Source organism: Lyngbya sp. CCY1209 (genome assembly GCF_055795065.1).
In genome coordinates, this window is the sequence record NZ_JAYFER010000517.1 from 1 (window position 1) to 57,671 (window position 57,671).

The window sequence follows — 57,671 nt, forward strand, 5'->3', positions numbered from 1 at the left end:
CTAAAGACGCGGGGATTCTTAAGCCGTCCAAAACTGAACTCTTAAAGGCATAGTCAATGTGCCTCTACCAACTCCTTGAAGAGAAAATCCTCAAGTTGTTGCTACTTTTGTAAGCCGGTTTTCCGAAGCCAAAAGACACCTTTGCGATCGGTGAAAGCTTGAGAAAGTTGTGACATAAATCAGCATATTTGAAATGGTCTTAATCTGTCAAGGTCAGAAAAGTCAGAAATTTTTATCTTACCTTTCTTACCTTCGATCTGACCTTTTCGACTCAAAAATCTTACCTTTCTTACCTTCGATCTGACCTTTCGGGTGCAAAAATCTTACCTTTCTTACCTTTTTGGGCGATCGCCGGGAAAAGGTCAGATCGGGGTCGGATGCGATCGCGTCCGGTAGCCGGCTAATCGGGATGAGTCAAAATAACTATTGCGATCGGGGGGGCTCAAGCCCAACAACGAATGGGCGGTGGGGTGCGATCGCGTGCGGTGGCCGGCCAATCGGGATGGGTCAAAATAACTATTGCGATCGGGGGCTAAAGCCCAACAACGGGTGACGGGTGGGGTTCAAGCCCAACAACGGGTGACGGGTGGGGTGCGATCGCTCAATGATAAGGGGAAGTTTCGATTTGATATTGGGCAACTGAACCGAACATGATATGATAGTCCTGGATGTGAACTTCCGTCAATTCTTGTCACCGTTTCGATGCCTTTCCTTACAAATGAATAGCCACAAAAAAGCCCTGCAATGGATTCAAAATGTTTTGGCTCCCCAAGAACTCACCCAGTTGGAAGAAGTTGTATTGCAGATGACGTTTGCCGGTCAATCCTATCAACAAATGTCTCAAGAAACGGGATATCATCCCGGTTATCTGAAAGACATCGGTTCCCGGCTGTGGCTTTCCCTGTCTGAACGGTTGGGCTGCGAAGTCAAAAAGCGAAATATTGTGTCGATTGTCAGCCAATTTTCTCGGGGCAATCTCGAAAGGTCAAAGTTTGTCGAAACTCTGCCGAATTCCGGTTGGGAGAAACTGAATTTTCCGGGCTGTCCGCTGGTGTTTAACTCGCCTTTATATATCGATCGCCCTCCCATCGAAACCTGGGCTGTTACCACCCTCCGACAACCCGGAAGTCTGCTCCGAATCAAAGCACCGCATCAAATGGGTAAAACCTCTTTAATACACCGCCTGAACGGCATTGCAGAGCGGGAGGGAATGCGAACGGTTGTGGTCAATATGCAACAGGCTGACCCGACAACCATCGAAGATTTAGAACGATTTTTGCGCTGGATTTGTTTGACGATAACTCAACAGTTAAATTTGGCTCCAAATTTGGACGATTATTGGATTGAGGGGGCGGGGAGCAAGACCAACTTTACAGTTTACCTACAAGAGTATGTTTTGGAAGAATTGAAAGAGCCGCTGGTTCTCGCTTTCGACAAGGTTCATTCACTGTTTAACATTCCCGAGTTGGCCGGTCATTTTTTGGCGATGGTGCGGTGTTGGTACGAACAATCGCGCACGCAAGATGGATGGGATAATTTGCGGTTAGTTCTCGCCTATTCCGGAGAATTAACCTTGCCGATACAGACCAACCAATCTCCCTTTAATGTCGGAATTTATTTGAAACTGCCGCCCTTCACCGCTTCGCAAATTTGCGAGTTGGCAGAGCGCTACGATCTCGACCCGGGGGAGATGGAAATGCTGGACTATTTGAAGCCTTTGCTGGATTTGGTGGGGGGTCATCCTTATCTGTTACAATTGGCGTTTTACTGGCTGCGATCGCACTATTGGTCTTTGACTCAACTCGTCGCGGAGGCCCCGACGGATCGAGGGATTTATGGGGAATATTTGGGTCAACTGCGGCTGGCTTTGGAACGCGATCGACGGTTATATCAAGGATTTTATCAGGTGTTGTCGAGTCCCGAACCGGTGCCCCTCGATTCGGATGTCGCCTATGCTTTGGAAGGGTTGGGTTTGGTGAAACTCAAACAACTGATGGCGAGTCCCGCCTGCGAACTCTACCGACAATATTTTTGGAGGCACTATCACAGCGAGAATTATCTCAAATCGGTTTGATTTTCGCCCCTTGATAAAATTCAAAAGTTGCCTATCACCCATCACCCATCACCCATCACCCATCACCTATTACCTATTACCTATTACCTATTACCTATTGCCTATTGCCTATTGCCTATAACCCATCACCTATAACCTATTGCCTATTGCCTATAACCTATTGCCTATAACCTATTGCCTGCCATACTCACTCCTCATCGAGTTGACAGAGTGCGCGATCGCCGTCCGTGACGCGGGGATTGGTGTTCAGATAATCCGCCACCCAATCGCAGGCATAATCCAACGGTTGCAGGTTCAAAATATTGGCGATATTCCAAAACACCACTTTTTTATCATCTCCGGCGGAGGCCAAAACGTTTCCATCGGGCCGAAAAGCCAAGCTGCGAATTCCCGACGTATGACCTTCTAGGGTGGTCAACAATTCCCCTTCCATCGTCCAGAGTTTGACCCTTTCATCGATACTGCCAGTCGCGACCAAAGAGCCGTCGGGATTAAATGCCACCCCCCAAACTGCCGCCTGATGTCCTTTTAACGTCGTCACCAAAGTTCCGTCTTTGCGCCAGATTTTCGCCGTTTTATCGCCACTCCCGGAGATGAGATATTCCCCGTCGGCACTGAACGCCACCCGCCACACGGCCGAATCATGTTCGAGGGTGTGGAGTAACTCGCCTTCCCGACTCCAAAGTTTCGCCGTACCATCGTTGCCTGCGGTGGCAAACTGACTGCCGTCGGGACTGTAAGTGATGTCCCAAATCGGGGCGGCGTGCCCCGACCAACGGTCAAGTTGTTTTCCTCGGCTATTCCAGCGATAAATAGAAGCTGAGGCGGTTGCCGAGACGATTTCCTCGCCACTCGGATGCCAATCGGCTCCCATCACGGCTTCGTCATGGTCGCCAATCGTTTGCACAACCGTTCCGTCCAACCGACGGATGGCGATCGTCCGATTTGTCCCGGTAGATAATATCTGGTCTCGGGTCGGATGCAATGACAAATTCGTGACGACTAACTGTTGAGCATCTACAGATTGAATCGTCAAATCGGCGATCGATGCCAACAGAAGATTATCTCGATCTCCAGTTGTTATCAAACGTTGTCCGTCACGGCTGTAAATCGCACTTAATGCCCTTCCCCCCATTCCGTGTAAGTTGCGGTGGAAAGGATGGTGAGTTTTCCAAAGCAGGACTGTATTATCTGCTCCAGTTGAAGCCAGCATCTCGCCATCGGGACTGATAGCGAGGCCCCAAACGGCAGATTGATGCCCTTTGAAGGTGTCGATCAACGTGCCGTGACGAGTCCAAACCGAAAGGGTTTTGTCGTAGCTGGCGACAAAAAAGGTTTGCCCGTCGGGATGAAAATCGATATCCAAAATGCCCGCCGCATGATGGGTCAAGGTTTGGATTGAAGTTCCATCGCCGTGCCAGAGTTTGACGGTTTGATCTTGGCCACCCGTGACCAATCGTTCTCCATCGGGACTGAAGGCGATGGCATTAATGGCCGCCTCATGAGCTTTGATGGTCCGTTGCCGTCGTTCATCGAGGTCAAAAAAAGTGATTTGACCGTCATTTCCTCCGACGGCGATTTGATTTTTATCGGGATGGTACGCGACCGATAATGCCCCCGATGCTGCGATCTTGAAGCGGTCGATCGGGGAACCGTCAATTTGCCACAATTCTACCAGATGGGGACTTCCGACCGCCACCAAAGTTTGTCCGTCGGGACTGAACGCGAAATCCGACATCCCATTTAAACGAGTGGGAATGCTGCGTTTAAACCGACCCGAGGGAGTCCAAAATTTCATTTTTCCGTCATCTGCCCCCGTCACCAAAAATTGACCGTCTGGGCTAAATTTTAGAGCTCGAATCGTCGCCGAATGTCCCTCAAATTTCGAGAGCAATTTTCCCTCTCGATTCCATAATTTGACTGTGGTATCGACTCCCGCCGTGGCGATCGTTTGTCCGTCGGGACTGATATCAATTGTCAGGACTGCGGCTTCGTGACCATCTAAGCGGTTGCGCTGATTAATATTTAAAATTACCTGTTCTAGTATGGCATCGGCTTGAGTTTGTAATGCCGGGTTCACCCGTTGCCAGCGTTCGAGTTGTCGTTGACTCCGAATCGCTTCTAACAAAGCCTCAAAGGAGCGATCGGAGGCGAATAGGGCTTCGGCCGCTTGGGCGACGGCTTCGGCTTCCCGCAGGGAGGCGAGACGATATTGATACCGGGCGACCATTCCGAATCCCGCCGCGATCGCCAACGCGCAACTCACCCCCGCCAAAAAGATGCGCTGCCGCCTCAAACTGCGCCGCTGTTCTTCGCTGCGCTGACGTTCCGCCGCCAGCCGCGCTTCGACTTCTTTTAAACGGGCATTTTCGGCTTTGGCGAGGCTTTCCTGTCGGTCTAGGGCTTGGCTGGCGGCGAGGAAGCGGTAATCCATATCGCCGAGGCTTTGATTTTGTCCCCAAGCCAATATTTCTTTTAACGCCTGTCCCCTCAGCAGCCAGGAGTCATCGCTGCAGTCGGAGGCGACCCAGGCATTTAAGGCTTGAGAATAGGGGCGCAGTTGGTTCAATTGTTCTCGAATCCATTCCTCGTTGAAAATGGCTCGATAAATGGGGTTTTTGACCTGCAATTTTCCGCGCCGTTTGGCGACCAATCCCGACAGCAGCAGTTCCGTCTGTTCGGGACTGTCGTCGCTGACCACGCCGCCGGTTTCTAAAATGTTTTGATACAATCCCAACAGCCGCCCGGCCCGCCGTTCGTCGTAGAGGAGGCGATTGCGGATGGTGCGGAGATGTTCGGGTTCGTCTCGGGATTGCCAATTCTCGACGATCTGGGTTTTGACCATTTTTTCGATCCACTGGTCTTCCGTTCCCGGCGCCAGGTTGAGACGGGATTCCCTGGCGTCCGAAGTCAAAGAAGTGACGGTTTTGCAGAGTTTTTGGGTTAAAAAAGGTTGCCCCCCCGTCCAATGTAAGATGGCTTTCAGGACGGCGGCGCAATCGGGGAGGGTGGCGGGCAAGAATTGCAGCAGGGGTTGGGCCTGTTCAAATTGAAAGTCTTGCAGGTCGATCGCGCGGCCGATGTTGAAGGGGGTGCGGGTGCGATCGCGGATCAAGTCGGAGGGGGTGGCGACGCCGAAAAATGCCCAAGTCAACCGCCGATAATTGGGTTGGTGGGGGCGCAATTCGTAGCAGAGGCGGACGAAGGCGAAAAAGTCGTTGACGGGAAATGGCAGGCTGAGAATGCTATCGATTTCATCGATAAAAATAAACAGTTTGGTGTCCGGAATTTGTTCGAGGATCTCGTCAATCAACAGACTCAACTGCTGGACGAGGGGCAAGTTGTCCCAGTCTTTCCAGCGCTGTTTGAGGGGGATCTGTTTCGAGAGTTGAAATTTGCTCAACAGAATGAGCATGATCCCCCGATACCACTGCCGATAACTGACATTTTCGGTGCCCAACTGAGTCATGTCGAGATAAATGCAGCGATATCCCTGTTGCTCTAGCCGTCGTCGCATCTGGACCCGCAGGCTGGATTTGCCCATCTGTCGGGCGTTGAAGACGTAGCAGAACTCTCCGGCTAGGAGGGCTTCGTAGAGGAGGCGATCGGCCGGACGGGTGACGTAAGTTACATCGTCTACCGCCAGACTCCCACCCACTTGGTAGGGATTTTTAATCATGGATGCCAATTGAAGGCGGTGGGACGATTCAACTCAATTGGAGTCTATCACGTTTCTTTCAATTTGTCCGGTGTCGCGATCGCCCGTCGTTCGGGGGAATTGCTATCAGTTGGATGCCCACCCCCAGTGGCGGGGGGAGGGGAAGAAATGCGATCGCCCATTTGTTATTGCAACAGACAGAACGAACATCAACGGTTTTCCTCGTCAGCCTCGATCATTTTTAACCGAAAATGAAACGCCCCCCCGATAAAACGGGGGGGCATCACAGTCGGTTTCGCTGGCAATTAATCGTCAAAGTGACTGATAATTGCTTCGCCGAATTCGGAACATTTCAGCGGTTCGGCGGGGGGGTCCATCAGTCGGGCGAGGTCGTAGGTCACTTCCCGGTTGGAGATGGCGGCGCCGATGCCTTTTTTAATTAAATCGGCGGCTTCTTGCCATCCGAGATATTCCAACATCATCACCCCGGAGAGGATGAGGGAACCGGGGTTGACGCGATCGAGTCCGGCGTGTTTGGGCGCCGTGCCGTGGGTGGCCTCGAAGACGGCGCAGGTGTCGCCGATGTTCGCCCCCGGACCCATGCCCAGACCGCCCACCATCGCGGCGGCGGCGTCGGAGAGGTAGTCTCCGTTTAGGTTCATGGTGGCGAGGATGGAGTATTCGTTGGGACGGGTTTGGATTTGCTGGAAGATACTGTCGGCGATGCGATCGTTGACCATGATCTTATCTTTCCACTTGCCGTCCCCGTGGGTGTCCCAGATGGTATCGAGTACGCCTTTCACTTCGTCGCAGATTTCTTGGCGCTTTTCGGGGGTGAGGGAGTCGAAACCGGGTTCCACCTTGCGGGCGTTATCTTCTAAAGAGATATCGGGGTTGCCCTCCTTGTTGCTGAGAATCCAGGATTCCCGCTCGGTGATGCACTCGTCCCGAAACTCGGTGGTGGCGAGTTCGTAGCCCCAATCCCGGAAGGCGCCCTCGGTGTATTTCATGATGTTGCCCTTGTGGACTAGCGTCACCATCTGTTTTTCTTTGGGGAGGGTGAGGGCGTGTTTGATGGCGCGGCGGACGAGGCGCTGGGAACCCGTCTTGCTGATGGGTTTGATGCCGATGCCCGAGTCGGTGCGGATCTGCTTTTTGCCGTGTTCGGGGGTGGCGGGGATCAGGTCGTCGTTGAGCAGGTGGATCAGCTTTTGGGCGATTTCGGTCCCTTCTCGCCATTCGATGCCGAGGTAGATGTCTTCGGTGTTCTCCCGGTAGATGATCACGTCGAGTTGTTCTGGGTGTTTGTGGGGGGAGGGGGTGCCGGAGTAGAAACGGCAGGGGCGCACGCAGGCGTAGAGGTCGTTGATTTGACGCAGGGCGACGTTGAGGGAGCGGATGCCGCCGCCGATGGGGGTGGTCAGGGGGCCTTTGATGGCGACGCCGTACTCCCGGATGGCGGTGAGGGTGTCTTCGGGGAGGTATTGGTAGGTCCCGTACTGTTCGCAGGCTTCGTCCCCGGCGTAGATTTTGAACCAACTGATTTTGCGCTGGCCGCCGTAGGCTTTTTCGACGGCGGCGTCAATGACGCGCTCGGTGGCCGGCCACAGGTCAACGCCGGTTCCGTCCCCCCGGATGAAGGGAATGATGGGGTTGTCGGGGACGATGGGTTCTCCGTCTTTGAAGGTGATGGTTTCGCCCGTCGTGGGGGGGGTGATTTTTTCGTACATATCGCTTCACACTCTAATCCGTGGGTCTACCTATTCTGTCACGATTTTTTACGACATGAGGCGGCGATCGCGACAGAACCCCATGATTTCTTCAGAATTGCCGCCGGGCCCATCCGGTGTCAAGCACAATTCCTCGCGCAATTTCGGTGTATGATGATGCAAAACCCGCATCGTCGATCAAATCTTCAAACTTTTCAATAAAACTACAATTACAACTTAAAAAATTGTAACAGCACATCCCGAGCGATGGGTGTAGTATTTCTAAGTAAAGGTAACGTACATAGCAGATTTTCCCAAACAAAGTTACCGGCATTACAAAGCGATCGGGCATTGAGAAAAGACATCCGAACACGGCTCCGCGGCTCCCAACCCAACCGTTCACTCAATCTTTCACGCTTTCTGTTGGAATCTGCCGCTCACGAAACGAGCTCGGGATAGAAGCTTGACATTCAAACCAGACCCTTGGGGTTAAGATTTATTTAATAATTCGGACTCCCCAATTCCAGTTTTTCTCAATCCATCATCCCACCCCGATCAAAAAGTTGTCATTCAGAAGATAGCGGGTTCTCTTCAGCACATTGGAGGCTATATATCATGGATAACGTCAGCACGGTCAACCGCAATATCTATCAGGATGTCTCCGTTTCGACCCTGATCAACAGTCGCTTGGCCGACCAAGACCAAGTTTTCCCGGTCAGCGAGACGGCCAAATCGAGCGATCGCCCCCTGATGGGAGATCCCAGCTACGGTTTGGACACCCTCGGACTGAAAAACGTCGGTCACGTCTACCACAACCTCCCCGTCCCCATCCTGATCGAACACGCGATCGCCCGGGCGGAAGGAATTTTAGCCTCCAACGGCTCCCTGTGCGTCAAAACGGGCAAATACACCGGCCGATCCCCCCACGACAAATTCATCGTCGATGAACCGAGCAAACACAACGAAATCCACTGGAGCAAACTCAACGTTCCCATCCCCGAGAAAAACTTTGATCGCCTCTACCGCAGGGTCCGCTCCTACGTCCAAGGTAGGGATCTCTACATCTTCGACGGCTTCGTCGGCGCCGACCCCAACCACCGTTTCGGCGTCCGCATCATCAACGAGGGAGCCTCCCAAAACCTGTTCGCCCACCAACTGTTTATTCGGCCCACCGACGAGGAACTGCAAACCCACCGGGCCGATTTTACTGTGATCGCGGTTCCCGGACTCCACGGCGACCCCGAAGATGACGGCATCAACAGCGAAGCGTTCATCGTCCTGCACCTGTCCAAGCGGCTGGTGATCATCGGCGGGTCCAAATATGCCGGGGAAATCAAGAAGTCCGTCTTCTCCCTGATGAACTACTTCATGACCAAAGCCGACGTCCTCCCCATGCACTGTGCCGCCAACGTGGATGACGCTGGTAAAACGGCGTTATTTTTCGGTCTGTCGGGCACCGGAAAAACCACCCTTTCGGCCGATCCCGATCGCTATTTGATCGGCGACGACGAGCACGGCTGGTCCGAAGAGGGGATCTTCAACTTCGAGGGAGGATGCTACGCGAAAACCATCCGCCTGTCCCGGGAAAATGAACCGCAAATTTGGGATGCCATCCGGTTCGGTTCGCTGATGGAAAACGTGGTCCTCGACCGCCACAACCGCGTCCCCGACTACGATGACGGCACCCTGACGGAAAACACCCGGGTCGCCTACCCCATCGACTACATCCCCAACGCCGTCATCCCCGGCATCGCCGACCACCCCAAAACCGTGATCTTCCTGGCGGCGGATGCCTTCGGAGTCCTGCCCCCCATCGCCAAACTGACCCGCGAACAGGCGATGTACCACTTCATGTCCGGCTACACCAGCAAGGTGGCGGGGACGGAACGGGGCATCAAAGAGCCGGAAGCGACATTCTCCGCCGGGTTCGGAAAATGTTTCCTTCCCCTGGAGGCGGCGGTTTACGCCAATTTGCTGGGCAAACGCCTCACCGACCACCCCGAAACCAACGTCTATCTGGTCAATACCGGCTGGTCCGGCGGTCCCTACGGCGTGGGTTCCCGGGTGCCGATCAAGTACACCCGCGCCTTGGTGTCGGCGGCGGTGAACGGAGATTTGGATAACGTGAGTTTCCACCCCCACCCGATCTTCAAAGTGTTGGTTCCCGACGCGGTGCCGGGAGTCCCCACCGAACTCCTCGACCCGGTGAAAACCTGGGCGGACGCCGGGGAGTACGAAAAGCAGGCTAAATACTTGGCGAAATTGTTTGTGGACAATTTCCAGAAGTACGAGAATGTGCCGGAAGCGGTGATCGAAGCCGAACCCGCGATCGGTTAATTTTAGAGGGGGGAAACCCTTCATTTTCCCCCTCCGTCCGAGTTACCTTCCCTAGCTCTTACATTCACGGTTTTCAACCTTTGAAGCCGTGAATTTTTTTGGGGGAGTAGAAACCGGGTTTCTAGGTGAAAATTGGGTGGGGAAGTCGAAACTCTCGTAGAAACCCGGTTTCTCAGGGGCAACTTTTAACGGTGCCAGATGGTTTCTCCGCCGGGGCGGTCAATCAGGGTTATTCCCAATTCTTGAAGTTGGTCGCGGATGCGATCGCCCTCCGCATAATTTTTCGCTTTCCGGGCCTCCTGCCGCCGCTTCACCAACGCCTCTATTTCCCCATCGCCCATCCCCTCTGTTTGAGATTCCGTTTCCGCTTCCGGCGAGGCTTTCAAACCAAAAACCCCCGCCAATTCGACCAAGATTTTCCATGTGGAATAGATGCGATCGCTCGGCGTTTCCGTCTTCCCTTCGTGCGCCAACAAATTGCGTTCCCGCCGCAACTCTTTCGCCAATTCAAATAACACCGCCAATCCCCCCGGCGTATTGAAATCGTCATCCATCGCAGTCCGGAACCGTTCCACCGCCTCCTCTTTCCCCCCCTTACCAAGGGGGGTTAGGGGGGATTCTTTCTGAGGGGTTAGGGGGGATTCTTTCCCCCCCTTACCAAGGGGGGTTAGGGGGGATTCTTTCTGAGGGGTTAGGGGGGATTCTTTCCCCGGCCAACCCAGGCGATCGCCGTATTCTTCCCCAAACAATAACCCATCTTTCAACGTCGCCCAACCATTTTCGGCAGATGCGATCGCTTCATCGGTAAAATCCAGCGGTTTGCGATACTGAGCCTGCAAAATAAACAGCCGCACGACCATCGGTTCCAAAGGGCGATCCAACAATTCCCGAATCGTGGTAAAATTGCCCAAAGATTTGGACATTTTTTCGCCCCCCACCGTCACCATGCCGTTGTGCATCCAATATCGCGCCAGGGGTTGGCAAGTCGCCGCCTCGGACTGGGCGATCTCGTTTTCGTGGTGGGGAAATACCAAATCACCGCCACCGCCGTGGATGTCGATGGTTTCGCCGAGGAGTTCCCCCACCATCGCCGAACATTCGATGTGCCACCCCGGACGCCCCGGACCCCAAGGAGAATCCCAGGCGGGTTCCCCCGGTTTCGCGGCTTTCCACAGGGCAAAATCGGCGGGATCTTTCTTCTTCGTCCCCTCCCCGCCGGCGGATACCCGGCCGCTGGCGCCGGCTTGCATATCTTCGAGTTTCCGACCGGAAAGTTTGCCGTAGTCGGGAAATTGGCGGACGCTGTAATAGACGTCGCCGCCGACGGCGTAGGCGTGCCCGCTGGCTTCGAGGCGACGGATCAGGTCGTGGATGGCACTGATGTGGTTCGTCACTCGCGGATAGGCGTCGGCATCCCGGACGTTGAGGCGCCGCAGATCTTCAAAATAGGCCTCGATGAACTGTTCCGAAACCACATCCATTGTGGTGTCCCGTTCTTTGGCACGGTTGAGGATTTTATCGTCGATGTCGGTAAAATTCTGGACGTAGTTGACATCATATCCGCACCATTCGAGATAGCGGCGCACCACGTCCCAAGCGATGTAAGATCGGGCGTGACCCAAGTGGCAATAGTCGTACACCGTCACCCCGCAGCAGTACATTTTGACCGTTCCGGGTTCGATGGGGGTGAAGGTTTCTTTTTGGCGGGTTTGGGTGTTGTAGATTTGCAGAACCATTTTAAAATTTCAGCGGAACGGCATTGAAAAAACAGCTTCTCGCGCCTGTGTGACAGGCGACGTCGCCGACTTGCTCGATTTTCAGCAGCAGGGCATCGGCGTCGCAGTCATAGTATAAACCTTTGAGCTTCTGAATGTGCCCCGACGTGGCACCTTTGTGCCAAAGTTCCGATCGCGATCGACTCCAGTAGTGTACTTCGCCGGTTTCCAGGGTTTTTTGCAGGGAGTCCCGGTTCATCCAGGCCATCATCAACACGGTTCCGTCCCGGTGGTCTTGGGCGATCGCGGGAATTAAACCCCGTTCGTTGAATTTTAACGCTTCGATCCACAATTTGTCTTGGTTCATAATATAGCAGTTTTCGATCTAGTGCGATACATTCGATCCCCCCCAGCCCCCATCCCCCCCTACCCCCCTTTGTAAGGGGGGAGATAAGGGGGGAGGTCGGCTTACCGTGGGGGCAACCTTATAGGGTTGCCCGATGTTTGAGCATTCAACCGAATTTGATATGAGAAACGAGGAGCGAGGAGTAAGGAATTTTTCACTTCTCACTTCTGTTGTCTGACTTCTTTTTTCTCCCTACACCCTACACCCTACACCCTACACCCGGGCACAGCGCTATAAAATCCTAAAATTCCAGGTCTTGAAATAGGGGCGTACTCAGATATCGCTCCCCGAAACTGGGTTGGATCATCACGATCAATTTGCCGCGATTTTGCGATCGCCGCCCCACTTGCAACGCCGCCCACAATGCCGCCCCGGTGGAAATTCCCGAGAGTAATCCCTCCTCCTTCGCCAACCGGCGTCCGCAGGCGATCGCATCCTCGTCCGTCACCGCAATCGCCTCGTCAATCAGATCCACATTCAGCACCGGGGGAATAAATCCCGCCCCGAGTCCCTGGATTTTGTGGGGCCCGGGCTCTCCCCCCGACAACACCGGACTGCTGGCGGGTTCCACCGCGATCGCCTGGAAGTGGGGGTGGCGATGTTTCAACACTTCCGCCACCCCCGTCAGGGTCCCCCCCGTCCCGATACCGGCGACCAAAATATCCACGTTGCCGTCCGTATCGGACCAAATCTCCTCGGCGGTGGTGCGGCGGTGCATTTCCGGGTTCGCCGGATTCTGAAATTGCTGCAACATATAGGCGTCGGGGAGGGTGTCCGCGATTTCCCGGGCCCGCCGGATACAGCCGCCCATCCCCTCGACTCCCGGCGTCAGTTCCAGTTGTGCCCCGTAGGCCCTCAACATGGCGCGGCGTTCGCAACTCATCGTATCCGGCATGGTGATGATCAGTTGATAGCCCCGGGCCGCCGCCACCATCGCCAGGGCGATGCCGGTATTCCCCGAAGTCGGTTCCACCAACACCGTTTTGCCCGGTGCGATCGACCCCTCCCGTTCGGCCGTTTCGATCATGTTCGCGCCGATGCGATCTTTCACCGATGCCGATGGATTCATCCCCTCCAATTTGACCGCAATTCGAGCCACGCACCCCTCCGCTTTGGGGATGCGGTTCAGTTGCACCAGGGGAGTCCGCCCGACCAATTCGGTAATATTATTCGCAATTCGCATCTTTGAGCTTTCCTTTTCCTATTGCCGATCGCGTCTCGACTCTTGCCTTCCCCATCCCCCAGAATTGGCGGGTTTGATAATTATCAATGATCAATTCTCAATTCTCAGTTCCTCAGATGTAATACATGAGGTTTTTCGGGCGGTGGGCATCTAATTTTTCACAGAGATCTTTGAGGGTATATTTCTCAAATACCGCATTTGCCATTTGGTGAGCTTCCTGCCAAACCTCGAAAACGACGGCATTTTCCGGGGTTTGGGGGGAAGAATCTCGGGCCACTTGATTGCTGTTCGACCCTTCGAGACAGTTGATAATTTCCAAAAGGGTGATTTTCCGGGGGTCCCGGGCGAGGAGGTAGCCCCCCTTCGCGCCCCGCTGACTTCGGACTAACCCGCCCCGCCGCAGGGTCGCCAACAGTTGTTCGAGATAGCGATCGGGTATATGATGTTGGGCGGCGATTTGGCGAATTTGCTGCGGCTCCCCTTGGGGGTAGCGGGCGGCTAACTCCAAGAGGGCGAGCAGGGCGTATTGACTTTTGCTGGACAGTTCCACAGGCGAGATGTTCGATCGGTTCGACTCCTGTTCCAGTATACCCCGGTTTTCCGCTGGGGTTTGTTGTTTTTGGCGCGATCGCCGACTTTCTGTCCGATGGCCGGGGGGTCCGCGCTCGGATTTCGGATTTCGGACGATCGCAATTCTGGCAATCTTTGGATTTGACAAAATGATCGATTTATTGTAGAATAATATTCCGAAAAAAATGTCTCATTAAAAATATAGCGATCGGAAACCATTTGTAAATGGTCGCGCCCCCAAACCCCCAATTCTGGGGGCTTTGACCGGATCGAGTTTTCACTCATCATTTCACACTGCTATAGATTGTTTTTGGTTTTCGATTGGGCGCGATCGGTGGCGCTGAAGCGCAACAACGGGCGATAAAATCATTCATTATTTATATTATGAAAAAATTGGACGGAAAAATTGCCCTGGTGACGGGGGCATCGAGGGGACTGGGGAAAGGCATCGCCATTGGTTTGGGAGAAGCCGGGGCGACGGTTTATATCACCGGACGCAGTTTTTCCGAGGCGAAAGATGCCGTCGGGGGGAGCTTGCAGGAAACTCAGTTGGAAGTGGAAAAAGCCGGGGGGAAATGTATCGCGATCGCGGTCGATCACGGGGATGACGCACAGGTGCGATCGCTGTTTGAACGCATCGAAAACGAGCAGCAGGGACGGTTGGACCTGTTGGTGAACAATGTCTTCGGCGGGGTTCGCGCCTTGGGCGAATTGGGGGGGAAACCCTTTTGGGAGGCGGAACCGGAACTGTGGGACCGGGTGAACGATGTCGGGTTGAGGAGTCACTATGTCGCCGGAGTTTTGGCGGCGAGACTGATGGTAAAACGCCGCGAAGGGCTGATCTGCACGATCGCCTCTTGGGGTGGATTATCCTACATTTTTGGAGCGGCTTACGGGAGCGGAAAATCGGCTTGCGATCGCCTCGCCGCCGACTTCGCCACGGAATTGAAACCTTACAATGTCGCCTCCGTTTCGGTGTGGCCGGGAATTGTGGGAACCGAACAAATTTTGCGGGTGGTGGGGGAAATGGACGCAGAAAATTCGACCTCAGATTCGGCTCAAATTCGTTCGATGCGCGATCGCTACAATTGGGAAACACCGTTATTAACCGGACGGGCGATCGCCGCTTTAGCCGCCGATGCGGATATCATGAAGCGGACGGGACGGGTGCAAATTGTTGCCGAACTCGCCAAAAAATATGGGTTAACCGACAAAGATGGCGATCGCCCGGTTTCGCTGCGATCGCTGCGTTTTTTACTGCCGATGCTGCGGCCGAAATTGCAACATTACGCCCGGTTCATTCCCGACCTCAACCTCCCCTGGTGGCTGCTATTATTGACGATGCTGAGATCTCCAAAAGTTTGACATGACCGAATTTAAGAATGCCACAATTTTGATCACCGGCGCGGCGGGGGGATTCGGGCAAGAATTGACCCGCCAGTTGTTGGCTGCGGGGGGCCGTTTAATTTTGAGCGATCGCGACGAAACCCTCCTCCGGCAGCGGGTGGAAACCATCCAAAATGAAGTCAAATCCGGGGATATAATCGCCTGTTTTGGGGCGGATTTGTCCGATCAGCAGGGGTGCGAAATTTTGGGCGATCGCATCAAATCCTTAAACATCCCCATCGACATTTTAATTAACAACGCCGGACTGGGTTTGTTCGGGCGATCGGACGAAGTTCCCGCCGAAAAATGGGAAACCCTGATGCAGGTTAATCTCCTCGCCCCCCTGCGCTTAACCAACCAATTTTTGCCGGACATGATCGCCCGAAAACAGGGTCATATCGTCAATATTTCCTCCGTCGCCGGTTGGAGTGGCAGGGCGGGTTTGGCGCACTATTGCGCCAGCAAATTCGGATTGCGGGGCTTCAGCGAAAGCCTGTTTGATGAAGTCAAACCCTACAACGTCAAAGTCACCGCCGTCTATCCCTTTTTCAGCCGCACCCCCATTCTCAAATCCGAAAAATATGGAACCCTCGCCGACAGTTTGAAAGATTTGCCGGATGGTTGGCTAACCGATCCGGCCGAAGTCATGAAGGCAACTTTAAAAGGAATTCGATATAATAAACTGCACGTCTTTCCAGACCGGACGGGGAATTTAATTCATCTCGCCAAGCGGTACGCCCCCTCTTTGTTAGATCGAATTTCAGTGTTGGCCAATAATATTATTGTCGATCGCGATAAAAAATGACTGTATCAAAAACCGAAACTAAACACTTAATAATCGGCGCCGGTTTTGTCGGATTGGGAATGGCACAAGGGCTGCAAGCCGCCGGGATTCCCTACGACCAAGTCGATGCCAGCGACGATATCGGCGGCAATTGGTATCACGGCGTTTATGAAACCGCCCACATCATTTCATCCCGAAAAATCACCCAATTCACCCATTTTCCCATGCCGGAGGATTACCCGGACTTTCCCAGTGCGAAGCAAATGCGGGACTATTTGAACCAGTTCGCAGACCATTTTAATTTGCGTCAAAATATCGAACTGCGGCGCACCGTCGCCCTCGTCCGTCCCGTCGAAAATAATCTGTGGGAGGTGACATTTGAGAACGGGGAGAAGCGCATTTATAAAGGCGTTTTGATCTGCAATGGACATCACTGGTGCAAGCGCTTGCCGGAATTTGAAGGACAATTTAACGGCGAAATTATCCATTCCAAAGATTACAAACATCCCGACCAACTCAAGGGGAAAAAACTGTTGGTCATCGGCGGCGGCAATTCCGGGTGCGACCTGGCGGCGGAGGCGGCGCGGGTGGGCGAAAAATCGGTTTTGAGCCTGCGAAATTCCGTCTGGTTTATTCCCAAGTCTTTCGCGGGGGTTCCCGTTTCCGATCTGGTTCGCTGGTGGATGCCGGAATGGTTGCAGCGGTGGATAACTTACGGCATCATCCGGCTGACATTTGGCAAACATGAAAGTTACGGTATGCCCGAGCCGAGTTATCGACTTTTTGAGAAACATCCGACATTAAATAATGAGGTTCCTTATTATATCAAACACGGCCGGATCGCGCCCAAGCCGGGGGTGAGTCGGTTGGACGGCTGGGAAGTGGAATTTAGCGATCGCACCCGGGAAACCTTCGATTTAATTGTCTGCGCGACGGGTTATCACCTGTCCTATCCCTTTTTACCCCCGGAATTGCGGCGGGTGAAGGGGGCAACCGTCCAATGTTACGGCGGTACATTTTTGGACGATTATAAGGGATTGTACTATATCGGTTGGGGGCAGGCGCGGGGGGGCGTCGGTTCCCTAATCTCCGCTTACGCGCCGATGTTTTGCCGCTGTCTGCAACTGCAAGATGAAATTAACGTTCCCCTGGGTTTGGTGTTGAAAGAAATGGGGCAGTCTTTGCCCGAAACCCACCTTTCCGACCCCCAGCAGGCATTCCGGCAGTTGAAATTTTGGCATCTATTGTTCGATGGGTTTGCCAAAAAAGCCCGCCAAATCGATCGCCGCCACCCCGATTTTAACAATCTTCCGATCGCGGAGACAGAAATTCAAATGAGCGATCGCGAAACAGTCGTCCGATGAGTCGGGTTCGGGGATTCGGGGCGATCGGCGATCGCCCCAAATCCCCGCCGATATTCCCGATATTTCTGCAAAATTATCGCTTCCCACGGGATTTCCGGTAGCCAGATAGCGCGATCGATGTCAGGATAGAAATAAATCAAGCGAAGGAGAGCAATAATTATGAGTTCTCAAGGATCGCGACCTGAGACGATCCCCAAGAAGAGACATCGCGTACCGGGCGATACCAATATCAAAGGCAAGGGGTTCGATCTTCACCCCCAAGTGGCAATCAGTTCGGCGGCTTTAATTGTCCTGTTCGTCGCATTGACCCTCATATTTCGAGAACAGGCTGACCAAATATTCCAGGCAATTCAAAACACGGTTTCCAATATTTTTGGTTGGTTTTTTATCCTCGTCGCCAATATCTATCTCGGCGTTGTCGTTATTTTGTCATTCAGCAAATACGGCAAAATCCGCCTCGGCGGTCCGGATGCCAAACCCGAATTTTCCACCTTCGGTTGGTTCGCGATGCTGCTGAGTGCCGGAATGGGAATCGGCCTGATGTTTTGGAGCGTGGCCGAACCCGTCTACCATTTGGGCGACCCGGCCCCCTTCTTCGGAAACGTCGCCGACGGCAGCACCGCGGCAGCCCAGGCGGCGATGGGGATCACCTTCTACCACTGGGGACTCCACGCCTGGGGAATTTACGCCCTCGTCGGCCTGTCCCTGGGCTTTTTCGCCTTCAACCGGGGCCTCCCCCTCACCATCCGCTCGGTTTTTTATCCGATTTTGGGAGAGCGAATCTACGGCTGGCCCGGAAATGCGATCGACATTCTCGCCGTCCTCGCCACCCTCTTCGGTTTGGCGACATCCCTCGGCTTCGGCGCCGAACAGGTCAGCGCCGGGTTGAATTTCCTGTTCGACTCCCCCGATACCGTCTGGGTGCAAGTGATTCTCATCGCCATCATCACCAGTTTCGCCACCGCCTCCGTGGTGGCGGGATTGGACAGCGGCGTGCGCTTCCTGAGCGAAATCAACATCTACATCGCCGCCGCCTTCCTGGTGTTTCTGTTGTTGGCCGGACCGACCCTATTTTTGCTCAGTTCTTTGGTGCAGAATTTTGGCTACTACGCCTCCATTTTTCCCGGCCTCAGCTTTTGGACGGAAACCTTCGACGGCGGCCGATGGCAGCAGTCCTGGACGATCTTTTACTGGGGATGGTGGATTTCCTGGTCGCCCTTCGTGGGGATGTTCATCGCCCGGGTGTCCAAGGGCCGCACGGTGCGGGAATTTATTTGGAGCGTTTTGTTCATTCCGTCTTTGCTATCTTTTATGTGGATGTCGGTGTTCGGCGGCTCGGCACTGAAGCTGATTTTAGATGGGGTGGGGGACCTCGGCGCGGCGGTTCAGGAAAATGTGGCGACGGCTTTATTCGTGATGTTGCAGAACTTTCCTTTCACCGGGTTGAGTTCTTTTCTGGGGGTGGTTTTGGTGGTGACGTTCTTCGTCACTTCTTCCGACTCCGGCTCCCTCGTCGTCGATCATCTCACCTCCGGCGGAAAGTTGGATTCCCCGGTTCCCCAGCGCATTTTTTGGGCGGTGACGGAGGGGGTCGTCGCTGCGGTGTTGCTGCTGGGCGGGGGGTTGAAAGCCCTGCAAACGGCCGCGATCGCCACCGGTTTGCCCTTCGCGATCGTGCTGCTGGTCATGTGTTTCAGCCTCTATCGGGGGTTGGCTGAAGATGCGGCGGAACTCGAAGCCCGAAAGTTGCAAGCCACCGAAAATCCACCGGCGGCGGGAGGAAACGGGGGAAAATTAATTGAGAATTGATCGTTGAGCATTGATAATTTTCCCCACCGAGCACACCCTAACGTGTTAGAGGACAGGACGATGTATCAAAAAATTCTGGTTCCTTTGGACGGTTCCGAACTCTCGGAAACGATTGTTCCCTACGTGGAACAGTTGGCGACGGGGGCCGATGTCAAGATCGTTTTAACTCGGGTGGTAGAACCCCTGATTCGGAGCGCCGTCCTCGACATCGACCAGGATATGGAAGTCGAATTTCCGTCGCAGAAGGTGAACCACGTCCGCGATTACCTGGTGGGGTGGAAGCAGTATTTTCGCGATCGCGGCTTGGCGGCGGACACGCTTTTCCTGCAAGGAATTGCCGTCGATTCCATTTTGCAGGCGGTGCAGATGGTGGGGGCCGATCTGGTGGCGATGAGTTCCCGGGGGTTGTCGGGGTTGGCCCGGGTGTTGTACGGCAGCGTCTCCTCCGGCGTCCTCAACCGGGCGCTGTGCCCCCTGCTGCTGACCCGTTCCCCCCAACCCCAGGCCTGGAAAGGCATCAATCGCATCCTGCTGCCCCTGGACACCTCCGTGCGGGCGGAGAAGGCGATCGCACACGTCACGGCGATCGCCGGCCACCACGGGGCTGAGATCGTCCTCTTGCACGTCGTCCGCACCACCCATCAAGTCACCTCCTTCGGAGATTTGCAAACCGAGCTCGAAGAAGAATTGGTTTCCAAAAACCTGTTTTCTCAATTGGGGGAACATCAAAAACTCGAACAAATTCGCGAAGCCCGACGATACATCCTGAAGCTGCAAAACCAACTTCGCGATCAGGGATTCTCCGCCCGAGGTTATCTGATGTACGGCCGGCCCACGGAAAGCATTCTCACCCTCGCCGACGAGATCGAAACCGACTTAATTGCCATCACCAACCTGGGCCGCACGGGTCTAGCCAAGGTGCTTTACGGCAGCGTCGCCTCGGCCATTCTCAACAGCGGTTCCTACCCCCTGCTGATCGTCCCCGTCTGAATTTTATTGGCTGAAATTGATAGAAAAGCGATCGCCATTCAGGGTCCCGGCGACGAAAATCGAACCGATCGCATTGTCGGTGGAAAACTGGACATCCGCCGTCCCCCTCAAGTCCGCAATATTCGCCCCCGTGACGCTGATTTTCACCCCGAAGGGAACCCAGCGAGTCACCTCCCCCGTCAAAGTGACGGGGTTTTCATTTTCATCCCAAAACGTCAGTTCCGCATTGCCGTCGTCGTCGATGGTGACGGAGGCGGCGGTGATGAATTCCCGAAAGCGACTGTTGAGGGAATAGACCCCATTGCCCGCCTGCACGATTTCCAGGGCTTCCCCGGGCACTCGTTGGGCGATCGCGATCGGGGCCACGGGCGATATTCCCACCGACAGGGCGGCAACAAGAATGGCCAAAGCTCGGTAAATATTCATTTCAGTTTTTCTCCACAACTGACTCGATTTCAAACCGTCGAACCGTCACTCCCATCCAATTGACGGCCGAATTGCGATCGTCTATTATCTTCGCATCTTAGAACTTTCAACGACGATTGAAGATCGTTTTTGTTTCCGGGCGTAGATTTCATGATCAGTCCGCAAAAAACGGGCGAAAAACAATTTTTTGAAAAGATCTAAATTAGATTGAAATCATAAGGATCGTTTGTCAAAAGTGAATGGAGCCGCCCGATCGCGCTTCCCCGGTTCGTGAGGTACATCGGGCTGGGGGGAACCGGGCGAGAATTGACAATTGATAATTATCGATGCTTCCCCGAATCTCGATTCCCAAAATCCCGACTCCCATTTTTCCCCCCACATTTTCGCTACAATCGGGGATGTTCAAATCGAAATGGGTATCACCGTGATGGGTGGGCGAAGCGATATCATCATTGTGGGTGGCGGCATAATCGGCTTGTCGGTGGCGCTCGAACTGAAGATGCGGGGGGCGAGCGTCACCGTCCTGAGCCGCCATTCTCAACAGGCGGCGGGTTATGTGGGGGCGGGGATGTTGGCGCCCCAGGCGGAGAGAATTCCCCCGAGTCCCCTGCGAGATCTGGCCCTCCGCAGCCGATCGCTCTACGAAGGTTGGACGCAGAAACTCGAAGCGATCACGGGTTCGGATGCGGGATACTGGCCCTGCGGCATCCTTGCCCCGGTTTACGATCGCCCCGAAAGTGTGGAACTGCCCCAAACTCCCGACTCTCCCGCCATCTGGCTTGAAGGTGCGGAGCTCGATGAGCATCAACCGGGGTTGAGTTCGGAAGTCGCCGGGGCCTGGTGGTTTCCCAAGGACGCCCAGGTGGACAACCGCCGCCATTTGATGCGATCGCTCCTCAGTGCGGCCCGGGAATTGGGGGTCGATGTGCAAGAAGGGGTGGCCGTCAAAGATATCGTCACCGACGGCAAAGCCGTGCAGAATGTGGCGACTGACGGGGGTGCGATCGCGGGTTACCACTACATTCTCGCCGCCGGGGCCTGGTGCGGTCAACTCCTCTCCATTCCCGTCCGTCCGATCAAAGGCCAGATGCTCTCCCTGCGAGTCCCCGACTCGGTTCCGAAACTCCCCGTCCGGCAGGTTTTGTTCGGGTCCGGCATCTACATCGTCCCCCGCCGGGACGGGTTGATCGTGTTGGGGGCCACCGTGGAAGATGTCGGCTTCGACAACAGCCTCACCCCCGCCGGCATCGATACCCTCCTATCGGAAGCGATGCGGCTGTATCCGGGGTTGCGCGACTTCCCCATCCAGGAATTCTGGTGGGGATTTCGGCCCACCACCCCCGACGAACTGCCCATCCTGGGCCCGAGCCCCTTTCCCAACTTGACCCTCGCCACGGGCCACCACCGCAACGGCATTTTGCTGGCCCCCGCCACCGCCGAGATCGTCGCGGACTGGGTGTACTCGGGTCGCGCCGATCCCCTCATCGGCCATTTCCGCTGGAACCGGTTTTCCAAGTCGTGACCCGGATCGGCTCCAGATGCAGACAGAACGGGACTTTTGGACGCAGTGGACGGCCGTCACCCTCGCCGGGTTCCTCCTCAGCTTGCTGTGGGTGCAGGTGGGGGAACGTCCCCATGTGGGGACTTTTGTGGGGGCGATCGGGGGGTTGAGCGTGGGGACGGCCCAGTGGTTCGTCCTGCGGAATTACATTTCTCACCCGTGGCGGTGGATCGGAATGACCGCGATCGCCTGGTGTCTGTTGGGGTTGAGTCCCCTGGGGGCGATCGGCTGGATGGCCCCCCGCACGCCGGCGATATCTGTACGAATTTTATACGGATTGATCGAGGGGGTTAAAGTCGGAATTTGGCTGGGATTGTGCCAGTGGCTCGTGATCCGAAACTCGGTTTTCGGGGGCTGGCGGTGGGTGTTGGCGAGTCCGCTGTGTTGGGGGGTGGGACTGCCGCTCGGGTGGGTTTTGGGGGGCATTTTGCGGGAGTTGACGGGCTTTTTTTTGGGGGAAGTGTTCGGTTTGATGCTGACTTGGGCGATCGTCGCCGGACTCACCGGAGTGGGGTTAATTCAACTCTTTTGGATCGATGTAAAAATTGGGGATTAATGTCATATCAAATCTCTTTCTTCCCTACACCCTACACCCTACACCCTACACCCTATCCATTTCCCCACACCCCACCGACGCGCGATCGCCAAAAAGTAACCCCCGGCACTGTCCGAATTGTCCCAAATGTGCTAAGACTGGCGAGAATTCTCACCCGTCGGGACAATGCAAGGGTCAGCCAACCGCATCCTCACCGGAGTCATCTTTCTCGCCGCCACCATCGCCGTGGCAATCCTCGGCTATATCGGGTTCGGCTGGACTCCCCTGGAAGCCATTTACATGGTCGTGATCACCATTTTCGGCGTCGGCTACGGGGAAGTCAAACCCCTGGAAACGTCCTTCCAAAAAGTCTTCACCATCCTGGTGATTATCGCCGGAACCACTTCGGCGGTTTACATTGTCGGAGGATTCGTACAAATGATTACGGAGGGGGAAATCCACCGCGCCTTGGATACCCAGCGCAAACAGCGCAGCATCGCCAACCTGCAAAATCACGTCATTATTTGCGGCTTCGATCGCATGGGAAAAGTCTTGGCGGGCCAACTCGACCAAGCCAAACAACCCTTCGTGATTGTCGATAGCCGCGCCGAACAAATTGAAGTGGCGGAAGCCGCCGCCTATTTAACTTATCGGGGTGAAGAATCAGACGAAACCACCTTGGAAGCCGTGGGAATTGATAAAGCGGCGGCTTTGGTGACGGTTTTGCCCGACGATAAAGCCAACGTTTTTATCACCCTCACCGCCCGAGAATTGAACCCTAAACTAAAAATTTTGGCGCGGGGAGAACTGCCCTCGACGGAGGGAAAATTGCGGCTGGCGGGGGCCGATCATATCGTCTTGCCCGACACCATCAGCGCCATTCAAATGGCAAATTTGATTACCCGCCCCACCGGAATGGATTTTTTAAATCGGGCCGACGAACGCAGTTATTTAAACGAACTTCTCGCCAACGTGGAAGTGCAGATGGAAGAACTGAAAATCTCCGAATCTTCCCGGGCGATCGGTAAAACGGTGATGGAATTTCAAGTCCGAAGTCGGGGTGCATTTATCGTCATCGCGCTGCGGTTCGCCGACGGCCGCATCAAGTTTCACCCCCACCCCTCCCAAATGCTCGATCGCGGAGACACGTTGATCGTCATCGGCCACCGGGATAAGCTGCCAGAATTTGCCAATCAATACGGTTTGCAACGTTATTATATTTCTCGTCAAAGGATGCTGAATTCATGATCGATATCCTGTGGATGCTGCTGTGTTCCGGCCTCGTTTTTTTGATGCAAGCGGGGTTCATGTGTTTGGAATCTGGGATGACCCGATCCAAAAATAGTATCAATGTCGCCGTCAAAAATTTGGCGGATTTTGGGGTATCGGTGAGTTTGTTTTGGGCCTTCGGATATGCGCTGATGTTCGGCGCGTCGGCGGGGGGATGGTTCGGCACGTCTGGCTGGTTTCCCTCGTTGAACGATGACCCCAAATTGGCGGTATTTTTCCTGTTTCAAGCCATGTTTTGCGGCACGGCGACCACGATCGTTTCCGGCGCGACGGCCGAACGGCTGCGGTTTTTCGGCTATTTGGCGATCGCTGCCCTGGTGTCGGGGGTGATTTATCCCCTGTTCGGCCACTGGGTTTGGAACGATATTTTGCCGGGAAATTCGGGGGGTTGGCTGGGCAATTTGGGATTTATTGATTTCGCCGGATCGACCGTGGTGCACGCCGTCGGCGCCTGGTCGGGACTGGCCGCGATCGCGATCATCGGCCCCCGCAAAGGACGGTTTTCCCCCGGCAATTCCCACCGCATTCAGGGGGCAAATATGCCCTTTTCCGTGTTGGGGGCCCTGCTGCTGTGGTTCGGTTGGATCGGCTTCAACGGCGGCAGCACCCTGGCGTTGAATAACCAGGTGCCCGGCATCGTCGTGAATACGGTTCTGGCGGGTGTGGGGGGGATGATGATGGCGGCGGTCCTCAGCGGTGCCCAACATCGCACCATCCACGTCGAGGAGTTGATCAACGGTTCTCTGGCGGGTTTGGTGGCGATCACCGCCTGTTGCAACGCCGTGACGACTCCCCTGGCGGGGATCGTGGGGGCCACGGGTGCCGCGATCGCCCTTTTGGTGTCCCGACTCCTCGTCCGCCGGCAAATTGACGACGCGGTGGATGCCTTCGCGGTGCACGGCGGCGCCGGAATGTGGGGGGCGCTGTGCGTGGCGTTATTCGGACAATTGGATTTAATTGGAACGGGATTGAGTCGGGGGACGCAGGTTTTAATTCAGCTTTTTGGAGTCGGTGTCGTCGCCGTCTGGACCTTCGGCGTTGCCTGGGGTATTTTGACGGTTATCAACCGAGTTTCTCCCCTGCGAATTTCCCCGGAAGAGGAGGAAATGGGCCTCAATATTTCCGAACACCGGGCGAAAACGGAAACCTACGATTTATTTGAGGTGATGGATCGCCAAGCCAGCACCAACGATTTGAGTTTGCGGGTGCCGGTGGAACCGTTCACGGAAATCGGACATATCGCGGTTCGTTACAATCAAGTGATGGATGCGTTTGAACGGCGGCAGCGGGCGAGTGCGGAGGATTTGGAGCACATTTATTATGTGACGGCGGCTTTGGCGGCGGCGATCGAAAATAATAGTTTTCAGGCGGATAATTTGGGCTTGGAAGAAGTCGCCGATCGCTCCGACGAGTTGGGGGCGTTGGCGCGGGTGATTCTGAATTTGGTGGAAATCGTCCAGAAGCGCGATCGGGAACTGGCGGCGTTGAAGGGCGATTGCACAACGCTTTCATCTCAGCGATCGACTGAGATTTGAAGCGAATTGATGATTGGGTGAATGAAGAAATTCTAGACAATCTCAATCGCCTGAAAGAATTTAGCGATATAATTCGGTCGATCTTGAAAATTTTTCAATATAATAATGGCAAACAAAGGAGAGAGTTAGATGGAGGTGGAAAGTTTAATTTTGTCAACCAAAGAATTGATAATAATTCCAGCGATCGCCTGATTTGAAACAATTCTATCAATATCCGATCATGCTAGATTCGAGACAATTTTCGGAGGACTTTTAGATGACAAGCGAACAGCAAGAACTTTTATCCGAACTTTTGACAAATATGATGGAGACAACGCCGGATCTTGAAGACAACAAAAATTACGGCCAGGAGTATCTCGATCGCCTCAAATTAGCCGGCGAAAACTTCCTCAGCAAAGAGGAATTTGAAGTGGGGCAAATCGTCAAGTGGAAAACAGACTTGAAAAATCGAAAACTTCCCCGCCGGCACCAACCCGCGATCGTCATTTCGATACTAGATGAACCGATAACCAACCCCAACGACGAATCAGGCAGTCCCTATTTTCTCGAACCATTGGATATCGTTCTCGGCGTGATCACCGATGACGATAATTTTTTGACCTTCTACTATGACAGCCGCAGATTTGAACCCTATTCAACTTGAGGAAACCGGTCTGGTATTGCCCCCATCACCCGATCAAACATTTCAGACCGATTTCTTCCAACTCCGAATCCATCTCGGGGGGAATCAATTCGTGGACGAGTTTCCAGAAATATTCGATCGGGGGAATTTGGATGCGATCGCGGGTGGTGACGATCGCCACTTCCCGAGTCCAGGTGGATTCGGACCCACTAAAATAAGATGACCGAGAATTGCCGTTGGAATTGACCTCCGCCGCATCGATGCCCCGGATGGCTAGGGTCGGATCGGTGCGGGCCTCCACCAGGGCCGATCGCGGCAGCAGGGCGATCACTTCCCCCTGGCGGACGATCCCCCGAAACGCATCCAACGTATTCAACTCCAAAACCGCCTTCAATTCGGCGCCCGCCTGGGCGAATTTTTCCTGCACCAGCCGCTGCATCCCGTAGCCATCTTTAAACACCACCTGGGGATACCGGATTAACTCAGTCCAAGGGATGTGAGTATATCGCGCCAGGGGATGGTTTTTCGCCATCAACACTTCGATCGCTTCTTCGTAGAGAACATCCACCAACAGATCGACGCCGGTGGTAAACGAGCGGTTATTCATGACGATCGCCACGTCCACCAACCCATCTTTTAACACTTTCAGGGCGCGATCGCTCCCCAAGGCCGTCACCCGCAACTGCACTTCCGGGAAAGCGTAGCCGAACTTCCGCAACACCGGCGGCAAATAGGAGGCGCACAGGGAATGAATGGCGGCGACGCACAATTCGGGCTGTTCTCCCGCCAGCAAGGCGCTCAACTCTTCCCGGGCATTCTGCCAAGCCTGCCAGATTTTGCGGGCGTAGGGCCAAAATCGCTCCCCCCCCACGGTCAATTTCGCCTGGGCACTGCGGTGAAACAGCGGCAAACCGAGTTCCGCTTCGAGCCCCTGCACTTGCCGGCTGATGGTGGATTGTGTCACACTGCATTTGCGTGCCGCCTGCTGGAAACTCCCAGTTTCGGCGACACACAAAAAGGCTTGAAGCTGCTCTAGGCGCATAGACGTCTGTGGGATCGAGGTGGCAACGGTAGCATTCACCGATATTAGCCAATTTGCCGAAATAATTCGGTAAAAATCGATACCCATTTCGACACGTCAAGTCAATTGTAGGGTGTGTTCCCAACTCGGGCTGACCCGGTGGACCGACAATAGATGAGTGGGAACGCACCGTCCGAAAAATATCTGGCCCCCAAACCCCCAATTCTGGGGGCTTTAAGTCAATTGTAGTTACCGACTCGATACTAACTATCGATACCCATTTCGACACGTTAAGTTTAAATAGAGTCGATCCCGAATCCAGTTACCATGTTGCATTTCAAATATTCCTCCCTCATCGATGCCCCCGTCGAACTCGTTTGGGACTTCCACGCCCGATCCGATATCCTAGAATTGCTGACCCCACCGTGGCAACCCGTGGAAATCGTCCGCCGGGAGGGCGGTTTGGAGGTGGGGGCGGTGTCCGAATTTCGGATTTTCCTCGGCCCGGTGCCGGTGAAGTGGGTGGCGGTGCACACGGAGTGCGTCCCCGGGCGACTGTTTACCGACGAACAGCGGGAAGGCCCGATGGCGTCGTGGGTTCACCGACACCAGTTTTCCGAAGAAGACGGCCAGACGCGGCTGACGGATGCGATCGCCTTCAGTATACCCGGCGGCCCGGCGATCGACAATTGGCTGGGATGGTGGGTTTATTCCCGCCTCGAAGATATGTTCCGCTACCGCCACGAAGTCACCAAAACCGAATGCGAAAACCATGCAAAATACGGCTGAATACACCTGCGCCTACTGCGGGGAAGAAAATGTGACGTTTGTCGATTTCAGCGCCGGGGGACAGCAATCCTACGTCGAAGATTGTCAGGTTTGCTGCCGCCCTAACATCCTCTACATTCGCATCGATGAAGAGACGCTGGATGTCGAAATTGATACGGAATATGAAGGATGAACAATTGACAATTAAACTTTTTTGGGAGGGCGGATCGGGAAAAATTTCGATTCGCTCCTCCGAAAATCGTCGGACTCGAACTTTCTGATTATCAATAATTTGCCGTAAATTATCAATTATTATTTGAATTTGACCGTGTTGGGTTTCGTTCCAAGAACCCAACCTATGGTTTTAGATTGGTGTCGATATTAAGAGTTTATCTCTAAAGGCAGATGTGGGCGATCGCGCATTTCCGTAAAGTTGCTCTCAGACGAATTCAGTTATGTTAAATGAACGAAAGTGGATTTTGGAGTCAATACAGCGACGCCGTACTGACTTCGTTGAGTTTTTTCTGGAAAGCGCTGTGGGCGTTTATTCTCGGTTATATTATTAGCAGTGCCATTCAAGTCTTTGTCACCCGCGAACGTATGCAGCGGACGATGGGGGAGGCGGGAAAAAAGAGCATCGCCCTGGGAACGTTCTTCGGATTTATTTCCAGTTCGTGCAGTTTCGCCGCCCTGGCATCGACCAAATCATTATTTAAAAAAGGGGCAGGTTTTGTCCCCTCCCTGGCGTTTTTGTTAGCCTCCACAAACTTGGTGATAGAATTGGGATTTATTATCGCCATCTTCCTGGGCTGGCAGTTCGTCGTCGGGGAATATTTGGGGGGAATTATCCTGATTCTCTTGACGTGGCAGGTCGTCCGCTTCACCCGCCCAAAGGAATTGATTAAAAAGGTGCGGAGGCGGCTGAACGAAAAGGAAGGGACGGAAGAAAACCAACAGGATGTTCCCAATTGGAAAGAGAAAATTCAAAGCAAACAGGCTTGGAAAAAGGTCGCCAAAAAATATTTTATGGAGTGGAAGATGGTCTGGAAGGATGTTATCTTTGGTTTTACCATTGCGGGCATTATTTCAGCCTTCGTCCCCCGATCCTTTTTTCAGACACTATTCATTGGTTCCGGGCTGGATACCTCCCCCGGATTTTTTGCCATTTTGGAACATACCATCGTCGGCCCCGTGGCAGCATTTTTCACGTTTATCGGTTCGATGGGTAACATCCCCCTCGCCTCGATTTTATTCGCCAACGGGGTCAGTTTTGCGGGGGTGATGGCTTTTATTTTCAGCGATTTGGTGGTGTTTCCCGTCATTCGGATTAACGCCAAATATTACGGCTGGAAATTGGCGCTTTATATTGTGGGGGTGTTTTTCGCAGCATTGATCGGAACTTCCCTGCTTCTGCACTACGGTTTTTCCCTGTTCGGTTTGTTGCCGGAAGCGACGGGTCAGAGTGCGGCTCAAAGCGAACGGTTCGCGATCGACTATACCTTCTGGCTGAATCTCATTTTTCTGGCAATTACCGGCTTTCTCGCCTGGTTGAATTTCGGTCAGAAACGGGAAGAAGAAGGGCACGGCGGACATCACGACCACGGCAAAAAAACTGGAATTGTCGAGAAAATTATCTTTTATTTGGCACTGCTCAGTATTGTTTGGTTGGTCGGTGGCGGCATCGCGGCGGTTACGGTTTGAAGAGTTTGACAAAGAAACCGGGTTTCTATGGGAAGTTTGGGTGAGAAATTGAGAGGCTTCTAGAAACCCGGTTTCCCCACATCATCGACAGGTCTTTTTAAGACTCTTTTTGTCTCAGACGGACGAATAGAATTTGAACGCTCAACGCCAACAAACCCAAGGAAGCGATCGCAAATATTCCCGTCCCCAACGCGCAACCCCCCACCACCAGGGTGCGGACGGCGGCGGAAATTGAAATGGCGGTTTGGTTGTCGGAGGTGATGGGTTTGTTGGCGAAAGTGGTCGCGATGGAGGCGGTGAGGGAATAGAGGGCGATCGCAAATCCGCCGGAAATTAACCCCCCAATTATCGCCCGCAGCGGGTTGGCGGACGCCAGATCGGGGGCGGAATTATCGACCGTTTCGGGATTGGATTTGGATGGTTTTTCAGACATAATTTAATTTCCGATATTCTGCAATTTTACATCAAGCCAAATGGATGCCGTTGGGGACAAATTGAGCCGTCCAAAATGCCAGATCCGGGTCTGCCATTTGACCGCGAACGGCCCCCAAAACGCGATCGGCTTCGGTTTGATTTGCCACCAGGGCGAACACCGTCGGCCCGGAACCGGACATCATCGTTCCCAGCACGTTTTGGGCGGCAAAGGCATCTCGTAGGGCTTGAATTTGGGGATATTCGGGGAGGGCGACTTTCTCTAAATCATTGTGCAACAACCGGCCGATTTTTGCCCCGTCCCGCTTCACGATCGCCGAAACCATCGATCCGGAATGGACGCGATCGTGCCGACTTTGCAGGTCTTGGGGGGCGGAAACGTAGGTGTGACCGAATTGCTGGCGGTAGGTTTTGTACGCCCAAGGTGTGGAAATTGCCAAGTTTTTATATTTCGCCAACACCACATACAAATGATCTAAATTCATCAGCGGGGAAAGCACCTCTCCCCGCCCCGTTGCCAAAGCAGTCCCCCCGGAAATGCAAAAGGGAACGTCCGAACCAATTTGGGCGGCGAAGGTTTGCAATTCTCCCTGAGTCAAACCGAGATCCCACATCAAATCTAACCCCACAAAAACGGCGGCGGCGTCCGTGGACCCCCCGGCGAGTCCGGCGGCGGCGGGAATTTGTTTGTGAATGTCGATTTCGATGCCCCCGTGGCGGGCCATCATGTCGGGAAATTGGTCCACCATCAGGGCGGCGGCGCGGTAGGCTAAGTTGGTGCGATCGCTCGGAATGGTGGGATCGTTGCAGCGAATGGTTATCGCGTCGATACCGATGGGGTTGATGGTGACGCGATCGCTCAAACTGATACTTTGCAAAACCATCGCCAACTCGTGGAAACCGTCGGCGCGATCGCCGATAATTTCCAAGTATAAATTAATTTTCGCCGGGGCAATCAGGGAGTAAGAACGCATTGGGTAATTTCAGATTGTAGGGGCGCAAGGCTTGCGCCCTCATTTTATATGTCAGATTCCTCCTGGTTTTCCTGGGGCTTCTCGCCGACTTCCGCCGAGTCTTCGCCGTCGGGCGGCGGTGGGCTGGAAAATAACAGGTTGCTCAGGTTGACCCACTGTTCCACACCGAGATCTTCGGCGCGAACTTGGGGGTTAATCTCTAATTGTTCCAGGAATTGGGTCAGGCGATCGCGATCGACCCGACTTTTTAAATTATTTCGTAACATTTTCCGGCGGCTGGAAAACCCCTGTTTCACCAACCGATCCAAAAATTGCGGGTCGAGGGCGGGGGTGGCGATGGGGCGCGGACGCAGCCTGACGACGGCGGAATCGACCTTGGGGGGCGGATAGAAGGCTTTGGCGGGGACGTGGCAGATCCACTCGCATTCGGCGAGGTACTGCACCCGCACCGACAGGCCCCCGAAGGCTTTGGAACTGGGGCGGGCACAGATGCGATCGCCCACTTCCTTCTGGACCAACAGCACGATCGCCTCGAAGGGCTCCGGGTTCGGTGCGGCGATCGTTCCCAGCAGTCGCTCCAAAATCGGCCCGGTAATATTATAGGGGATATTGGCGACGACTTTATTGGGATTTTGAAATGGGGGAAAATTCGCCAAATTGGCATCGAGATCTAAATCCAAAATATCCCCTTGCAGCAGCAGGAAATTCTCGCGATTTCCGAATTTTTTCACCAGCCGCCCGCACAGATCCCGGTCAATTTCCACCGCCACCACCGCCCCGGCCTCGGCCAGCAGGCGATCGCTGAGAATGCCCGTCCCCGGCCCGATTTCCAGGATGCGATCGTCTTTGCACAGATCGGCGGCTTTGAGAATGCGATCGAGGGCGGCGGGGCTGCGAAGCCAGTGCTGGGCGAATCGTTTGCGGGGTTGGGGGGAGGGCATGGGGGAAATTGAGAATTGATAATTGATAATTGTTAACTATCGCGGATCGCTTGTCAATTTGAAATTTCCGGGCAAGCGCAGAGGCTTGCCCCTACAACTCTTATTATCTGTATTATCTGTGGGGGCAACCTTATAGGGTTGTCACCATTTCAAATTTCCGGGCAAGCGCAGAGGCTTGCCCCTACCATTCTTATGATCTCTCGCTTGCAGTGTAATTGTCATCATTTTGGGGTGAATACTCGAGTTGGAAGTCAATTATAGGCGATCGCACCCCCTGTGTTTTTGGGAGGATGCGATCGCGGATCGATCCAGAAGATTTTTCAAATTGCGATCGTACTCCCGTCCGATTCCAGAAAATTTATTGATAAGCTTCACCCCGATGAACGATCAAACTAACAATGACTTTATTTTTATCATCATCAATCTGATAAATAACACGATAATCACCGATTCGATATCGATACCGACCGGAAAGACTCCCTTTGAGCGATTTAATATTGGGATGACTTCGGGGTGTTTGTTCCAGAACTTCTAAGCATCGGGCAATTTTGCGAGCCAGAGGACGATTGGCTGATGAATAAAACTTTTCGGCTTTCCGTGTCAACAGAACTTTATACATCTTTGCGAACGTCTCGCCAGTCTGTCAATTTATCCTCGGCAATATCTCGCTCGGCTTCTTCTAAAGCACCGCTAAAACCGGGAATAGCCAATAATTCTTGGGTGGCTGTTTCTTCACTGTCTTCCTCCTGGATAAAGTCATTGGCAGTGATAATCACTTGGACTGGCGTTCCTTCGGGCAAGTCTAGCGGCTGCATGAGTCGTAACGTCCCTTGCTCATAAATTGCTTGCAGTGTAATTGTCATCGCTTGGGGTTGAATATGAAAGTTATCTGAAGTTAATTATAACCGATCGCGCTACTCTCAACGAAAGCGATCGCACCCCCTGTGTTTTTGGGAGGATGCGATCGCAAGAGATGAAGCCGGACGAGAATTATCCTCAGCCTGGATTGCTTGAGAAAGAATCCAGGTGAGTTAGTCAAACCTCTGTTAGAAAAGAAAATCAGGCGTGTAATCGGCAAACATGGGATCGCCAGCCCAATCCAGCATGGGAGAACCCCACATATCGACCTGAACTAAGTGGGAAGCTCCTTCACTCCAGTCTACCAAGAAATCGTCACCGGCATAGTTCGGATCTCCAGGATAGTAAGAAAAAGGTTCAAACGTCCACTGATCGTAGGCATTATAGGAGCCATCCCACTGAAGAATTGGATCGATCTTGGCTTCCAAACTGCTGCGGGAGGTGGCGGGAGACTTCGATCGCGTCATTTGGCGGAGTCTCGATTGCACCCCACCTTTAATTGATATTCTTTCACAACTGATTGCATTTCTATCAGCGGATGGAACAACCTCATCGAACTTCCATCAAAGCTGTGAGTCTGTAAAGGCAGCGATCGCGCTCAGAGTGCGATCGCTGCCTCACACCGTCCCGGAAAATTCCCCCCCAGACGGCAATCCCGACTGTCTCAATGAAGGACTGCGAGAATTGATCGACTGCTTGCAACGGCAGCGTTGTTTGCTGATCTTCGACAGATGGGCCAGCCTGTTTGCCGAATGCGCCTTTGCCGGAACCTATCGTTCAGAATGTCGGGGGTACAGCGAACTCCTGCACCAAGTGGCGACATTACCCCATCAAAGTTGTATCGTTCTCACCAGTGCGGTCGTGCCAAAAGCGATCGCCACACTTTCCGGCTCTCAGCGACCCGTCCGCGCATTCAAACTTTCCGGTTTGCATGAGGATGCCAAATATTTACTTCAAGATAAAGGTCTTTGGGAAACGGAGCGATATTCCGATTTAATTGCCGCCTACGGTGGCAATCCCCTGGCGCTACAAATTGTCTCCACCACAATCTGGGAAATGTTCGGGGGTCAAATTTCCGAGTTTTTGAAATATGATTGGTTTGTGGGAGACTACGACGATCGCATCGCCCGACACTTTCGGCAACTGACTGATTCGGAATGGGCAATCCTGAATTACCTGAAAAAGAAACCGCAACCCGTCACTTTGATCGAGATCGCGTCAACCTGCGAAACCGACCAAGAATTACAGGCTCTAGAATCGCTCCAACGGCGATCGCTGGTGAAACAGATTCGCCAAAATAATCAAGTGAAATATACCGTACCCAACCTGGTGAGACACTGCGCGATCGCACAGGATTAATCAAAATCCTCTGTAATGGCAATCGTCTCGGGTTGCCACCATTTGAAATTCCCGGGCAAGCGCAGAGGCTTGCCCCTACCATTCTTATTATCTGTGGGGGCAACCTTATAGGGTTGCCCAAATAACATTCAATCAGTAGTTGCCACAATCCGATTGAATCAAATGCTATACTTTTCCCATATCTTGCGATGAGAAACCATTTGCCATGACCATCGCCAAATCTTCCGAACTCGGAATTACCTCACTCCCGGATCACACCCAACTCCCCGACTCCGATGGTACGTTCGTGAAAAACTTTCAGGAGCACCCCCAGAGTATTTTACTCACCGATTCCATTCAACCGACACTTGATCGCCTCCATCCGGACGGACAATATGCGATCGGACAAGATTGCGGCATCTACTGGCGGATGACGGAACCCCCGGAAAAAGGGGCGGAATGTCCCGACTGGTTTTATGTTCCCGAGGTCCCCCCCACCCTGGAGGGACAGGTGAGGCGTTCTTACGTCCTTTGGCAGGAATTTATTCCCCCGTTAATTGCCATCGAATTTGTTTCCGGGGACGGTTCGGAAGAGCGCGATCGCACCCCCCTGGCTCAACTCTCAAAAACCCGCCAAAAACCGGGGAAATTTTGGGTGTACGAACGGATCATCCGTCCGGCTTTTTATGCCATCTATGAAGTGCAGAAATCCAGTGTCGAGGTGTATCATTTAGTTGAAAATCACTATGAATTGATCTCCCCCAACGAGCGAGAGCATTATCCGATTCCCCAAATGGGTGTCGAGTTGGGAATTTGGCGGGGACGCTACGGCAATTTGGAGTTGCCTTGGTTGCGGTGGTGGGACAGTGAAGGAAACTTGTTATTGACGGGAGACGAACGGGCTATAATTGAACGACAGCGGGCCGAACGAGAACAACAGCGGGCCGAACGAGAGCAACGGCGGGCCGAACAAGCCGAACAGGAGTTGCAGCAGGAACGACAGCGGGCCGAACGATTGGCGGAATTGCTGCGATCGCGGGGCATCGATCCGGAAGAATTGTAAACGATTTCGGAGGGCGCAAACCTTGCGCCCCTACGGTGTCGAAATTCCGCACCTCGATTTTATGCGACCGACGTTTCCCGCCGTTCCAACTCCACTTCAAACCGTTCGCCCGGTTGGGGTTTGAGTACCCGCGTCGGGAGATTTTTTCGGGCGAGGGAAGAGCGAAAATCTTCGACATTTCCCACCGCTTTTAATGCGGAAATCAACAACCCTTCGTAGGTGACATCCCCGGCTTCCGCCGTCGGCAACATCACCTGGGGGCGCACCCGTTCCGCCAGTTCCAAAGCGGATTTAGTGCCTTGGATGATGGAGCCGACCAGGGGTAATTTTAAATCGACAATGGGGGTAATTACTACGTCGATAGGCGCCAACTCGTCGAGGGCGGATGAGTGGTAGCCGTGGGGTTCGTAGTAGAGGCTATAATTGGTATCACGATCGCGGATAACGTAGCCATTTTCCACCAACATCGGGCCGATGGGGGAACCGGGGACGGCGCGAATTTCGACGCGATCGCCCAACTGAAATGTCGCCCCGTGAGCCAGTGCGGTGACTTGGGTATAGCCGAGATCTCGGGCGACTTGGGCGGCGTTGGGAGACGCCACGACCGGAATGTTTTTGTCGAGTTGTTTCAACGTGGGGGTGTGGGCGTGATCCTCCAACCCCTGGGAGAGTAAAATGATATCGATGCGATCGGGAATGGGGCGGGGGGCGTGTTTTTCTCCCTTGAACAACCAGGGCAAATTCCCGAATACCAGAGAGCCGACGAGCCAGGGATCGACGAGGATTCGCTTTTCACCTATCTCGAATAGCCAAGAATTACTGTCCAACCAAGTAAAATACATAAAGGATGATTGCGGATGACATCATCTTTTATTGTGACATCCCGTCGCGACAATATCGATCGCCCCCCGGACGCGACGATTTTTTTGTCTTCCGGTCGCCCCCCGAGCATCTATAATCGGCAAGTGAGCCGATCCCGACCGCAACGGGATGTCATTTTCATCGAGAGTGACGAGTCGCGGTGCATCCGAGTGCCGATTGTCGATAGTTTATGGAGGGGACGCCGATGGAACCAACGAACGATAACTTACAACAACAGCTCAAGAGTTTGTCCGATCGCCATTCTCAACTCGGACAGGAGTTATCCCAAGCCGCAGTCGCCCTCGAAGCGTTCGGGACGCCCATCGGCGAACCGATGCTGCAAGCCCTGGTCAAATACAACCGCGATTTTGCCGGCGTACAACAGAAATTGCAAAGTCTGGGAGAGCCCACCGCAGGGCAGGCCACATCCGTCGCCGCCCTGGAGCGGTTATGCCAAACCGTCGGTCGTCCCCCCGGCGACCCCGCCTCCGAAAAAGCGATCGCCCTTCTCGACCGGGTTCTCAGCCTCACCCACGGCGACCAACCGGACTTCGCCCCCCTGCAAAAAGCCCGGGAACAGGCCCGCCAACTCAAACAAAAACTGGCGATCGCACCCGCCCCGGAAGCCCGGGAGTTGGCCGACAACCGCCACCCCCTCGCCGTCCTCCTCACCCTGATCGACAGTGCGGACACCCTCGATGACGAACGGTGGGCGACCCTGGCCGAAACCGTCGAAACGGCCTTCGGGAAAGCTTTGGCCGTCGCCATTTCCCGGGGTAAAATCGCCCCCCCCTCAGCCCCTCCCGAGTCCGAAGCCCCCCCCGTCGAACGGAAAACCGTCAACCCGGATCTCGTCATTTTGGAAGAACCGGGCAGCACCGCCACACCCCCGGACGTGATCATCGTCCCCAGCGTGGAGATCCCCCAAAAACCCCCCACCATCGACGGCAAACATATCGTCTTCGGCAATGTCCCCATCGCCGGGAAGGCGACAGATCCGGCCCCAACCGGGCTGGCATCCGTGGGGTTGCGAGTCAGAGTCCACCTGCATGGATTGGGCGATCGCGACTTTGGCGCCCGGGAATATGCCGGAACCCGGGGACAGGGGCGGCGCCTGGAAGCCTTCCAAATCGCGATCGATCCCCCCGTACCCGGCTTGGAGGTGCGGTACATGGCCTACATTTCCGGAGTGGGAGATACCCCCAAAGTCTCCGGCGGCCAGCGGGTCGGGGAACCGGGCAAAAATCGCCAGATCGAGGGATTTGGCATCGAACTCGCCGGCCCCCAAGCCGCCAATTACGATATCTGCTACAACGCCCACATCCAAAATAAAGGCGATGTCCCCGTCTGCGCCAACGGCCAATACTGCGGCACCCGAGGTCAATCGCTCCGGGTCGAGGGGATCAAGGTTTGGGTGCAGCCGAAACGGTAGTTGGAGTGGGGAATAGGGAATAGGGAATAGGGAATAGGGAATAGGGAATAGGGAATAGGGAATAGGTAATAGAGAGAACAGAGAACAGAGAACAGAGAATAGGGGTACTCCTTGCTGCTCACTCCGCCCTCAACGGGGAATCTGCAATCAGGGCGCAAGCCAGGGGCCCCTACGATTGAAAATTTCCCCACCGAATTGGTGTACAATGGATAGTTCCTTGCTTCCGTGCGGAAGCCTGAATGGTCCACAAGGAGAATCATTGTATGAAATCGTTCGTCTACGAAACCATGTACATCCTGCGCCCCGACTTGAATGAGGAGCAGGTCGAAGCTGCGATCGGCAAATATCAGGATATCCTCCGGGAACACGGCGCCCAAAATTTGGAAGTCCAACACCTCGGCAAGCGCCGTCTGGCTTACGAAATCGCCAACCACCGCGAGGGCATCTACATCCAGATGAACTACGAAGGGGGCGACAGCAAGCAGATCGCGGTCATGGAACGGGCGATGCGGATCAGTGATGACGTGATTCGCTATCTGACGTTGAAAGAAGATGTCGCCGCGGTTCAAGCCGAACCGGAACCGGAAGCCCAGGGAGTTTAGTCCCCCGGCGATCGCAGCCTCTCAACCCGTACCGCGTTCCGAGGGTCCCTCACTTGCCGATCGCGCCGGGTTGAGAGTATTTTGAAAACATATGTTTGAGGTTATAGGAGCGATCGGTTATCGTGAGTCAGACAAATCATGGAAGCCAACAAGAGCTTCAAGCTGAAGTCACCCGCCTGAGCGAAGAGTTGAAAATGCGCGATCAACTGGTGCAGCAACTCTCCCAGGAGTTGTTCCGTCTGGTCAAGGGCAACACCTCATTGATGCCCGACCCGGAACTCACGGAGCGCCACCAGGCCCAGATGAAGTCCCTGCGCGACCAATTGCAGCAGGTCGAAGAACAGGTTAAGTTTTATCAAGAGCAGATCGCCGATCGCGATTCTGAGGTGTACCAACTCCGACAGTCCGTCCAAGAACTGACCGATCGCTCCCGGATGCTCGAACAGGTGGTTCAGGAACTCCCCGGCGTCTACCGCCAGAAATTCTCCGAACGCCTCGAAGAAGTGATGGAAAAGGTGGAAAAATTGCAGCGGGAAAACCGCCAACTGCACGCCGAACTCCAGAGCGTCAGTTACCGTCTGGCCCAAAAGAGCCGCCGTCCCAGCGGTCTGGATTTGCCCAGCTTCCAACCGGGGACATCCGCTCCGGTGGAGTTCCCCAGCTTGGGAAACGCTTGATCGGGACTCGACTCCGAGGGCCAAATGTTGACCATCCTTCCTAGATTGAGATCTCGGAGGGATATCCCATCGAGGGGAAATTCGCCCGCCGATTCAGGAACTCCCGGAGTACCTGCAATAACTGCGGCGTGGTGTAGGGTTTCGCCAGAAACGTCGTCACCCCCAACTCCGCCACCTCCGCCGCGACGGAGGCGGAACAGTAGCCGCTCACCGCGACAATCCGCACTCTGGGATTGAGGGACTGGAGGGCGACGATCGCATCCTTGCCCCCCATGACGGGCATCATCATGTCCAACAGCACGCAGTCGATGGGATCGGGCGATTTCTCGTACAGCTCGACCGCCTCCAGACCGTTACCCGCCACCGCGACCCGGTAGCCGAAATTTTCGAGAGTGGTTTGGGTGATTTCCCGGATCGGTTCTTCGTCGTCAACCACCAAAATTAACTCGCCCCGTCCCCCACTCAATTCCAAACCTTCGTCCGCGATCGGTTCGGTATCTTTGGAGGCGGGGAGGTAGACCCGGAAACGGGTTCCCCGGCCGAGCTGGGTGTCCACGTCGATAAAACCGTTGTGTCCCTTGACGATCCCCATCACCGTCGAGAGGCCCAAACCGCTCCCCTTGGCGAATTCCTTGGTGGTGAAAAAGGGCTCGAACATCCGGTCGGCGACCTCCGGTTCGATACCCGTCCCCGTGTCGGCGACCGCGATCGCGACATAACACCCTTCCCTGGCGTCCAGATTGAAACCCGCTTCCCGTTCGTCCAATTCGACGTTTTCGGCCGAGAGAACTAGCTCACCGCCCTCCGGCATCGCATCCCGGGCATTCACGCACAGATTCATCAAAATTTGGTGCAGTTGGGTCGGGTCGCCCTGAATCGTCCACAGGTCCTTGGGAACCCGACTGCTAATTTCGATGGATTTGGGAAAGGTTTCCCGGGCCACTTCCGCCACTTCACTAATTAAATGTTTGACCTGAAAAATCTCCAATTTCCCTTCAAAACCCCGGGCGAAGGAGAGGACTTGCTTGATCAAATTCGCCCCCCGCTTGGTATTCATTTCGATCAATTTCAACATTTTATTTTGCTTCTCTTGGGAGACACCCAATTGGAACATCTGCACCGAGGCGAGGATGGGGGTGAGGATGTTGTTGAGGTCGTGGGCGATGCCGCTGGCGAGGGTGCCGATACTTTCCAGACGTTGGGCCCGCAGCAGTTGCGTTTCCAGTTTTTTCTTGTCGGTGATATCCAACAGGACGCCGACGATTTCTTCCGGTTTTCCCTCGGCATCGCAGGCGAGTTTCATCTCATCTCGCAGCCAGCGATAGGTGCCGTTTTTATGTTGAAAGCGGTATTCTAAAATGAGGTGCTTAAATTGCCGGATCTGCGATCGCCGATTCCAGGTTTTTTGCAAGTCGTCGGGGTGGATGCGATCGCGCCACAGGTCGGGGTGCTCCACCCACTCCGCCGCCTGATATCCCAGTTGGGTCGTGAGGTTGTCGCTGACAAATTTATGGGGATAATTTCCCCGGGGATGGCAGGTGTAAATGATCGCCGGACTCGATGCCAAAAGATGTTCGAGTTGGGCTTGCGTCAAACTCAATCTCGTCTCCGTTTGCTCCAATTTTCTGATTTTTTGTTGCAGTTCCATTTCCCGCAAAACCCGTTCGGTCACATCTTCGATCACCGTGATGGTTCCGAAAATTTCCCCCTTTTCGATCAGCGGCGCGACCCTGACGCTCTGCTGCATCTGCGACAAAGACGGGCTGCTGATACTCGGCGGCAGTTCGATCAAATGAGAGTGCAGGCGTTGGGATAAAAAGACGACTTGACCTTGCAGCGCCTGTTGGTAAATCCGGTCGAGTCCCCGCCGTTTCAGGTCGGGATAGACGGCGAACAACTGATGTCCGACCAAATCTTTCGCCCGATGTCCGCTCTGGAGTTCCAACCAATGATTCCAACTGAGAAGATTCAGGTCGATATCCGTCGTAAAAATTCCTTGCTCCGCAAAATCATTCAGCCATTTGAGAAGGGCTCGAGTGTGGGAGCGGTTGATGTTGTGGTCGTTCATGATCGTCGGCAATAAACATCCCAGAATTAGTCAATCACATCGGGCTTTAACTGTAACTTGAAGGTTGAGTCGCCAGATCGGCCCAGTCATCGATCAGTTCCAATAATTTCTCTAAGGAAACCACTCCTAAAACCATGACGAGATACCCGCTGATCGAATTTTCGCGCATTTTGAATGAGGTGTACATCACCATCGCATAGCGCACTTCTTCTTTTCCGATCATTAAAGAATGAATCAGTCCGTCGAGGGCTTCGAGGTAGAGGCGGGGGACGGAAAAGGAAATTTGGATTTGCAGGAGGTTGCCAAAGACACTCAGACAGGAGTTGAGGAGGATGTTGCCGATTTCGGTGAGCACTTCTCCGGTGGGGACGTCGATGCGATCGCTGGCCGGACTCCCCTCGGGCGCCACCAACTGGGACAACATCATCGCACCTTCGTAGTTCAACAACAGCAAGGCGTTGCCGGACACCGGACCGGTAAAAATCTGCTGGACGGTGGCAATTTCACCGCTCACGAAACTGGCCAGTTTGGAACCCAGTTCCCGGATGGGGTGGATGGAAACTTCGGGGACGTCAAGCAGAACGCGATGACCGGTCAACTGAGAAAGAGAAGTGGCAGTCCGGGCAAAACCGATGTTGATCAATTCAGTCAATGCGTCATTTTGCTTTTCAGTCAGGATCATCGCAATACCTCCTCAGAGCTGTGGTCCGGTGACGAGGACCTGATTGACCTGTTCCAGAACCGCTTCAGGGGCGAAGGGTTTGGTGATGTAACCCAGGGCTCCGGCGGCTTTGACGGCCCTTTGAGTCAGGTCTTGAGCATCGGCACTGGCAATAATTACCCGTGCCTTTTCGTCCATTTCCCGCAGTTTTGTCAACACTTCGGTTCCTTGCATATCCGGCATGGCTAGGTCGATCAAAACCAGGTCGGGGTGGTCGATAAAGTAACGTTCCAGGGCTGCGAGTCCCCCGTTGGCTTCCAAGACTTCGTGTCCTTCCGTTTCTAGGATGCTACGCATAATCTTACGGGAGAGACTGGAATCATCAACGATTAAGATTTTAGCCATTACTGGATCTCCAAAACCGTTGGTCCGATTCTGCTTTAGAATCAAATCGGGCCTGCCTCAAGTCTATTCTGGCAGAAAAGTGGCGCTTCTACCTCGTTTTCATACAAATTGTAACGTTCGTGCATTGGGATTTAAAACTTCATAAAACTCGCGTCAAATGTTACGAAACTTGAATGTCTGTGAGCAATTTTTTCCATTGTCCTCCGGTGGCGATCGCACCCTGATCGCCCCAAATGCTTGCGGTTAAAGGCACTCAGCCGTTTCGACCTCCGCCCCGTCGGCGATCGCGGCCGATCCCCCCTATCCGGCCGGCAATCTTTTCGCCACAACCGCTATGAATCTTGAGATCGGGGCGGATCTCTCCGTATTTTCCCCGGGACATTTTTTATTGCTTTCCCAAAAAATAAATAAAATTCCGTAAAAATACCCTTTGGAAACCAGACCACCAGTCGTTAGCTTTGTAGTAGAGACTACAAAAGGTCGGGTTCGCCCGACCGGGTGACATCTAAAAACCCGACGGTACGAAGATTTTAGGGTTGAAATCAATCGATAATTTAAACAAACGTCAGGCTCCCAACCATGAATGAAGTCGAAGTTGAACTCGAACTCGATCCCAGCTTAGTCCGGCACGTCCACGATTTGACGGGAATGAGCGATGGAGATGTCGAACAAGCCTTAAACGCCATTTCAGGATTTACCCGTTCCGAATACAATTCCATTCGCCACCTCGAAAGCCACGGACAAACCAATTCCAAAATCCTCCTCATCAATCAACTGATCCGCCGGATGCCCTACTTCCAAGGCAAAATCTATCGCGGACTCCGATTTTTTAAAGAAGAAAAATTTCGGGAATTTATCGAGAATTTAAAGCGCGATCGCATTTTAACTTTGGACGCGATGAGCAGCTTTACCAGCGATTTGCTAGTCGCCGAAAGCTATTCCGTCTCCCGATATCCCGTCGTTTTGGAAGTGCGGGACAACAACTCGGGAGTTGCGATCGAAGAATTTGCGGCCATGTACGTCGAACACGAAGTCTTGGCGCCCCGGGGAACCCGCTACGAAGTCACCGACATTTCCCCCGCCGAAGAACCGGGCGACATCACTTACATTTACTTGCGCGAAATTCGGTAAGATAGCGGTCAGCTTTCAGGTATCAGCAATCAGCCCGGATACAGCCATTTTCAAATCAGTGAGGTACGAGGACTGACTTAAAGTCCCCATCCCCCCCTACCCCCCCTTTGTAAGGGGGGAGATCAAGGGGGATAATGGCGGATCGGAGCGTATCGTGGTGCATAGACAACCGCTATAAGTAGGGGTAATTCGCGAATTACCCCTACAAATTTTATCGAACTCTCAGGCGACGGGCATATCGCGGGATGCCACCACGTCGATACCCGTATCCAGGGCGTTGGAAAGGATGGTATCTCCCATGTGAATTGGCGCCGTCACCTTCACTTTTCGCAGCCGTTCGCACAATTCCATCATCCGTTCTTTGGGGATGGCTTCCGTCGTTTTAACGGGCAATTTAGCCCAGCGTCCGTTCTGCACGCGAACCGTCGTCGTCACCATGCGGCGGGGTTCGACGTGTTCCTGTTTGGCGTATTCTTCGCCCCGCTTGCAGGTGAAGCCGCGAACTTCCACAATGTGCCCGTCTTCCTCCTCGACTTCCAGGCGACAGCCCATCGGACAGCCGATGCACAAATAATGGTAAATTTTATCTTCGTTCTGAGTCGCTGAACTCATTTTTTTTCCTCCATAAAATTGGCGATCGCACGACTGGACTGTTTCATCTTAAACGGTGGGTGACGGCGGATTTCTAGATGGCTCTCACAGCCTAGGTTTAAGCTGCCTAACCCACCCGACTGGACTGGATCTGAATCCACAGGCAAGATGCCCGATGCTCCGTTTGGAATTTTGCCTCATTTGAGCCGAAACGGTCTACTACTCGACGGGCAAAACGTCAACCTTCAACGCATCCCCGTGGAAATTCTGCAAAAATCGCGGTTTGACTTTCAGGTTCACCATCTCCGCCGGGAAGACGTACCGCAGTTTTTTCTCGTAGACATCCCCCAATTTCAAAACGCTCTGTTTGAGGGGTTTGCGAACCCGCATATAAACGGTGTGGTCGCGATCGCTCGAAATCGTTTGCGGCACGCAGTAGGCGACATTTTCCCCGGGAATCAAACGGATATTGTCCGCCGGCGGCCGGTTTTGGGTGGCGTACAGTCCCGCATTCCGTCCTGCGAGTAACGCTTCCTGGCTGACGAAATCCACCAGATCGTGGATGTGGACCACATTTCCGCAGGCGAAAACCCCGTCCATCGACGTCTCCATCGTGCTGCTGACGACGGGCCCGTTGGTGATGGGATCGATCCGCAACCGCAACTGTCGGGACAACTCATTTTCCGGTATCAAACCGATGGACAAAAGCAGGGTATCGCAGGGGATATACCAGCCTTTTTCGGGAATGGGTTTGAAGCCGTCCACCGGGGCGACGGTGACACCCTCGATGCGATCGCGTCCGTGAATTTCCGCCACCGTCGTGGACAGGTAAAGGGGAATATCAAAGTCCTGCAAACACTGGACGATATTCCGGTTCAACCCGTTGGCGTGGGGCATAATTTCAAACACCCCCGCCACTTCCACGCCTTCGAGAGTCAGCCGTCTGGCCATGATCAAACCGATATCGCCGGAACCGAGAATCACCGCCCGATTTCCGGGTAGAAATCCCAGCATATTTACGAATCGTTGGGCGAGCCCCGCCGTCAACACTCCGGAACAGCGGGTTCCCGGCGTGCGAATCGCCCCCCGAGTCCGTTCCCTCGCACCCATCGCCAAGACGGTTGCCTTGGCGGAAACGACCTGTACGCCGCGGGTTCCGGACATCAATTTCACCCGGCGATCGCGATCGATATCCAAAACGTAGGTATCCGCCGCGATGTCGATATCTTCCGAAATCGTCTTTTCCAAAAATCGCTGGGCGTATTCCGGTCCGGTGAGCTCTTCTTTGAAGTGTTGGAGGCCGAAACCGGGGTGGATACATTGCAGCAAAATGCCGCCCGCCTCCTTTTCGCGATCGACGATCAAAACCTTTTCGGCGCCGGATTCTTTCGCCCCTAATGCCGCCGCCATCCCGGCTGGCCCGCCGCCGACCACCACCACGTCATAGTCCCGTTTTAAGTGGGTAACAGTTTCGGTAATCATGATGTGTTCTCATTACAAATTTCGACAAAAATATCAAATGGAATTGGGAAGGGAGAATCGGGTTTCGGGAATGAGGTGGCAACCCTATAAGGTTGCCCCTACGGCGTTTTTTTGATCTTTTTGCCTACACCCTACACCCTACACCCCACACCCTAATGAACCGGTTCGCGGATCACCCACGTTTCGCCGCCGCGTTTGGTGACTTCCGTCATGGACAGATTGCATTCTTGCGAGATCAATTCCATGCAGCGTCCGGTACAAAAGCCGCCCTGACAGCGGCCCATGCCGGCCCGGGTGCGGAATTTAATGCCGTCCAACGTGCGGGCACCGCGGCGGATGGCGTCGATGATTTCCCCTTCGGTAATCAATTCGCAGCGGCAGATGATGCGGCCGTAACTGGGATTTTTTTCGACCAGTTTAATTTGTTCTTCGGTGGAGAGGGAGGCGAAATGGACGGGTTTGGGAACGGAAGGAATGAAGTTATCTTTGGGGTCGAGAGATAGACCTTCTTCCCGCAAAATATCGGCGACCATTGTGGCGATCGCGGGGGCGGCGGTGAGTCCGGGAGATTGGATGCCGGCGACGTTGATAAATCCTTTTTTGCCGGTGGTTCCGATGATAAAATCTTCCCCTTCCGCCACGGCCCGCAGTCCGGCAAATTCGGCGATACAATCCCTCGGACTGATGCCGGGGACGGTGCGGGTGACGGAGGAAAATACTTTTTGGCCGCCTTCCTGGGTGGTGGTCAGATCGGTTTTGTCGTCCACCATTTCGGCGGTGGGGCCGACCATCAATGTCCCGTCGTAGGTGGGGATGACCAAGATACCTTTAGAAACGGGCGTCGGACAGGGGAAAATCACCCGCTTCACCAGTCCCACCAAGCGTTTGTCGAGGAGGTATTCTTCGCCTTTTCTGGGTTTGATGGTAAAGTTTCGGACTCCGGCAAATTCCGCGATCGCGTCGGCGTAGAGTCCGGCGGCGTTGATGACGAAACAAGTGTTGAATTCGCCCCTGGGGGTGTCGATCGCCCAGGTACTATCGGCGGTTTCTCGCAGTCCCGTGACGGGGCAGTTTGTAAATAAATCCAAGCCGTTCAAAACGGCATTTTCAATTAAAGAAAAGCAGGCTTCGTAGGGGTTGACGACTCCGGTGGTGGGGGCGTGCAGGGCGGCGATCGCTTCGGAGGAAATGTGGGGTTCTTCGGTTTTAATGCGGTCAGAATCCCACATTTCCAAGCCGGTAACGCCTTTTTCTTGCCCCTGTTTTTGCAGTTTTTCTAAGGTGGGAAGTTGGTCGTCTTCGAGGGCGACGGTGAGCTCCCCGATGCGTTTGAAACCGAATCCGAGTTCGTCGCAGAGGGGGTCCCACATCTGGTTTCCCTCCCATTCCAGCTTGCCTTTGAGGGTGTCGGGGGAACTGTGGTGTCCGCCGTGGATGATGCCGCTATTGGCTTTGGAGGTTCCGAAACCGACCTCGACTTCCGATTCGAGGAGGGCGACTCGGAGGGAATATCGTATCAGTTCTCGGACGATGGCACATCCGGTCACGCCACCGCCGATAACGATCGCATCGTACAGCATGATTCTATCCTTGTGAGTGTTTGCCTGGGGGTCATACAGCCTTGAATGGATGGGCAATTCGGGTGAATGAAACAGCCAAAGTTTGTCAAGCTGTGGGTGTCAGCGTTGGCCCCGCACCGAGGCGCAACACCCAAATTCGGGTGCGGTAGGGTTCTGTAAGTTAGGGAGTGGAAAGCATTTCGGGCGATCGCGGCGATCGCACTACCGAACCCTCTATTTTCAGTATATGGCGATACAGATTATTAGTCAGGGGTGTGTACGTTAAGTCTTTTTAAGCGCCATCCCGGGCCGAAAATGTCATGATGCGATCGCAGAAGTGGGGAGTCGGGAGTCGGGAGTCGGGAGTTGGGAATGGGGAATGGGGAACTCAAACTGCTTTTCGATCGGGGTTTTAACAAGGGGATGGAGCCCCTTGTTTACCTCATTTTACCGCAACCACTTGCCTCGCTCATGACTCGAGATCGCAAGCATCGGGCTTTCCAGGTTTTTCTGCCTTTCCGAAACGGTAAAAATACGGGCGATAGTCGCCATATTTTTCCAGATTTGGGTCGGTTTTGTTTTCGGGAATAAACGACCGGATTGCCGCATCACCATTGCGTATAATTGAACGGTTAAACTTGGAAAAATTGGGGGCGATCGATGCAACTTCAAATCACCGACAACCGTCTGAGAATCGAACTCGAAGGTGTCGAACACCTGCTGGCATTTTATTGGGGTTCGGCGATCGAAATCCGCCTCGATCGCATCCGGAGCGTTTCCACCGAAAAACCCGCGATCGACTGGTATCGGGTCATCCGCGCCCCCGGCACATTTGTCCCGGGCGCGATCGCCGCCGGAACGTATTATACCGAAAGGGGGCGAGAATTTTGGTACGCGACGCGATCGCGGGATTTTCTCGTTTTGACCGTCGCGGACGACTATTTTAAACGGATCGTCCTCACCCGGGAAGACCACGAATTTTGGGCGGATAGAATCGCCAAAAATCTGCCCAATTTGACGGGTATAGCGATGGGCGCTTCTGAGTCGGGAGTCGGGAGTCGGGAGTGGGGTTGAGGGTGTGGGAAAAACCCATTCCCCATTCCCTTTCTACAATAGCAAAGTCCTAACCATTCTGTCAGTTGCCATAAAATCCACAATTCCCAACCCCTGACAATGGCGGTGAATTATCCGGATTTGATCTCATTAATCTCCGCCTTGAGAGACTCTTCCACCCGCGCCCATTCCGCCTCCGCCGCGGCGAACCGCTCCGCGGCCGTTCCGGCGACAAAACAGGCTGCGATTTCATCCTCATTTTCCATGCCGGCGCGGCCCATATATTCGAGTTCCTTGCACAGTTCCGAAAACCGGAGCGCCCCCAACTGGGCGCTGCTGGACTTGAGGGTGTGGGCCGACTCCTTCAACCCCTTGGCATCCCGGGCGGCGATCGCATTTCGGATGCCATCAATATGCTGGGGTGCCTCCTGCAAATAAGTGGCGATCAACAAATCCACAAACGGATCGTCCTCATCGTCATATTCCCTCAAATTGCCCAAAACTTGGTAATCCAAAGGGCTGCCGCTCATCAATTCCTCCTCGTCGGTATCAGTATCCAAAACTTGATGTCCGTTCGTCTCGCCGACGACGACGGCCACCCCCCGTCCATTTTCACCCCCCACGGCTTCCGTCCGGGAAGCCACCGTCGCCGACGCCGGACAGAATCCATTTTCGACTGGTGCCGCACCCTCAGAAACCGCCTCGCACAGGGGCTGACACCTCGCCAGAGCTTGGGCGAGGGCCTCCCGGTGGATGGGTTTGGTGAGGTAGTCGTCCATCCCGGCATTCAAGCACATTTCGCGATCGCCCTGCATCGCGTTCGCCGTCATGGCGATGATCCAGGGCTTGCGGGGGCGGACGTCCGTCCCGTCGCCGAAGGCCGCGCAGATGTGTCGGGAGGTTTCCAACCCGTCCATCTCCGGCATCTGCACGTCCATCAACACCACATCATAATTCTGTCGGTTCAGGGCATCCAACACCTCCAACCCGTTGCCGGCCACGTCCGCCCGGTATCCCAAGCGCTGCAACACCTTGAGCGCCACCTTTTGGTTGGTGACATTATCCTCAGCCAACAAAATCCGCAAACTCGACGGCGGGCCGTCCTTCACCCAGGCGCCGTCCGCCATTTTCATCTTGTAGCGCTCGTTGATGATGTCGTTGTCGGCGAAAATCTGCATCAGGGTATTGTAAAACTGGGACTGCTTCAGGGGCTTGTTCACGAATCCCGCCACCTCGACGCGCTTGCGCTCCAACCGTCGCACCACCTCCGTATTGCTGGCGTAGTTAAACATCACCACATTGAAAGGTTTCTGGCGGCGCTCCGTTTTGAGCATCTCCCGCTCCAACTTGCGAATCCGATAGGCGAGTTCGCTCTCCTCCATGTCGGGCAAATTGATGCCCACTAGGATCAAATCCAGTTCCGGATTGCCCTGGAGTATATTCAGGGCGTCGCCGGCCGTTTTGACGCAGGTGGGGACCATCCCCCAGGATTTCACCTGGCGGGCGAGGACCGTCTGGTTGATTTCGTGATGCTCGACGATGAGGACCCGCTTTCCGCTGAGGAAATCGTCGCCGAACTCGTCCAACTCGGGGGTGACGACGGCGGCGGTTTGGATGGTGAAGTAAAAGGTCGAGCCGGTGCGCCCGAAGGCCGGCCGCACGAAGTCTTTGGGGGGGTAGCCCGAGATGCTCGAGACGATGGAGTGGGAGTCCTCGTCGTCGATGTCGTGGGTTTTGTCGAGCAAATTCACCCAACTGACCACCCACATTTGTCCCCCCATCAGTTCGCTCAACCGCTGGGAGATGGCCAGCCCCAGGCCCGTGCCGCCGTACTGGCGGGTGGTGGAGGCGTCCACCTGGGAAAAGGCTTTGAACAGGCGGTCCATGCGATCGGGGGGGATGCCGATGCCGGTGTCCCTGACTTCAAATTGCAGGATGTAGCGTCGGCTGGCGGTCGGGTGGGTTTCCTCTCCCGTGGGGGTTTCGGCGTCGGCCGTCCCCCCGTCTCCGGGGATGGGGGTGGCCTTGACGGCGACCACCACTTCTCCATCGGCGGTGAACTTGATGGCGTTGTTGGCGAGGTTGACGATCACCTGCCGCAGGCGGGTCACGTCTCCGAGGACGGTTTCCGGGGTGTCGGGGTCGATGATGTAGGCCAGTTCCAGGTTCTTTTCGGCGGCGCGGGTGGAGAGGAGTTCCAGGGACTCTTCGACGCAGGTCCGCAGCTTGAAGGGGTGGCGTTCGAGTTCCAGCTTGCCCGATTCGATCTTGGAGAAATCCAAAATATCGTTGATGATGGTCAGCAGGGCGTCGCCGCTGGTGCGGATGGTTTCCACGAAATCCCGCTGTTCCGGGCTCAGCTCCATGTCCAGCAGCAGGCCGGTCATGCCGATGACGGCGTTCATGGGGGTGCGGATTTCGTGGCTCATGGTGGCGAGAAATTCGCTCTTGGCGCGGCTGGCGATTTCGGCCGCGAGTTTGGCCTCCTCCAAGGCCTGGTTTTTGGCTTCGAGGGCGCGGTGGCTTTTGACTTCCGCCTCCAGGAGTTTGGCCTGGGCGATGGTGATGCCGACTTGGGAGGCGACGTCTTCGAGGAATTCGATTTCTTCTCGGTTCCATTCCCGCATCTGCTTGCACTGGTGGAGCATGATGATGCCGTTGGGTTCGTCCTGGTAGGAGGTGCGGACGGCCAGCATGGATTTGAGTCCCATGTTGCGGCACAGGGGGACGGAGGATTCGAGCAGGGGTTCGGAGAAGACGTCGGTGGAAGCGATCGCACGATCTTCGGCTAAAAGGGCTTCGATGTAGGGGTTGTAGGCGACGGAGATTTCCAGTTTCAGGGTGGATTCGTAGCCCGCCTCCAGGTATTCGGCGACGCAGGCGAGGTGGGGGTAGGGTTCGGGGATGTAGGTGTAGATGGAGCAGCGGTTGACGCCGAACACCCGGCCGATTTGGGTGGCGGTGGTCTGGAAGACTTCCTGGGTTTCGAGTTTGGAGCGGACTCTGTGGGTGATCTGTTTGAGCAGCAGCAGGTGTTGATTTTGCCGTTCCAGGGCTTCCCGGGCCTGTTCCCGGGCGATTTCGCCGCCGATGTAGGTGGCCATGAGTTTGACGATTTCCCGCTCGACGGGGCGGAAGGGCGATCGCGGCCGGTGGCTCTGGAAGCTGACGGTGCCGTAGTCCCGCCCCCCGACGGCGATTTGGGCGCCGAGGTAGGCTTCAAAGTGGCGGACGGTGCGGGCGGGGTGGTTTTTCCAGCGGGAGTCTGCGACCGAGGGAATGTCCACCACTTCCGGGGAGCGGGCGGCTTCCCCCTCGAAGGTCTGGTCGAGGGCGAGGGTGTCGCCCGGGGCGAAGCCGAAGGCGAAGTCGTCGGGGACGCGGGCGGCGATGACTTCGTAGCGTCCGGCCCAGACGCGCCCGACCAGGCCGATTTCCAAGTTGAAGCGATCGCACCCCATCAATAGCAGTCGGGCGACGCGGGTTTCAAAGTCGGCGTCCGATCCGATGGTGGCCTCGTAGAGTCGGGCCATCGCCTCGGTGCGCTCCCGGAGTTCGTCGGTTTCCGGGGTGGGGGGTTCGGGGGCGGCTGTCGGCGTCCCGGCGGGGGCGGCGGCCGCGTCGCCCCGATCTTGGCAACTCAGCAGGGTGGCGTGCATGGATTGGGGCCGCAACGCCAGGAGCAGGATCGTGTCGGGGGTGAGGACGCGCATGGGGTGGGGGCGATCGCGGGGTGCGGCTTCGTCCAGGACGATCAGGGGCAGTTGGTTGTAGTACCGGTTCATCAACTGCACCGCCACCCCCAGGGTGGCCCGCGATCGCACCAGGACGGGGGGCGCGTTCCGGACGGACTCGGCGGCGGTTTTCTCGAAGTCGAGGCCGAGGGCGAGGAGTTGGATGATATCCTGGCTCGTGATCGTCCCCACCAGCCGACTCGCCGGTTTGTCGGCGGTTTTGCACGGGGGCGACAGGGTTTCCGTTAGCACCACGCAGGAGGCCCGGTATTTGCACATTAACTGCGTCAGGTGGTAGATGGACGACCGCGAGGGAGCGTGGATCATCCGGGAGGCGGGCAGGGGGGCGATCGGGTTGAGTTGAATCAGGCGCTCGGGAATCAGGGTTGGGCCGCCCGCGGCGAGAGCCCCGTTGCGGGAGTTGAGGCGCTCGGGCATCGGTGTCGTCCGGGACGGGTTGGGATGGCCGGGTAAAAAATATTGGGGGCGGACGATCCCGACGAGTTCGCCTTCGTCGTTGATGACGGGCAGGTGGCGGATCTGGTGGCGTTCAAAACAGGCGAACAGCGCGAAAATGTCGGTGAGTTCCGATTCTTTGGCGACTACCACGGAGCGGATCATGATCCGGGAAATGGGGAATCCCGAAAGGCGATCGTTGATCGAGCAGAGTTGGATGATGTCGTGGGCTGTAAAAATGCCCGCCAACACCTTCGGGGGGTCCTGAAGCGTTGTTTCCCCCTCACCTGTGGCGGCTTCCCGCTTCTCGACGATCAGCGCGTAGCTCGAGCGGGTGCTGCTCATCAGCAGGATGACATCTTCCACGGGGGTGTCCGGTGTCGTCGTCAGAGGGTTGCGGTTGATGGCTTGACCGATGGAGGAAATAAACATGGGAGGGGCAACTGGTGGGTTCGGGTTGGAGAAGTCGGCGCTGGGGGTGAGGTCGCGGCTTTAACATAAAAGTGGCTTTCATACCTGGGGGGTTTGACCCATTACTACCTCCAGGATAATTGGCAATGTGAGCAGATGTCCGCTTCAATTTTCTCGCGAACTCCGACTCTCCGCCAGACAGGAGCGATACAACTGCGATCGCACCCGGATTGGCTCCGCTGAGGATTCATCCGACCCCCACCGTTTCCGGCCCGGGAGCGGGTCTCGGCTTTCCCGCCGCAATGCCGGGTGCAGGGATCGCAGCGGCCGACCCGTCCGCAACCTCGCCGACAAAAAGAAAAACCCTATTCCTATTTTGAACCCAAGCTGCGATCTCCCCACAAATGGGCGATCGCCCATTCCCGATCGAATCGGCCGGATGGTATGCTCGACAATATCCGCCCCCATTCAAAATCCCTCCGAAATTCCCCTCAACCGGCGGATTTGAGGTCTGGGATTGTACCATTATCAATCAGTGAAAAACTGCTCGATCGCGTTCTATGGTTATTTTGGATTCTAAAGGTCGCCTGTTTGGTAAAGTGAGTTTGCTCGATCTCGGTGCCGCGGCGGTGATCGCCCTGGCGATCGTGGGGATTTTCTTTTTCCCCGGAACGTCCGGTTCGGTCGCCCAAGTCGGAGTCACGACCAAACCCGTGGAAGTGGATGTCATCGCCTTGGGGTTGAGGGGACGTAACCCGGAGAGTTTATTTAAAGTCGGAGACAAAACCAACCTGATCATCCGCAATCAACCCTACGGCCAGGTGGATATCAAGGCGGTCGAATTTCTCCCCCGCACGGTTCCCGTCACCCAACCGGACGGCAGTGTAAAGGCACTCCCCGACCCGACGGCTGACACGACTTTCAGTAACAATGTCCTGCTGACCCTGGAAGGAAGGGGACAGATCACCGACGACGGCCCGGTTTTGGGCAATTCCAAAATTAAGATCGGCGGCACGGTGGAACTCGAGGGCAAAGCCTACAACTTCAACACCAGCGTCATCGATGTGCGGGTGAAGGAATAATTAACCATTAATAATTAACCATTAATAATTAACCATTAATAATGGTTGATTGATGGCTCCCCTCACGGTAGAATGGCGAAAACTCGGGCGGGGAAGCCGGAGTCGCGTTGGGGTTATTAACAATTAACAATTAACAATTAACAATTAACAATTGTTGATTGATGGCTCCCCTCACGGCAGAATGGCGAAAACTCGGGCGGGGAAGCCGGAGCCGCCTTTGGGTTTGGGAAATGTCGCCACGGCCAGGGCGCCGGCTTCCGGGACTCGATCTAAGTTGGCAAGCAATTCGATTTGGTAGTGGTTTTGGCCCAAAACGTAGACTTCGCAACTGTAGTCGTCCCGACTGGTGGCGACGCCGGGGTCGGTGTCGGTGGGTTCGTGGCCGGAAGCGGTGATTTGGCGGTCTTCGTAGAGATACTGTAAAACCTCCAAACTCCAACCTGGATAGTGGGCGACTCCGGCCGCGTCCCGATTCGCCATCGCCTCGGGGTCGGGCCAGCGTTTCGACCAGTCGGTCCGCATCGCCACGAAGGCGCCGGCCGGGATGGGGCCGTGTTCGGCTTCCCAGGCTTCCACGTCGGCCATTTGGATGGTGTAGTCGGGGTCGCGGGCGGCTTTTTCGTGGACGTCGATGACGACCAACGGCAGGATCATTTCTTTGGGGGAAATTTCGTCGAGGGTCCGCAAACCCCGGACAAAGTGGGCCGGGGGGTCGGCGTGGGTCCCCCACTGGCCGATGAGGGAATAATATTGGGCGAAAAAGCCGGAACCCCGGGTTCCGATGCCCGGTTCGTACCAGTAGGCGGTTTCAACTTTTTGGTCGGGAAAGCCTTTCCAGTGGGGAATTCCCGGTTCAAAGCTGTGGGTGAGATCGACGAATTCCCGGCTTTTGATGATTTGGTAGGCGTCGGCGAGACTGAGTTGGAGATTGTCGGCCCAACTGGGATTCACAAATAGCGTCAAGGCGAACAGGAGGGCGATCGTAAAGATTTGTAAAATAGACTGGAGCACGGTCACGGGTTAATTTTCTGAATGGTCATCCTCAATTTATAACGGATGGGAGGAATTTCGGAACATCTTAACTAGAATACGAACAGAAGGCCCGCACTCTACCGCAGGTGAGCGTCGGGAGTCTGTCCAAAGTGTCGTTGCAGGAATTCGGATGATTTGAACCCCAGTCGTCATTATCAAAGCCGGAGTGACAAACATGAAAACGATTGAAACGATCGCGACCATTAGTCCCAGTGGAGAAGTACAGCTTGCGAATTGTGAAAATGTACCCGTGGGGCGCTTTAAGGTTGTTTTGGTGATTGATGAATCGCCGCTCTACGAAGAACCAGAAGCGAACCCACCTGAAGACTCATTTTTGGCTGCAACCGCTGACTTGATCGGCTCTTTAGAAGGTTTACCGTCCGACTTGTCGGTTAACAAGGACTACCTGGAGGGATTGGGGGAAGCATGAGTCAGTCAATTTTAATCGATACATCTGTTTTAGTTGCCTTACTCATTGGAGGGGCGATGAAGCACCGGATCGTCTGCGCGATCGCACCTTTAAAAACCTTCAAAACAGGACAAAAACAATCCGATCCCCTCACGGAGATCGGATTGATTGTCGGTTAGGCGCTAAAGTATTTAGCAACGGGATGATAAGTGACGATCGCGGTCGTTGACTGTTCCGGATAAAGCTGTTCGCTCTCATCCATGTACAACTCGATGCGATCGCTCTTCAACAGGTCCAATTGCTTGTACTGATCCTGCATATTCGGACAAGCCGGATAGCCGAAACTATACCGAGATCCCTGATAGCGCTGCCTCAAGATATCCCGGATGTTGTCGGCATCCTCGGCACCGAAACCCAACTCCCGGCGGATGCGAGCGTGCAGCCATTCCGCCATCGCCTCGGCTGTCTGCACCGCCATGCCGTGGAAATAGAGATAGTTGGTGTAGTCGTCCGCCGCGAACAGCTTCTGGGCGTAGTCCGTGGCGACCTGTCCCACCGTCACCGCGTGCATGGGGAACACGTCGAATTTGCCGCTATCTTTGGGGGCGAAAAAGTCGGCGATACACAGCCGCCGTCCCGATCGCTGGCGGGGAAATTCAAAGGTTTCGATGGGTTCGGTGGGATGTTCTCCGGCCTGCACTTTTTCCGGGTCGTAAATCAACAGCGTATTCCCCTCCGCCTGACAGGGGAAATAGCCGTAGACCGCCCGAGGATGGAGCAAATTCTCGGCGAGAATCCGCCCTTTCCACTCCGCCAAAATCGGATAAACTTTCTCTTCCAAAAAGGCGTCGTACTCTTCCCGAGGCTGTCCCTGCGGCTTGCGGAACTGCCACTGTCCGGCGATCAAAGCCTGCAAATCCAAATACCAGAACACCTCATCCAGAGGAATGTCGGCGGGTTCGAGAACCTTCGTTCCCCAGAAAGGTGGAGTGGGGCGATCGATATCCACATCCACAGCCTCCGATCGCCGGGTGTCCACTTCTTTCGGTTCGGCGGGTTGGGCTTTTTCCTTCTTCGCCTTCCGTTCCCGGTGGCCGTTGCCGGTGTCGGGTTCCCCTTCGGCAAACTCGTCCAAAAAGCCCTTCAAATCGTCCCACTTGCCCGCCGTTTTGGCCGGCATCAACTTATCCATGAAGGTGAGGTCGGAAAAGGCATCTTTGCCGTAAATCACCCGGCCTTTGTAGGCGTTCTGACAGTCCTCATAGACGAATTTGGAGGTCAGTGCCGCGCCGCCGAGGATGACGGGAACGGTAATTCCCTCCTGGTTGAACGTCTCCAAATTATCCTTCATGAACGCCGTGGACTTCACCAGCAAACCGCTCATGGCGATGCAGTCGGCCTGGTGTTCCCGGTAGGCGTTGATGATGCTATCGACGGGCTGTTTGATGCCCAAATTGACCACCTTGTAACCGTTATTGGAAAGGATGATATCCACCAAGTTTTTGCCGATATCATGCACGTCGCCCTTCACCGTGGCGATGACAAACGTGCCCTTGGCGTTATTCCCCGACTCGGATTTTTCCATGTGGGGTTCCAAGTAAGCCACCGCCGCCTTCATGGTTTGGGCGGACTGCAACACGAACGGAAGCTGCATCTGGCCGGAACCGAACAGTTCCCCCACCACTTTCATGCCGTCGAGGAGGAAAACGTTGATGATATCCAGGGGCGGATGCTGTTTGAGGGCTTCTTCGAGGGCGTCTTCCAACCCGATGCGTTCCCCGTCGATAATATGTCGCTTCAAGCGTTCTTCGACGGGGAGGTTGGCGTCGGCGGAGCGATCGCGCTTGGTGGTTTTCCCCTCAAATAAAGTGGTCAATTTCGTCAGGGGGTCGTAAACGCAGACGTCCCCTTCAAACTGCCGGCGATCGTAAATCAAATCGCGGCAGACTTCCTGGTGTTCCGGGTCAATTTTCGCCAGGGGCAAAATCTTGCTGGCGCTGACGATCGCCGAATCCAACCCCACGGCCATCGATTCATGCAAAAACACCGAGTTCAACACCTGTCGCGCTGCCGGGTTCAAGCCGAAAGAAATATTCGACACCCCCAGCAGAATGTGACACCCCGGAAGTTCCTCCCGGATGCGGCGGATGGCCTCGACGCTGGCCTTGCCATTTTCCCGGTCCTCCTCAATACCGGTGGAGATGGGGAGGGCGAGGGGGTCGAAAAAGATCTCCGTGGCCGGAATTCCATAGGCGATCGCATCATTATAAGCCCGTTTGGCAATTTCAAATTTCTTGTCCGCCGTCCGGGCCATGCCGTCTTCATCGATGGTGCCCACCACCACCCCGGTGCCGTAGCGTTTTGCCAATTCCAAAACCTGATAAAATCGCGGTTCGCCGTCTTCGTAGTTGGTGGAGTTGAGCAGACATTTCCCCCCCGCCACCTTCAAACCGGCCTCCATTTTCTGCCATTCGGTGGAGTCCAGCATCAAGGGGAGATTCACGTTGGTCACCAGGCGGGACACCAACTCGCGCATATCCTTCACCCCGTCCCGGCCGACGTAATCGACGTTGACATCGAGAATTTGTGCCCCTTCCTTGACCTGAGCCTTCGCCAGGGCCACCAACCCGTCCCAATCTTCCGCATTCAGCAGATCCCGGCATTTTTTCGACCCGCTGGCGTTGAGGCGTTCCCCGACGATCAGGAATGAGTTTTCCTGTTCGTAGGTCATGGTACTGTAAATGGACGCCGCCGAGGGGGTGATTTGGGGTTGGCGCTGTTTGGGTTTGAGAGTCCCGGCGATTTCTGATAGCGCCTTGATGTGGTCGGGGCGGGTGCCGCAGCAACCGCCGATCACTTGCACCCCCAGGTCTTCGATGAAGTGCATCAGGGCCATTTTCAGTTCCAGCGGCGTGAGTTTGTAGTGGGCCTGGCCGCCGACGTTTTCGGGCAGTCCGGCGTTGGGGACGCAGGAC

At 54.8% G+C, this 57,671-nt stretch carries 50 protein-coding genes (1 of these 50 running past the window's edge); 26 read left to right on the forward strand and 24 right to left on the reverse strand.

Annotated elements, in window-relative coordinates; all coding sequences use genetic code 11:
- The first annotated feature begins 718 nt into the window (after window positions 1-718).
- Window positions 719-2,074, forward strand: a complete 1,356-nt coding sequence (locus AC0QHF_RS16735; protein WP_324705369.1) for an AAA-like domain-containing protein — start codon at window positions 719-721, stop codon at window positions 2,072-2,074.
- A 187-nt stretch (window positions 2,075-2,261) separates the two neighbouring features.
- Here AC0QHF_RS16735 and AC0QHF_RS16740 read toward each other — a convergent pair whose 3' ends face one another.
- Window positions 2,262-5,753 carry a WD40 domain-containing protein gene (locus AC0QHF_RS16740; protein ID WP_324705370.1) on the reverse strand — a complete coding sequence of 1,164 codons (3,492 nt, stop codon included), beginning with the start codon at window positions 5,751-5,753 and terminating at the stop codon, window positions 2,262-2,264.
- Window positions 5,754-6,037: 284 nt separating this feature from the next.
- Entirely contained in the window at window positions 6,038-7,462 is a 1,425-nt protein-coding gene (locus AC0QHF_RS16745) for an NADP-dependent isocitrate dehydrogenase (protein ID WP_324705371.1), read from the reverse strand.
- Window positions 7,463-8,056: 594 nt separating this feature from the next.
- On the opposite strand from AC0QHF_RS16745, the gene pckA reads away from it, so the two are divergent.
- Window positions 8,057-9,778 carry a phosphoenolpyruvate carboxykinase (ATP) gene (gene pckA, locus AC0QHF_RS16750; RefSeq protein WP_324705372.1) on the forward strand — a complete coding sequence of 574 codons (1,722 nt, stop codon included), beginning with the start codon at window positions 8,057-8,059 and terminating at the stop codon, window positions 9,776-9,778.
- 185 nt (window positions 9,779-9,963) lie between these two features.
- Here pckA and cysS read toward each other — a convergent pair whose 3' ends face one another.
- The 4 genes from cysS to AC0QHF_RS16770 form a co-directional block, all read right to left on the reverse strand.
- Entirely contained in the window at window positions 9,964-11,514 is a 1,551-nt protein-coding gene (gene cysS / locus AC0QHF_RS16755; RefSeq protein WP_324705373.1) for a cysteine--tRNA ligase, read from the reverse strand.
- A 1-nt stretch (window position 11,515) separates the two neighbouring features.
- The gene (gene hisI / locus AC0QHF_RS16760) at window positions 11,516-11,860 is read right to left on the reverse strand and encodes a phosphoribosyl-AMP cyclohydrolase (RefSeq protein ID WP_324705374.1); all 345 of its coding nucleotides are present in this window, start codon (window positions 11,858-11,860) and stop codon (window positions 11,516-11,518) included.
- A 280-nt stretch (window positions 11,861-12,140) separates the two neighbouring features.
- On the reverse strand, window positions 12,141-13,082 hold the full coding sequence (cysK, locus tag AC0QHF_RS16765) for a cysteine synthase A (RefSeq protein ID WP_324705375.1): 942 nt from the start codon (window positions 13,080-13,082) through the stop codon (window positions 12,141-12,143).
- 112 nt (window positions 13,083-13,194) lie between these two features.
- On the reverse strand, window positions 13,195-13,632 hold the full coding sequence (locus AC0QHF_RS16770; RefSeq protein ID WP_324705428.1) for an RrF2 family transcriptional regulator: 438 nt from the start codon (window positions 13,630-13,632) through the stop codon (window positions 13,195-13,197).
- A gap of 404 nt (window positions 13,633-14,036) precedes the next feature.
- Between AC0QHF_RS16770 and AC0QHF_RS16775 the strand changes: the two genes are divergently transcribed.
- The 5 genes from AC0QHF_RS16775 to AC0QHF_RS16795 all read left to right on the forward strand — a co-directional run bounded on the left by AC0QHF_RS16775 (window position 14,037) and on the right by AC0QHF_RS16795 (window position 19,985).
- The gene (locus tag AC0QHF_RS16775) at window positions 14,037-15,017 is read left to right on the forward strand and encodes an SDR family NAD(P)-dependent oxidoreductase (RefSeq protein ID WP_324705376.1); all 981 of its coding nucleotides are present in this window, start codon (window positions 14,037-14,039) and stop codon (window positions 15,015-15,017) included.
- Window position 15,018: 1 nt separating this feature from the next.
- The gene (locus AC0QHF_RS16780; RefSeq protein ID WP_324705377.1) at window positions 15,019-15,843 is read left to right on the forward strand and encodes an SDR family NAD(P)-dependent oxidoreductase; all 825 of its coding nucleotides are present in this window, start codon (window positions 15,019-15,021) and stop codon (window positions 15,841-15,843) included.
- On the forward strand, window positions 15,840-17,186 hold the full coding sequence (locus tag AC0QHF_RS16785; RefSeq protein WP_324705378.1) for a flavin-containing monooxygenase: 1,347 nt from the start codon (window positions 15,840-15,842) through the stop codon (window positions 17,184-17,186). Before AC0QHF_RS16780 ends, AC0QHF_RS16785 begins: the two co-directional genes overlap by 4 nt.
- Before the next feature lie 159 nt (window positions 17,187-17,345).
- Window positions 17,346-18,995, forward strand: coding sequence for a BCCT family transporter (locus tag AC0QHF_RS16790; protein WP_324705379.1), 1,650 nt, complete (start codon window positions 17,346-17,348; stop codon window positions 18,993-18,995).
- 60 nt (window positions 18,996-19,055) lie between these two features.
- Entirely contained in the window at window positions 19,056-19,985 is a 930-nt protein-coding gene (locus tag AC0QHF_RS16795) for a universal stress protein (RefSeq protein ID WP_324705380.1), read from the forward strand.
- Window positions 19,986-19,988: 3 nt separating this feature from the next.
- On the opposite strand, the gene AC0QHF_RS16800 is transcribed toward AC0QHF_RS16795, so the two are convergent.
- On the reverse strand, window positions 19,989-20,411 hold the full coding sequence (locus AC0QHF_RS16800) for a hypothetical protein (protein ID WP_324705381.1): 423 nt from the start codon (window positions 20,409-20,411) through the stop codon (window positions 19,989-19,991).
- Window positions 20,412-20,823: 412 nt separating this feature from the next.
- Between AC0QHF_RS16800 and thiO the strand changes: the two genes are divergently transcribed.
- The 6 genes from thiO to AC0QHF_RS16830 all read left to right on the forward strand — a co-directional run bounded on the left by thiO (window position 20,824) and on the right by AC0QHF_RS16830 (window position 25,975).
- Window positions 20,824-21,933 carry a glycine oxidase ThiO gene (thiO, locus tag AC0QHF_RS16805; protein ID WP_324705382.1) on the forward strand — a complete coding sequence of 370 codons (1,110 nt, stop codon included), beginning with the start codon at window positions 20,824-20,826 and terminating at the stop codon, window positions 21,931-21,933.
- A 16-nt stretch (window positions 21,934-21,949) separates the two neighbouring features.
- Window positions 21,950-22,528 carry a hypothetical protein gene (locus AC0QHF_RS16810; RefSeq protein ID WP_324705383.1) on the forward strand — a complete coding sequence of 193 codons (579 nt, stop codon included), beginning with the start codon at window positions 21,950-21,952 and terminating at the stop codon, window positions 22,526-22,528.
- A gap of 165 nt (window positions 22,529-22,693) precedes the next feature.
- Window positions 22,694-23,755, forward strand: a complete 1,062-nt coding sequence (locus AC0QHF_RS16815; RefSeq protein ID WP_324705384.1) for a potassium channel family protein — start codon at window positions 22,694-22,696, stop codon at window positions 23,753-23,755.
- A complete protein-coding gene (locus AC0QHF_RS16820) occupies window positions 23,752-25,332 on the forward strand; it encodes an ammonium transporter (protein ID WP_324705385.1) in 1,581 nt (526 codons plus the stop codon). Before AC0QHF_RS16815 ends, AC0QHF_RS16820 begins: the two co-directional genes overlap by 4 nt.
- Complete coding sequence (locus AC0QHF_RS16825) at window positions 25,329-25,529, forward strand: hypothetical protein (RefSeq protein WP_324705386.1); 201 nt, start codon at window positions 25,329-25,331, stop codon at window positions 25,527-25,529. The genes AC0QHF_RS16820 and AC0QHF_RS16825 overlap by 4 nt, the downstream gene beginning before the upstream one ends.
- A 59-nt stretch (window positions 25,530-25,588) precedes the next feature.
- Window positions 25,589-25,975 carry a hypothetical protein gene (locus tag AC0QHF_RS16830; RefSeq protein WP_324705387.1) on the forward strand — a complete coding sequence of 129 codons (387 nt, stop codon included), beginning with the start codon at window positions 25,589-25,591 and terminating at the stop codon, window positions 25,973-25,975.
- Window positions 25,976-26,000: 25 nt separating this feature from the next.
- On the opposite strand, the gene AC0QHF_RS16835 is transcribed toward AC0QHF_RS16830, so the two are convergent.
- A complete protein-coding gene (locus tag AC0QHF_RS16835; protein ID WP_324705388.1) occupies window positions 26,001-26,996 on the reverse strand; it encodes a LysR family transcriptional regulator in 996 nt (331 codons plus the stop codon).
- Between the two features lie 306 nt (window positions 26,997-27,302).
- On the opposite strand from AC0QHF_RS16835, the gene AC0QHF_RS16840 reads away from it, so the two are divergent.
- The 3 genes from AC0QHF_RS16840 to AC0QHF_RS16850 all read left to right on the forward strand — a co-directional run bounded on the left by AC0QHF_RS16840 (window position 27,303) and on the right by AC0QHF_RS16850 (window position 29,444).
- Entirely contained in the window at window positions 27,303-27,764 is a 462-nt protein-coding gene (locus tag AC0QHF_RS16840; RefSeq protein WP_324705389.1) for an SRPBCC family protein, read from the forward strand.
- Window positions 27,748-27,936 carry a CPXCG motif-containing cysteine-rich protein gene (locus AC0QHF_RS16845; protein ID WP_324705390.1) on the forward strand — a complete coding sequence of 63 codons (189 nt, stop codon included), beginning with the start codon at window positions 27,748-27,750 and terminating at the stop codon, window positions 27,934-27,936. Before AC0QHF_RS16840 ends, AC0QHF_RS16845 begins: the two co-directional genes overlap by 17 nt.
- 269 nt (window positions 27,937-28,205) lie before the next feature.
- Window positions 28,206-29,444 carry a permease gene (locus AC0QHF_RS16850; RefSeq protein WP_324705391.1) on the forward strand — a complete coding sequence of 413 codons (1,239 nt, stop codon included), beginning with the start codon at window positions 28,206-28,208 and terminating at the stop codon, window positions 29,442-29,444.
- A 97-nt stretch (window positions 29,445-29,541) separates the two neighbouring features.
- Here AC0QHF_RS16850 and AC0QHF_RS16855 read toward each other — a convergent pair whose 3' ends face one another.
- The 6 genes from AC0QHF_RS16855 to AC0QHF_RS16880 form a co-directional block, all read right to left on the reverse strand.
- Window positions 29,542-29,877: a DUF3082 domain-containing protein gene (locus AC0QHF_RS16855; RefSeq protein WP_324705392.1), complete on the reverse strand. Its 336-nt coding sequence runs from the start codon at window positions 29,875-29,877 to the stop codon at window positions 29,542-29,544.
- A gap of 31 nt (window positions 29,878-29,908) precedes the next feature.
- Window positions 29,909-30,850, reverse strand: a complete 942-nt coding sequence (gene ispE, locus AC0QHF_RS16860) for a 4-(cytidine 5'-diphospho)-2-C-methyl-D-erythritol kinase (RefSeq protein ID WP_324705393.1) — start codon at window positions 30,848-30,850, stop codon at window positions 29,909-29,911.
- A 44-nt stretch (window positions 30,851-30,894) separates the two neighbouring features.
- The gene (gene rsmA, locus AC0QHF_RS16865; RefSeq protein ID WP_324705394.1) at window positions 30,895-31,791 is read right to left on the reverse strand and encodes a 16S rRNA (adenine(1518)-N(6)/adenine(1519)-N(6))-dimethyltransferase RsmA; all 897 of its coding nucleotides are present in this window, start codon (window positions 31,789-31,791) and stop codon (window positions 30,895-30,897) included.
- Between the two features lie 358 nt (window positions 31,792-32,149).
- Entirely contained in the window at window positions 32,150-32,410 is a 261-nt protein-coding gene (locus AC0QHF_RS16870) for a type II toxin-antitoxin system RelE family toxin (protein ID WP_375341437.1), read from the reverse strand.
- On the reverse strand, window positions 32,403-32,654 hold the full coding sequence (locus AC0QHF_RS16875; RefSeq protein WP_324705395.1) for an antitoxin family protein: 252 nt from the start codon (window positions 32,652-32,654) through the stop codon (window positions 32,403-32,405). The genes AC0QHF_RS16870 and AC0QHF_RS16875 overlap by 8 nt, the downstream gene beginning before the upstream one ends.
- Window positions 32,655-32,837: 183 nt before the next feature.
- Window positions 32,838-33,077, reverse strand: coding sequence for a hypothetical protein (locus tag AC0QHF_RS16880; RefSeq protein WP_324705396.1), 240 nt, complete (start codon window positions 33,075-33,077; stop codon window positions 32,838-32,840).
- Here AC0QHF_RS16880 and AC0QHF_RS16885 point away from each other — a divergent pair.
- On the forward strand, window positions 33,067-34,008 hold the full coding sequence (locus AC0QHF_RS16885; RefSeq protein ID WP_324705397.1) for a transcription initiation factor IIE subunit beta family protein: 942 nt from the start codon (window positions 33,067-33,069) through the stop codon (window positions 34,006-34,008). The two genes, AC0QHF_RS16880 and AC0QHF_RS16885, sit on opposite strands and share 11 nt — an antisense overlap.
- A 205-nt stretch (window positions 34,009-34,213) precedes the next feature.
- On the forward strand, window positions 34,214-35,050 hold the full coding sequence (locus tag AC0QHF_RS16890; RefSeq protein WP_324705398.1) for a Uma2 family endonuclease: 837 nt from the start codon (window positions 34,214-34,216) through the stop codon (window positions 35,048-35,050).
- A 59-nt stretch (window positions 35,051-35,109) separates the two neighbouring features.
- Here the strand turns inward: AC0QHF_RS16890 and AC0QHF_RS16895 are convergent, their stop codons facing one another.
- On the reverse strand, window positions 35,110-35,892 hold the full coding sequence (locus AC0QHF_RS16895; RefSeq protein WP_324705399.1) for an MBL fold metallo-hydrolase: 783 nt from the start codon (window positions 35,890-35,892) through the stop codon (window positions 35,110-35,112).
- Window positions 35,893-36,116: 224 nt separating this feature from the next.
- On the opposite strand from AC0QHF_RS16895, the gene AC0QHF_RS16900 reads away from it, so the two are divergent.
- From AC0QHF_RS16900 to AC0QHF_RS16910, 3 genes are all read left to right on the forward strand, one after another.
- On the forward strand, window positions 36,117-37,343 hold the full coding sequence (locus AC0QHF_RS16900; protein ID WP_324705400.1) for a hydrogenase: 1,227 nt from the start codon (window positions 36,117-36,119) through the stop codon (window positions 37,341-37,343).
- Window positions 37,344-37,606: 263 nt separating this feature from the next.
- The gene (rpsF, locus tag AC0QHF_RS16905; protein WP_324705401.1) at window positions 37,607-37,945 is read left to right on the forward strand and encodes a 30S ribosomal protein S6; all 339 of its coding nucleotides are present in this window, start codon (window positions 37,607-37,609) and stop codon (window positions 37,943-37,945) included.
- Between the two features lie 119 nt (window positions 37,946-38,064).
- The gene (locus AC0QHF_RS16910) at window positions 38,065-38,622 is read left to right on the forward strand and encodes an Npun_F5560 family protein (protein WP_375341438.1); all 558 of its coding nucleotides are present in this window, start codon (window positions 38,065-38,067) and stop codon (window positions 38,620-38,622) included.
- Window positions 38,623-38,662: 40 nt separating this feature from the next.
- On the opposite strand, the gene AC0QHF_RS16915 is transcribed toward AC0QHF_RS16910, so the two are convergent.
- From AC0QHF_RS16915 to AC0QHF_RS16925, 3 genes are read right to left on the reverse strand one after another with little or no spacing between them, the layout of a single operon-like run.
- The gene (locus AC0QHF_RS16915) at window positions 38,663-40,690 is read right to left on the reverse strand and encodes a PAS domain-containing hybrid sensor histidine kinase/response regulator (RefSeq protein WP_324705403.1); all 2,028 of its coding nucleotides are present in this window, start codon (window positions 40,688-40,690) and stop codon (window positions 38,663-38,665) included.
- A 46-nt stretch (window positions 40,691-40,736) separates the two neighbouring features.
- Window positions 40,737-41,372 carry a chemotaxis protein CheC gene (locus tag AC0QHF_RS16920; protein WP_324705404.1) on the reverse strand — a complete coding sequence of 212 codons (636 nt, stop codon included), beginning with the start codon at window positions 41,370-41,372 and terminating at the stop codon, window positions 40,737-40,739.
- A gap of 12 nt (window positions 41,373-41,384) precedes the next feature.
- Window positions 41,385-41,756 (reverse strand): response regulator, encoded by a 372-nt coding sequence (locus AC0QHF_RS16925; RefSeq protein WP_324705405.1) that lies wholly within the window; start codon window positions 41,754-41,756, stop codon window positions 41,385-41,387.
- A gap of 579 nt (window positions 41,757-42,335) precedes the next feature.
- On the opposite strand from AC0QHF_RS16925, the gene AC0QHF_RS16930 reads away from it, so the two are divergent.
- A complete protein-coding gene (locus AC0QHF_RS16930) occupies window positions 42,336-42,887 on the forward strand; it encodes an ADP-ribosyltransferase (RefSeq protein ID WP_324705406.1) in 552 nt (183 codons plus the stop codon).
- 222 nt (window positions 42,888-43,109) lie between these two features.
- Here AC0QHF_RS16930 and AC0QHF_RS16935 read toward each other — a convergent pair whose 3' ends face one another.
- From AC0QHF_RS16935 to AC0QHF_RS16945, 3 genes are all read right to left on the reverse strand, one after another.
- Window positions 43,110-43,499: a DUF1667 domain-containing protein gene (locus AC0QHF_RS16935; protein ID WP_324705407.1), complete on the reverse strand. Its 390-nt coding sequence runs from the start codon at window positions 43,497-43,499 to the stop codon at window positions 43,110-43,112.
- Window positions 43,500-43,697: 198 nt separating this feature from the next.
- The gene (locus AC0QHF_RS16940; protein WP_324705408.1) at window positions 43,698-44,960 is read right to left on the reverse strand and encodes an NAD(P)/FAD-dependent oxidoreductase; all 1,263 of its coding nucleotides are present in this window, start codon (window positions 44,958-44,960) and stop codon (window positions 43,698-43,700) included.
- Between the two features lie 152 nt (window positions 44,961-45,112).
- Window positions 45,113-46,540, reverse strand: a complete 1,428-nt coding sequence (locus AC0QHF_RS16945; RefSeq protein ID WP_324705409.1) for an NAD(P)/FAD-dependent oxidoreductase — start codon at window positions 46,538-46,540, stop codon at window positions 45,113-45,115.
- Window positions 46,541-47,179: 639 nt separating this feature from the next.
- Here AC0QHF_RS16945 and AC0QHF_RS16950 point away from each other — a divergent pair.
- Window positions 47,180-47,593: a hypothetical protein gene (locus AC0QHF_RS16950; RefSeq protein ID WP_324705410.1), complete on the forward strand. Its 414-nt coding sequence runs from the start codon at window positions 47,180-47,182 to the stop codon at window positions 47,591-47,593.
- Window positions 47,594-47,703: 110 nt separating this feature from the next.
- Here AC0QHF_RS16950 and AC0QHF_RS16955 read toward each other — a convergent pair whose 3' ends face one another.
- Complete coding sequence (locus tag AC0QHF_RS16955; protein ID WP_324705411.1) at window positions 47,704-52,194, reverse strand: response regulator; 4,491 nt, start codon at window positions 52,192-52,194, stop codon at window positions 47,704-47,706.
- A 539-nt stretch (window positions 52,195-52,733) separates the two neighbouring features.
- Here AC0QHF_RS16955 and AC0QHF_RS16960 point away from each other — a divergent pair.
- On the forward strand, window positions 52,734-53,255 hold the full coding sequence (locus tag AC0QHF_RS16960) for a DUF4330 domain-containing protein (protein ID WP_324705412.1): 522 nt from the start codon (window positions 52,734-52,736) through the stop codon (window positions 53,253-53,255).
- A gap of 171 nt (window positions 53,256-53,426) precedes the next feature.
- Here AC0QHF_RS16960 and AC0QHF_RS16965 read toward each other — a convergent pair whose 3' ends face one another.
- Entirely contained in the window at window positions 53,427-54,272 is an 846-nt protein-coding gene (locus AC0QHF_RS16965) for a cyclase family protein (RefSeq protein ID WP_324705413.1), read from the reverse strand.
- 190 nt (window positions 54,273-54,462) lie between these two features.
- Between AC0QHF_RS16965 and AC0QHF_RS16970 the strand changes: the two genes are divergently transcribed.
- Both AC0QHF_RS16970 and AC0QHF_RS16975 read left to right on the forward strand, forming a co-directional pair.
- On the forward strand, window positions 54,463-54,717 hold the full coding sequence (locus AC0QHF_RS16970; RefSeq protein WP_324705414.1) for a hypothetical protein: 255 nt from the start codon (window positions 54,463-54,465) through the stop codon (window positions 54,715-54,717).
- Window positions 54,714-54,875: a hypothetical protein gene (locus AC0QHF_RS16975; protein ID WP_324705415.1), complete on the forward strand. Its 162-nt coding sequence runs from the start codon at window positions 54,714-54,716 to the stop codon at window positions 54,873-54,875. The genes AC0QHF_RS16970 and AC0QHF_RS16975 overlap by 4 nt, the downstream gene beginning before the upstream one ends.
- On the opposite strand, the gene metH is transcribed toward AC0QHF_RS16975, so the two are convergent.
- A protein-coding gene (gene metH, locus AC0QHF_RS16980) for a methionine synthase (RefSeq protein WP_324705416.1) crosses the window boundary here: on the reverse strand, window positions 54,872-57,671 show its 3' portion. Its footprint extends 749 nt past the window's final position; only the last 2,800 of its 3,549 coding nucleotides appear in the window; its start codon lies beyond the right edge, outside the window; its stop codon occupies window positions 54,872-54,874. The genes AC0QHF_RS16975 and metH overlap by 4 nt on opposite strands.

Bases quoted from the DNA above. Each gene is read 5' to 3' on its own strand.
- AC0QHF_RS16735 (WP_324705369.1), top strand. From the start codon at position 719: ATGAATAGCCACAAAAAAGCCCTGCAATGGATTCAAAATGTTTTGGCT.
- AC0QHF_RS16740 (WP_324705370.1), bottom strand. From the start codon at position 5,753: ATGATTAAAAATCCCTACCAAGTGGGTGGGAGTCTGGCGGTAGACGAT.
- AC0QHF_RS16745 (WP_324705371.1), bottom strand. From the start codon at position 7,462: ATGTACGAAAAAATCACCCCCCCCACGACGGGCGAAACCATCACCTTC.
- pckA (WP_324705372.1), top strand. From the start codon at position 8,057: ATGGATAACGTCAGCACGGTCAACCGCAATATCTATCAGGATGTCTCC.
- cysS (WP_324705373.1), bottom strand. From the start codon at position 11,514: ATGGTTCTGCAAATCTACAACACCCAAACCCGCCAAAAAGAAACCTTC.
- hisI (WP_324705374.1), bottom strand. From the start codon at position 11,860: ATGAACCAAGACAAATTGTGGATCGAAGCGTTAAAATTCAACGAACGG.
- cysK (WP_324705375.1), bottom strand. From the start codon at position 13,082: ATGCGAATTGCGAATAATATTACCGAATTGGTCGGGCGGACTCCCCTG.
- AC0QHF_RS16775 (WP_324705376.1), top strand. From the start codon at position 14,037: ATGAAAAAATTGGACGGAAAAATTGCCCTGGTGACGGGGGCATCGAGG.
- AC0QHF_RS16780 (WP_324705377.1), top strand. From the start codon at position 15,019: ATGACCGAATTTAAGAATGCCACAATTTTGATCACCGGCGCGGCGGGG.
- AC0QHF_RS16785 (WP_324705378.1), top strand. From the start codon at position 15,840: ATGACTGTATCAAAAACCGAAACTAAACACTTAATAATCGGCGCCGGT.
- AC0QHF_RS16790 (WP_324705379.1), top strand. From the start codon at position 17,346: ATGAGTTCTCAAGGATCGCGACCTGAGACGATCCCCAAGAAGAGACAT.
- AC0QHF_RS16795 (WP_324705380.1), top strand. From the start codon at position 19,056: ATGTATCAAAAAATTCTGGTTCCTTTGGACGGTTCCGAACTCTCGGAA.
- AC0QHF_RS16800 (WP_324705381.1), bottom strand. From the start codon at position 20,411: ATGAATATTTACCGAGCTTTGGCCATTCTTGTTGCCGCCCTGTCGGTG.
- thiO (WP_324705382.1), top strand. From the start codon at position 20,824: ATGGGTATCACCGTGATGGGTGGGCGAAGCGATATCATCATTGTGGGT.
- AC0QHF_RS16810 (WP_324705383.1), top strand. From the start codon at position 21,950: ATGCAGACAGAACGGGACTTTTGGACGCAGTGGACGGCCGTCACCCTC.
- AC0QHF_RS16815 (WP_324705384.1), top strand. From the start codon at position 22,694: ATGCAAGGGTCAGCCAACCGCATCCTCACCGGAGTCATCTTTCTCGCC.
- AC0QHF_RS16820 (WP_324705385.1), top strand. From the start codon at position 23,752: ATGATCGATATCCTGTGGATGCTGCTGTGTTCCGGCCTCGTTTTTTTG.
- AC0QHF_RS16830 (WP_324705387.1), top strand. From the start codon at position 25,589: ATGACAAGCGAACAGCAAGAACTTTTATCCGAACTTTTGACAAATATG.
- AC0QHF_RS16835 (WP_324705388.1), bottom strand. From the start codon at position 26,996: ATGCGCCTAGAGCAGCTTCAAGCCTTTTTGTGTGTCGCCGAAACTGGG.
- AC0QHF_RS16840 (WP_324705389.1), top strand. From the start codon at position 27,303: ATGTTGCATTTCAAATATTCCTCCCTCATCGATGCCCCCGTCGAACTC.
- AC0QHF_RS16845 (WP_324705390.1), top strand. From the start codon at position 27,748: ATGCAAAATACGGCTGAATACACCTGCGCCTACTGCGGGGAAGAAAAT.
- AC0QHF_RS16850 (WP_324705391.1), top strand. From the start codon at position 28,206: ATGAACGAAAGTGGATTTTGGAGTCAATACAGCGACGCCGTACTGACT.
- AC0QHF_RS16855 (WP_324705392.1), bottom strand. From the start codon at position 29,877: ATGTCTGAAAAACCATCCAAATCCAATCCCGAAACGGTCGATAATTCC.
- ispE (WP_324705393.1), bottom strand. From the start codon at position 30,850: ATGCGTTCTTACTCCCTGATTGCCCCGGCGAAAATTAATTTATACTTG.
- rsmA (WP_324705394.1), bottom strand. From the start codon at position 31,791: ATGCCCTCCCCCCAACCCCGCAAACGATTCGCCCAGCACTGGCTTCGC.
- AC0QHF_RS16870 (WP_375341437.1), bottom strand. From the start codon at position 32,410: ATGTATAAAGTTCTGTTGACACGGAAAGCCGAAAAGTTTTATTCATCA.
- AC0QHF_RS16875 (WP_324705395.1), bottom strand. From the start codon at position 32,654: ATGACAATTACACTGCAAGCAATTTATGAGCAAGGGACGTTACGACTC.
- AC0QHF_RS16890 (WP_324705398.1), top strand. From the start codon at position 34,214: ATGACCATCGCCAAATCTTCCGAACTCGGAATTACCTCACTCCCGGAT.
- AC0QHF_RS16895 (WP_324705399.1), bottom strand. From the start codon at position 35,892: ATGTATTTTACTTGGTTGGACAGTAATTCTTGGCTATTCGAGATAGGT.
- AC0QHF_RS16900 (WP_324705400.1), top strand. From the start codon at position 36,117: ATGGAACCAACGAACGATAACTTACAACAACAGCTCAAGAGTTTGTCC.
- rpsF (WP_324705401.1), top strand. From the start codon at position 37,607: ATGAAATCGTTCGTCTACGAAACCATGTACATCCTGCGCCCCGACTTG.
- AC0QHF_RS16915 (WP_324705403.1), bottom strand. From the start codon at position 40,690: ATGAACGACCACAACATCAACCGCTCCCACACTCGAGCCCTTCTCAAA.
- AC0QHF_RS16920 (WP_324705404.1), bottom strand. From the start codon at position 41,372: ATGATCCTGACTGAAAAGCAAAATGACGCATTGACTGAATTGATCAAC.
- AC0QHF_RS16925 (WP_324705405.1), bottom strand. From the start codon at position 41,756: ATGGCTAAAATCTTAATCGTTGATGATTCCAGTCTCTCCCGTAAGATT.
- AC0QHF_RS16930 (WP_324705406.1), top strand. From the start codon at position 42,336: ATGAATGAAGTCGAAGTTGAACTCGAACTCGATCCCAGCTTAGTCCGG.
- AC0QHF_RS16935 (WP_324705407.1), bottom strand. From the start codon at position 43,499: ATGAGTTCAGCGACTCAGAACGAAGATAAAATTTACCATTATTTGTGC.
- AC0QHF_RS16940 (WP_324705408.1), bottom strand. From the start codon at position 44,960: ATGATTACCGAAACTGTTACCCACTTAAAACGGGACTATGACGTGGTG.
- AC0QHF_RS16945 (WP_324705409.1), bottom strand. From the start codon at position 46,540: ATGCTGTACGATGCGATCGTTATCGGCGGTGGCGTGACCGGATGTGCC.
- AC0QHF_RS16950 (WP_324705410.1), top strand. From the start codon at position 47,180: ATGCAACTTCAAATCACCGACAACCGTCTGAGAATCGAACTCGAAGGT.
- AC0QHF_RS16955 (WP_324705411.1), bottom strand. From the start codon at position 52,194: ATGTTTATTTCCTCCATCGGTCAAGCCATCAACCGCAACCCTCTGACG.
- AC0QHF_RS16960 (WP_324705412.1), top strand. From the start codon at position 52,734: ATGGTTATTTTGGATTCTAAAGGTCGCCTGTTTGGTAAAGTGAGTTTG.
- AC0QHF_RS16970 (WP_324705414.1), top strand. From the start codon at position 54,463: ATGAAAACGATTGAAACGATCGCGACCATTAGTCCCAGTGGAGAAGTA.
- AC0QHF_RS16975 (WP_324705415.1), top strand. From the start codon at position 54,714: ATGAGTCAGTCAATTTTAATCGATACATCTGTTTTAGTTGCCTTACTC.